Source organism: Micromonospora sp. WMMD1219 (genome assembly GCF_049315215.1).
Classification (GTDB): Bacteria; Actinomycetota; Actinomycetes; order Mycobacteriales; family Micromonosporaceae; genus Micromonospora; species Micromonospora tulbaghiae.
The window spans coordinates 3,053,865-3,107,063 of the sequence record NZ_CP186057.1 but is presented as its reverse complement, the minus strand read 5'-3'; the positions used below and the strand labels follow the sequence as shown (position 1 = coordinate 3,107,063).

The window sequence follows — 53,199 nt, the reverse complement described above, 5'->3', positions numbered from 1 at the left end:
CCGTCCTGATCCGCGGCCGGACCGTCGACCGGACGGTCGGCTTCGAGGTGCTCACCCCGCTGGTGCTGGCCGACGGCACCGCGGTGCTCGTCGACCGGGGCTGGATCCCGCCCGTGCCCGGCGCCGGCGCGACAGTCCAGCCGGAGGTGCCGGCGGCGCCGACCGGCGAGGTGACGGTCACCGGCCGGGTGGTCGGCAGCGAGAGCGGCGGCGGCGCGGTCAGCCGGCGCGACGGCAAGCTGGAGGCGCGGCGCATCGACATCCCGCGCCTGGCCCAGCAGCTCCCCTACCCGGTGACCGGCGGCTACGTGCTGCTCGACGGGCAGACGCCGGCCGCCGACCCGGCCTTCCAGGCGGTCCAGATCGGGCACACCAACAACTGGCAGAACTTCGGCTACGTCTGGCAGTGGTGGATCTTCGCGGTGATGAGCCTCTTCGGCTACGGCTGGGTGGCACGCCGGGAGGCCCGCCGCCGGGCCGGGTTGGACACCCCGGGCGAGCCGGTGGACCGCGCCGCCGAGCCGGCCGCCCCCACCTCCGCCTGAACCCGGCGCCCTCCCGGTGGGCACACCGGGCGGCGGGGACGTTGTAGGGTCCGCGGATGATCGTCAATCGTGGGGGTCGCGGTGACCTCTGACGCCACGACGCCCCCGGCCGCCGAGCCGCCCGCGTACGACCCGTGGTCGGCCATGCCGCCGGCCGTCGCGCCGCCAACCGAGCAGTTCCCGGTGATCGCCGCGCCGGACGCACCCGTCGCCCCGGCGCCCACCGCGCAGTTCCCCGCCACGCCGGCGGCCCCGCCGCACTCCGCGCCGCCGTTCTCCGCCCCGCCGTTCTCCGCCCCACCGGCCACCGCGCAGTTCCCGGCCGCGCCACAGTTCTCGGCACCGCCCGCGCAGTTCTCGGCGCCGCCTGCCCAGTTCTCCGCGCCGCCGATGGCGCCCGCCGGGGCGGTCGCGCCGTTCCACGGGCCGGCGGGCGCGCCCGGGCCGTACCCGCCGGCCGGGCCGGTGCCGCCCACGCAGTCCGTGGTGGCGGTGCAGATCGCCGAGATCATGGTGACGCCACCGGTCATCCGTACCCCGGCCGGTGTCCTGCCGCTCGCCGGCGCCTCCTGGTACGTCACCGACCACTGGCAGAAGGAGGAGAAGATCGCCCCGTGGGCCGTCGTCGCCGCGATCCTCGGCTTCTTCTGCCTGACCGTGTTCAGCCTCCTGTTCCTGCTGATCAAGGAGACGCGGCACTACGGCACCGTGCAGGTGACGGTGAGCAGCGGCGGGCACCAGTACGTCGCGCGGATCCCGGTGACCGACCAGTTCCAGGTGCAGCAGCTCAACAACCAGGTCAACTACGCCCGGTCGTTGTCGGCCGGCTGAGCCGTCAGCCGGTGACCCGGCCGGCGTGGATGGCGCGGACCGCGTCGATGGTGTCCGCCTCGGCGGCGGTCTTGTCGTCGCGGTAGCGCAGCACGCGCGCGAAGCGCAACGCCATGCCGCCCGGGTACCGGCTGCTGGTCTGCACCCCGTCGAACGCGATCTCGACCACCTGCTCCGGCCGTACCCGCACCACCCAGTCGCCCTTCTCCACGGCGAGCGACAGGAACCGCTCGGTCTGCCAGCGCAGCAGCTCGTCGGTGAGCCCCTTGAAGGTCTTGCCGAGCATGACGAACTCGCCTGTGCGCGGATCGCGGGCGCCGAGGTGCAGGTTGGACAGCCAGCCCTCCCGCCGGCCGCTGCCCCACTCGACGGCGAGGACGACGAGGTCGAGCGTGTGCCGCGGCTTGACCTTGACCCAGGCCGAGCCGCGCCGGCCGGCGTCGTAGGGCGCGGCCGGATCCTTGACCACCACGCCTTCCTGGCCGGCGTCGACAGCCGCGGCGAACGCCGTGGCCGCCTGGTCCACGTCGTCCACCTCGACCCGGTCGACGAGCAGCGAGGCGTCGACCGCGCCGGCCAGGGCCGCCCACCGTTCCCGCCCGGGCGCGTCGATCAGGTCGGTGCCGTCGAGGTGCAGCAGGTCGAAGAAGTACGGCGTGAGCACCGGCTCGCCGGTGCGCTCGGCGGCGGCCAGCACGGCGGGCGCGACCTGTGTCGGCCCGGTGGTGCTGGGCGTGGTGCGCCGGGCCGCGCGGCTGGACGTCTCCTGGAACGGCAGCGGACGGCCGGCGGCGTCCAGCCCGATCGCCTCACCGTCGAGCACCAGCTCGCGGGCGGGCAGCGCGCGGACGGCGGCCACCACCTGGGGCAGCCGGCCGGTGATCTCGTCGAGGCTCCGGGTGAAGACGGCGATGTCCGGGCCGGAGCGGTGCACCTGGATGCGGATGCCGTCGAGCTTGACGTCGACCACCGCCGGCACACCGGTGGCGGTCAGCGCCTCGTCGACCGAGGGCGCGCTCTGCGCCAGCATCGGCGCGAGCGGCCGGCCCACCTGGAGCCCGAACCCGGCCAGCGCAGCAGCACCCCCGGTGAGCGCCGCGACCGCCACGGCCCGCAGGTCACCGGCGAGCAGCAGAGCCCGCCGGACGGCCGTGACCGGGACGTCGGCGGCGCGCGCGACCGCGTCCGCCAGCAGCCCGGCCTGCGCGCCCTGGCGCAGCTCACCCCGGAACAGGCCGGTCAGCAGGCGCTGCTCGTCGGCGGTGGCGGCGGCGAAGAGACGGCCGACCAGTTCCCGCCGCCGGGCCTGCGAACCGGCCCCGGCGACGCGGGAGATCTCCTCGATCGCCGCGTCGACGGCGGCGACGGTGAGCGTCGGCTCGGCGGCCGGCGGAGGCAGATCACGCAGGCCCGCCCAGCCGACACCGGTCTGACGCTGGCGCAGCTCACCGGCGAGGTAGCCGGCGCCGGCCGGGATCTCGCCCGGCTCCAGCCCGCGGAGCGCGGCGGCCAGCAGCTCCACCTTGGCCCGTCGGCCGCTGGTGGCCCCGACCGCGGCCGAGGTGGCCGCCAGCTCCGCGAAACGCACGACCACATCCTGCCAGCCGGCTGTGACATCGGGGCGGATCCGGCGGCCCGGCACACCGCACGGGTGCGCCGGGCCGCCGGGCCGACGGTCAGGCCGAGACGGGTTCCTCGATGCGCAGGCCGCGCCCGCGCACGCCCTCGGCGACCCGGGTGAGCAGCGCGTCGAGCGTGACCAGGGCGGCAGAGAGCTCGCCGATCTGTTCGTTGAGCGTGTCCTCGGACCACGCGGAGACGTCGACGTCCCCCAGAGCACGGACGGCGGCCTGAAGCCGCTCCATCTCGTCGTTCGTACGCATGTTCGAAAGGCTATAACACCCCGCCCGCCGACACACCACAAACTCCGACATCGGCCCCGAAGTTACGGTTTCGACACCTCAGGCGCGGTTTCCGGCCTCCGCCACCCGGGCCAGCAGCAGCGCCTCGGCCAGGCACACCCGGGCGAACTCGCCCAGGTGCAGGCTCTCGTTCGGCCCGTGCGCCCGCGCGTGCGGGTCCTCCACACCGGTCACCAGGATCGCGGCCCGCGGGAACATCTCCTGGAACGTGGCGATGAACGGGATCGACCCGCCGACCCCGATGTCCACCGGGTCGGTGCCGTCCCAGGCCGTCCGGAACGCCGACCGGGCCGCGTCGAACATCGGCCCGGAGGCGTCGATGACGCAGGGCGCGCCGTCGTGCTCGAACGTCACCGACACCTGCGCGCCCCACGGCGCGTGCCGCTCCAGGTGCGCGGTCAGGGCCGCGTACGCCTTCTTCGGGTCGTCGCCCGGCGCCAGCCGCACGCTCAGCTTCGCCTTCGCGGACGGCACCAGCGCGTTCGGGGCCTCGCCGGTGGCCGGCGCGTCCACGCCGAGGATCGCCAGCGCCGGCTTGGTCCAGAGCCGGTCGGTGATCCGGCCGGTGCCGAACAGCTTCGCGCCGTCGACCAGGCCGGCCTCGCCCCGGAACCGGTCCTCCGGGTAGTCGACGCTGGCGCCCTCGCGGGCGACCAGCCCGTCCACCGCGACGTCGCCGGCCTCGTCGTGCAACGTGCCGAGCAGCTTCACCAGCGCGGTGAGCGCGTCCGGCACGGCGCCGCCGAACATGCCGCTGTGCACCGCGTGGTCGAGCGTGCGCACCTCCACGAAGCAGTTGACGATGCCGCGCAGCGAGGTGGTCAGCGCCGGCACGCCGACGTCCCAGTTGGTGGAGTCGGCGATCACGATGACGTCCGAGGTCAGGTCGTCGCGGTGTTCGGCGAGCAGCCGCTCCAGCGAGTCCGAGCCGTACTCCTCCTCGCCCTCGATGAACAGCACCACGCCGACCGGGAGCCGGTCGCCGAACGCGCGCAGCGCGGCGACGTGCGCCATGATGCCGGCCTTGTCGTCGGCGGCGCCGCGCCCGTACAGGCGGCCGTCGCGCTCCACCGGCTCGAACGGGTCCGACTCCCACAGCGACAGGTCGCCGACCGGCTGCACGTCGTGGTGGGCGTACATGAGCACGGTGGGAGCGCCGGGCGGGGCCGCCTTCGTGCCGATCACGGCCGGCTGGCCGCCGGACCGGACGATCCGCGTGTCGAGGCCGCAGCCGCGCAGCAGCTCCGCCACCGCCTCGGCGGAACGCTCCACGTGCGAGTGGTCGAAGCCCTCGAAGGCGATGCCCGGGATGCGGACGAGTCGCTCGAGGTCGGCACGGACGCCGGGCAGTTCCCGCTCGACGGCGGCCCGCACCTCGGACTCGGAGAGGATCGGAGTGGTCATGACCGGAATCGTATGCTGGCCTTACCCCGCCACGCCGCCCGAGCCCGATCGCCGCCCCACGCGCACGTAGTAGCGGTCGCCGTCGTGCGGCAGGTCCGGTGCGCCGTCGACGACCAGGTCCACCGCTGCCGCCGTACCGTCGGCGGCGAAGTGCGCCCGCTCCCCCGCGTGCCAGCGGCGCAGCTCCGGCAGGATCTGTTCCCCGTCGCGGGCCAGCGCCCGGCGCAACCGCAGCTCGGCCGGCGCGGTGACCAGCACCGACAGCGTCAGCTCGGGGCGTACCGCGGCGCGGGCGGCGCTCACCCCCTCGACGATCAGCACCGATCCGGCCGGCACCGGCACCACCCGGTCGAGGAAGCGGCGGCGCACCCAGCTGTAGCGGCGGTACCCGCCCGCCCGGCCGGCCCGCAGCGGGCCGAGCACCTGCTCGTCCAGCCGGGTCCAGAACGTGAGCTGGTCGTCCCAGCCGTCGAGCAGGTCGTCGGTGTGCACGAGCGGCGGCCGGACGCCGCACGCCAGCTCCGCGAGGGCGTCCGCGAGGCGCGTCGCGAACCGGCTCTTGCCCGCGCCGCTGGGCCCGTCGACGGCGACCAGGCGGGTACGCCCCAACCGCGCCGGACCGGCCAGCACCCGACGGGCCAGCCCGGAGTACGCCTCGATCACTGCGACGTTCACCCGACCGACGCTAACGTTCCCCCGTCCGCTGGAAACTGCGACCCGGGCGGACCGTTTCGCCGAGCGGCGGCCCGGCGCGCTGGGCATCATCGGGGGGTGCTCCATGACGTGATGTGTCCGGGCGTCGACGCCCTCCTGGAACAGGCCCGCGCCGGTCTCCGCCGGCTCACTCCGCACGAGACCGTCGAGGCGGTCCGTGGCGGCGCGCTGCTGATCGACACGCGTACCGAGGCGCAGCGCCGCGAGGAGGGTGAGCTGCCCGGCGCGATCGTCATCGACCGCACGGTGCTGGAGTGGCGGCTCGACCCGGCCAGCGCGTGGCGCATACCGGAGGCCACCGGGTACGACCGCGAGGTCATCGTGGTGTGCCGGGAGGGGTACAGCTCCAGTCTGGCCGCCGCCAGCCTCCAGACGCTGGGGCTGCGACAGGCCACCGACATGATCGGCGGGGTGCAGGGCTGGCGGGAGGCCGGGCTGCCGATGTCCGACCGCCCGGCCGACGTGCGCTACTGAGCCCTCGCGGTCGGCGCTGAGGCTCGCGATCCCAGCCGGGTCGCACGGCCGGCGAGTGCCGGTGGAGCGGCCCTCTACGCCGGTGGCGCGCCGGGCGGCACGAACGGCAGTCCCGCGGGTGGGCCGGACTCGATCAGCCGCCACAGCGCGTCCGTGTCGAGGTGTTCCTCCACCAGGTCGCCCAGCAGGTCCAGCGTCCGCTCCCGGGCCGCCGCGAAGGACGTGTCCGGCGCGACCTTGAAGCCGGTCCGCCCGGCCGCCTGCGCGACCTCGGTCAGGAACCGGCGGCGGAACGCGTCGGAGGAGAAGGCGCCGTGCCAGTGCGTGCCGTACACGGTGCCGAGGCGCGCGCCCTCGCCGGTGCCGTCGGAGTAGCGCAACAGCGGCGCGAGTCCCGGGTCGGCGGCCGTTACCCGGCCGTGGTGGATCTCATACCCGTGCACCGGCACGTCGCCGGCGGCGGTGCCCTCGGCCCGGCGGACCGTCTTGCGGGGCTCGAAGGTGATCTCGACGGGCAGCAGCCCGAGGCCGGGTACGGTGCCCCGGCGGCTCTCCACCGCGTCGTGGATCGCCCGGCCCAGCATCTGGAAGCCGCCGCAGATGCCGAGCAGCGGCCGTCCGGCGGCGGCGTGTGCCCGGACCGCGTCGGCCAGGCCGGTCTCCCGCAGCCAGGCCAGGTCGGCGACTGTCGACTTGGTGCCGGGGAGCACCACCAGGTCGGCGGCGGCCAGTTCGGCCGGTTCGACGGTGAGGCGGACCCGCACGCCCGGCTCGGTCGCGAGGGCCTCCACGTCGGTGGCGTTGCTGATCCGCGGCAGCCGGACCACTGCGACGTCGAGCCAGTCGGTCCCCCGGGGCGCGGCCGGTCGGCCGAGCACCCGCCCGTACGCGAGCGAGTCCTCCGCGTCGAGCCACAGGTCCAGCGCCCACGGCACCACCCCGTACGTCGGGCGGCCGGTGACCCGGCGCAGCATGTCCAGCCCCGGCTGGAGCAGGCCGCGATCGCCCCGGAACTTGTTCACCACGAACCCGGCCAGCAGCGCCTGATCGGCCGCGTCGAGCAGGGCGACGGTGCCGAACATCGAGGCGAACACGCCGCCCCGGTCGATGTCGCCGACCACGATCGTGGGCAGCCCGGCCTGCCGCGCCAGGCCCATGTTGACGTAGTCGCCGTCGCGCAGGTTGATCTCGGCGGGGCTGCCCGCGCCCTCGCAGATCACCACGTCGTACTCGGCCCGCAGCTCGGCCAGCGCCGCGTACGCCGTGGTGGCGAGCCGGGACCGCACCTCGTGGTAGTTGCCGGCGGTGACGGTGTCCACCGCCTCGCCGAGCAGCACCACCTGGCTCGCGTTGTCGCTGCCCGGCTTGAGCAGCACCGGGTTGAAACGCAGGTCGGCTTCGAGCCCGCAGGCGGCGGCCTGCATCGCCTGGGCGCGGCCCAGCTCTCCGCCGCGACCGTCCGGGCCGACCACCACGGCGGAGTTGTTCGACATGTTCTGCGCCTTGAACGGCGCGACCCGGACGCCCCGGCGGCGCAGCCAGCGGCAGATGCCGGCGGTGAGCACGCTCTTGCCGGCGTCGGAGGTGGTGCCGGCGACCAGCAGCCCGCCGCTCACCGCCCGCTCCCCCGGCGGGCTGCACACGTGAGGACGCCCAACGCCGCCCGGCCGGTGGCGCCGACCAGGCGACCGACTGTCACCGGGTAGAGCGCGGCCAGGCCGAGCGCGGCCACACCCACCGCGCCGGAGATCCGGGCGGCCCGCTTCAGGTGCCGCGCCTCGGGACGGGGGCCGTCACCGAGGAACGGCCGGGTCTCGGCGCGGCCGAAGTAGACGTTGCGCCCACCGAGCCGGACGCCGAGCGCGCCCGCCATCGCCGCCTCGCACTGACCGGCGTTCGGGCTCGGATGGTCGGCCCGGTCCCGCCGCCACACGTGCCAGGCGGCGGCGCGGTCCCCGTGCGCCACCGGCGCGACGGCCACCGTGAGCAGCCCGGTGAGCCGGGACGGCACGAGGTTCAGCGCGTCGTCCAGCCGGGCCGCCGGGGTGCCGAAGCGGGCGTACCGGGGCGAGCGGTGGCCGACCATCGCGTCGAGCGTGTTCGCCGCCCGGTAACCGAGCAGGCCGGGCAGGCCCGCGACCGCGCCCCAGACCAGCGGGGCGACCACGGCGTCGGAGGTGTTCTCGGCGACCGATTCGACTGTGGCGCGGGCGAGTTCGGGCTCGTCGAGGGCGGACGGGTCACGCCCGCAGAGGTTGCCGAGGCGGGCCCGGGCGGCGGGCAGGTCGGCCCGGCCGAGTGCCCGCGCCATCACCTTGGACTCGTGCCGCAACGTGCGCCCGCCCAGCACCGTCCAGGTGCCGGCGGCCACCAGCGCGGCCCGCGCGATCGGATGGTGTCGGGTCGCCAGCGCGGCGGCGGCACCGAGCAGGACCGGCGCGCCGACCGCGAGCGCCGTGAACGCGGTGCCGGCCGCCCGGTCGGGGCGGTAGACCCGCCGTTCCAGCGCACCGGCCGCGGTGCCGAAGCCGGCCACCGGATGCCATCGGCGGGGGTCGCCGAGCAGGGCGTCGAGCGCGTAGCCCGCCACCATCCCGGTCGCGTTCGCCATGGCGGTCGCCTGCCGCACCCGTCACCACCTCCGGCGGGCCAGCCTAGTCGTACCGCGGGGTGGTGACGCCGACGTCACCACCCCGCGCCCCCGTCGGACGAAGGGTCAGGCGGGCACCGCGGTACGCCTCCGGCCACGGCGCCCGGAGGTGGTCCCGGCGGCGCCGCCGGGACTCGCGCCGCCCGGCTCGCCCTCCCCCGGTCCACCGGCACTCGGTGCGGTGACCTCACCCAGCTCGTCGTCCCCGGCCGGGGCCGGCTCGTCGCCCTCCTCGGGGGACAGGTCGTCGTCCTCGGCCGGCAGGCCCGGGCCGGTGCCGGACGGACCGTCCGCCCGCCCGCCCGGCAGACCGCCGGACGGTCCGTCGAACCGGGCGTCCCCGCCGGGAACGGGCGCACCGGGCCGGTCGTCGAACGGGTCGGGCTCGCCCACCCGCTCGACGGTGCCGACCAGCCCGACCCGGCCGCCTCCGTACTCCGGCGGCGGGAAGTCGTCGTCGAAGGGCCGGTCGTCGAACGTCGCCGGGGCCTGCGCGTCCGGCACCGGCTCGGTCGCCTCGCCGTGCACCCGCTGCTCGGCCTCCGCGTCCTCGACGGTGCTGGTGGCCGCGCGGGGCTGGTTGCGCAGGAAGCGGGCCCGGCCCCGGGACAGGTCGTGCCCGACCGCGACCGCCTCCAACTCGTAGAGCGTGCGGTGGGTGCCCGCCTCGTCGGTCCAGTCCCGGGTGTAGAGGCGCCCGGCCACGATGACCGGATCACCGACCGCCACCGAGGCGGCCACCCCCTCGGCGAGGCGGCGCCAGCAGTTGACGCGTACCCGAAGGCTGTTGCCGTCGACCCAGCGGCCGCTGTCGCGGTCGAGCCGGCGGGCGGTCGAGGCGACCTTGAAGTTGGCCACCAGCGTTCCGCTCTGCGTGGTCCGGCGCCACTCCGGCGCGGTCAGCACGTTGCCGACGATCGTCACGTACGTATCGAACATCGCCCCTCCCAGGGATCGACTTGTCCCGGGAAGCGTCGGCCGGCCACCCCGCCCGGACCACCCGCCCGGCCCGTGCCTGTGGATGACGGACCGCCCTGTGGACAACCACCTGATCAAGGTCCCGATCTGCTAGGCCGACCGGCCCTACGTGCCTGACCTGCGACGACGCATGATCGAAAGGAGCCGGCAGGCAGGCGTTCCGGAATCGCGCCGGTTGGGTAAGTACTTGATCAACCGAGAGAAAGGGAGCTCCCATGCTTCTCCGAGACGTCCGCGAGGCAGCGCGATGAGCGCCGTGGCGAACCCCGCGACCGTGGCCGAGTGCCTGCGGGTCGGCGCCGGGTTCTCCCAGGGCGACCGCAACTGGATCGCCGAGCAGTTCGCGACCCTGGACGCCCGGCTCGCCGGCTTCCACGCCGACGCCACCGAGCTTGAGGTGTCCGTCAAGGATCGCGAGGCCCGGGGCCAGAAGGTGACCCTGGAGTGCTGGGTCGCCGGGCGGCAGAAGATCGTCACCACCTCGACCGAGGAGGATCTGCACGCCGCGCTCAACGACGTCCGGGACGACCTGCGCCGCAAGCTCAACGACGCGAAGACCCGGCAGGAGCCGCGCCACAACAAGCACCTGCGCGCCGTCGACCAGCCCGATGGTGCCCCGTTGCAGGACGCCGAGCGCGAGGACGCCGAGACCGTCTGAGGCCCGTATGCCCCCGTCCGTCCGGTGCGGGCGGGCGGGGGCTACCGCCGGGTAGCCCGGCGGCGTACCGTCGCGGTCGTGGAACCGGACGTGCTGGGCGCCCCCTACGAGCGGCGGACGATCGACCTGGGCACCGACGACGAGGGGCCGGTGGTCGCGACCCTGGTGCGTCGGCGGGCCGACCGCCCGACCGGCCGCGCCGTGCTCTACGTGCACGGCTTCGTCGACTACTTCTTCCAGACCCACGTGGCCGACTTCTTCGCCGAGCGTGGCTGGGACTTCTACGCGCTCGACCTGCGCAAGTACGGCCGCAGCCTGCTCCCGCACCAGACCCCGAACTTCTGCCGCGACCTGAGCGACTACTTCCCCGAGCTGGACGCCGCCGCGGAGATCATCCGCGCCGAGGAGGGCCACGACACCCTGCTCGCCATGGGCCACTCGACCGGGGGCCTGATCATCTCGCTCTGGGCGCACGACCGCCGCGACGCCGGCCTGGTCGACGGCATCGTGCTCAACAGCCCCTTCTTCGACATCAACGCGCCCTGGATGGTGCGCCGGCCCCTCGCGGCCGCCGTCTCCCGCCTGGGCCGCAGGGCGCCGCAGCGTGTGCTGCCGTTCGGGCTGGGCACGGTGTACGGCGAGAGCCTGCACGCCGACCACCGGGGCGAGTGGCGGTACGACCTGGCCTGGAAGCCGCTCGCCGGGTTCCCGGTCCGGGCCGGCTGGATCAACGCGATCCGCGCCGGTCAGCGCCGACTGCGGGCCGGGCTGGACATCCCGGTGCCGGTGCTGCTCGCCTGCTCCACGCGCAGCTTCCGGGGCACGAAGTGGCACGACAGCGCCACCGGCGCCGACGCCGTGCTCGACGTCGAGCACATGGTGCGCTGGGCGCCCCGCCTCGGCCGGCACGTCACGCTCGCCCGCTTCGACGGCGGGCTGCACGACCTCACGCTGTCCAGTCCCGGCGTACGCGAGAAGGTCTTCGCGGAGGTCGGACGGTGGGCGGAGGGATTCCTGCGCGCCGGGCCGACCGAGCCGGAGCCCACGACACCGCCGGCCCCGCGGCGGCCGGCCGACGCGGCCGCCGAGGGCTGAGGCCGGTCCGTCCCGCCGCCGGGACGCCCGGCCCAGTCGGCCGTCCCGCCGCGGACGGCCGGTTCAGTCGGCGACGACCGCCGTGAGCGCGGCGCGGACCCGGTCGAAGGTGGCGATCGGATGGCCACCGGCCTGCGGCGGCAGCACCACGCCGAGGCAGCGCAACGCCGGTCCGCCGTCCGGCCCGGCCTCGACCGCGAACACCGGCGCGCCCACGTAGCCTGCGGGCAGCTCCGTGGTGACCCGCACCTCGCCGCCGTCCCGGGCGACCCGCTCGACGACCGCCTCCAACGGCCGCGCCCCGCCGTCGCCGACGCCCAGGGCCAGCACGAACGCCGACGCGGGCTCCGCGCCGATCCGGGCGACCGAGTCGGCCGGCGCGGCCACCGCCTCGGTGACATGCTGGGTACGCCAGCGCCAGCCCCGGTCGTCGGCCCAGCCGTGCAGACCGCCGGTCGGCATCGCGGCGAGCCCCAGTTCCGGCAGGTGCAGCCAGTGGTCGGCGAAACCGGGCAGGTCGATCGGCTCGTCCGCGCCCTCGGCCGGGTCGGTGACGCTGGGCCGCAACCCGATCTCGCCGTACGCGCGGTCGGTGAGCGCGTCGGCGGTGAGCAGCCACTCGTGCGCGACCTCGCCGTCGTCGGTGGCGCCGACCAGCTCGCTGTAGAAGAAGGCGGTGCCGAGGACTCCGGGCGGTGTGCCCGGGCCGTCCGAGCCGGTGAGGGGCAGGATGGCCCGTCCGAGGAGCTGACACAGCTCGAAGACGATCTCGTTCTCGGTTTCCTGGTCGAGCAACATCCGACGAGGGTACGGATCGCGTCCCGCCCGGCCCGCGCCGGACCCGCCGCAACTGTGGTGCCGGTCCGGGCCCCGGCGTGGGACGCTGAGGGGCGGAACGGACGCGCCGACCCGTACCCCCGGGCACGCCGGGAGCGGCGGTACCCTCTTGGCGCGACGACAGTCGGCGCGCGCCCGTAGCTCAGCGGATAGAGCAGGGGACTTCTAATCCCAAGGCCGCAGGTTCGAATCCTGCCGGGCGCACCACCGTTATCGCAGTTCGGCGACTTGGCGCTTTCGGTCGAATCGACCACCACGGCCCACGTCGTCAGCCCGATCTGACTGTGCCCCAGCACCTTCATCACCGTCCGGGACGAGGCACCGGAGACGAGCAGGAACGTCGCGCAGGCGTGCCGCAGGTTGCGCAACCGCAGCCAGTCGAGGCCGGCCGCCGCCCGGATCTTGTGCCAGGTCCGGTCGATCCGCTTCAGCGCTAGTCGCGATACATTGCCGAATCAGCGAGGCCCGCGCATGGCCGCTCAGCCCCGTGATGCCAGGCGCTTCCCGCTACGGCGACGGGGTAGCTGACCTCTCTGACCTGTCGATCGGCAGTCTGGACGGAGAACCGTATCGACAACGGCTCGCTCCCGAAGGCGAGAGTGCACTCGATGCGCAGCTTGACGCTGATCCAGCCGGTACCGCCAGGGCGCAGCAGCCGAGACTGGCCGGTGTCATGGACCTGGACGGCGGGTCGTTGACCGGTAGCCGAACTCACTGTGATCGGCGCGGGGCCAGCGTTGATCACTGCCAGTTGCCCGTCCATCCGGAGGATGCCCGTGGCGTCCGAACCCCCGCTACCGACGGATGCAGGAAAGGCCACGAGGGAAACCGAAGCGTTCCGTTCTCGCTCTTCCCGCGAGTCTCGCAGTTCACCGGCACCGATGCCGCCGAGCACGACACCGACCACGAAGGCAGCCACAAGCCGTACATTCCGCCTCCGTTTGGCCACGAGGCGGACAGGGGCGGTGCGGCCCGCCGACTGGCGATCGTGGTCGTCCAGTTCAATCACGTTGTGCTCGGCCGACATGGGCGTCAGCCTAGGGCTCTCAGCGGCTACCCGTCGGCCGGCCGGACAGCCGAGACCACCCGAGAGGCGCTTCGCGGCATCGTCCATGACGGCCCGCGCGATCTCCAGCAGAACAACCCGCAGCACTGATTCCGTCCGCCGGGAGGCACAACCCATGTCTGTGCATGAGCCACCAGAGGCAGTCACCCGGGAGGCGGTGGCGATGCTGCTACACCTGGCGTTCATCGAGATCCGTTCCCAGACGTCACCCGCGATCGGGGACCGGTCACCAGAAGCACTGGCCAAGCGTTGTGATCGGATCAATGAACTGGCTGATCTCTGCCACAACCTGCCCGGATACCTCGCACACGGACGGCGGCACCGCGCCGCGGACGGGCTGCGGTACGTGTGGCGAGGCTCGTCAGGACGGAAACGCAACTGGCTCCGGAGTCGCTTGGACCACCTCGGCTACGACTACGGCTGGCTGGAGGCTCTCGACGTGGAGGAGCCCCGCCGACGGCCCTCATGAGCCATCCGTGGGCCAGTGACCGTGGTTCGCAGCGCGCCGCACCATCGCTGTTGCAACGTCGGCGGGCCAGCCGCCTATCAGGCAAGGAACGCCCGAAGCTGCCCTATCGCACCCCGCACCTCGGCCCGGTGCCTGCCCTCCTTGACCCACGCCGGCAGGCGTTCGACCAGGGTCTGGCTTCCCATGTACTGGCCGCGTTCCCGCAGCTGAGCGGACACGTACGCCTCCAGCAGGTCCAGGTGTTCGGCGTTGTACGCCCAGAGCACTCGACCACGGCACTCGATCGAGAGCCAGAGTGGTTGGCCGAAGTACGGGTCGTTCGGGCCCGAGAACTCAGGGAACGCGCGTGCGTTGTTTGCGAGTCGAGGGGCCTCCCAGAGGGCCGTGTACGCGCACCCGAGACAACTGAGCCGACGACGCAGCCAGACGTCGTGCCGAGTACCGTCGGCTTCCTCGGGACACGGAAGGACCGAGGCACGTTCTGCACAGCGTGGGCAGCGGACGAGAACCTCGCCAGCAGCCAAGCCGCCCAGCCAGTTCCTCGGATCTCGGAAGCGCCCGGTGCTTCCTCTCTCAGCCGACGCCATTGATCAAACGTACAGCCATCGACACAGACCCCGGGGCCACTGTCAGCGCCCAGCCGCGCCGAGAAGTGATGTCGGGCAAGTGGGCGCTTGGCGCAGGCCACTACGCTCCACACCAGAAGTGTGGGACTCGACTCTCCACCTCCCGGGCTCTGGAGGTACTGGTGCCGGTCGTGCTTGGGCCATACCCGCTGTGCCCGACGTGCCAGAAGACGAACGGCGGCCTCATCGCCGCCAAGCACCGCCAGATTCACCTCCGGGCGCACGGCAGGGAGGCGTGTGTCGATGCGGGCCTTGCCGGACTCATGGCCAGCCTCTGGGCTGTCTGCGACACGCGTAGCTGTTGCGAGAGCGACCGCGGGCGGGCGTACGTCGTACCGACCGCGGACACGTGCGATGCAGCGGAACACCTGCTGACCAGGCTCGGACTGCGCCCGACGAATCTCGACGGGATCATATATTTCCACAGGCCCAGCTCCTTTCGACTGGACGACGCCGGCCAGGTGCGACGCGTGCTGGAACAACCGGGCGGTGCCCACTCGCGCTGGCGGGTGAACGAGAACGGGGTGTTCGAACCCGTCCGCACGGCAGACGAATCCGCCGGCTCTGACGCCGGTCCATGACGAGCGTCCCCTCAGCGACTACCGTGCCCTGATGGCCGTCTCGTCGTACGTGGCCCGGCTGCGGGCGGTGATCGGCCACGAGTTGATCCAGATGCCGTCGGTGTCGGTCGTCGTCGTCGACGAACGCGCACGGGTCCTGCTGGTACGTCATGCCGAGGACGGGAACGGGTGGGCGGTGCCCGGCGGCGCGGTCGACATCGGAGAGTCGCCGGCCCAGGCGGCCGTGCGTGAGATCCGCGAGGAGATCGGCGTCCGGATCAGCCGGCCGCGGCTGCTGGACGTGCTCGGCGGCCCCGACTACGAGGTGAGCTACCCGAACGGCGACCGCGTCGCCTACGTCACCGCGGTCTACCAGGCGACCATCGCCGACGGAGAGCCGGTCCCCGACCACGAGGAGATCGGTGAGCTGGACTGGTTCACCCCACCGCAGCTAGCCGGTGCCGATCTCAACCGCTTCTCCCGGGCGCTACTGCGGGCCACCGGTCACCTCGCCGGTTGACGGCGACCGCTTCTCGCAGGCCGCTCCGCCGCCGACGGTCGAAAGGAAGCTTCCCGGTCAGGCCGGTCGGCGGTTGGCGTCCGCCCACTCCGCGTCGTTCCAGAGCGCGGGGACCGCGCCGACCGGCTGGAACCGGATCTGCGGATCGTTGCTCTGCACGAGACACATGAGACGGCGGCCGATCAGGCTTGCGCTTCGGGAGTGGCGCGCCATCGTGTCCAGCACGATCTGGGCGGACCGCGGGCAGTGCGTGGCGAACGTGTCGTAGCCGGTGAACACGAGGACGAGGCCGGCCGCCTGGGGCGTCCAGGTGGGTGACCTGGTAGCCGTGATCGCGTAGCCATCCGGTCGTCCGATCGAGGATCGGCGAACGCCAGAACAGAGTCACCGGCGTATTGCTCATGAGGCGGAAAGCCCGGTCCCCGCTGAGATCGGCTTCCGCGTCGAAGGCGGTCACGACCGGGAGAGTACAGCCGCGACCGTACGCGAGCGCCATCGCTCCTCGACGGCGACGGACGGGCCGACCGTCCACCGCGGGCCGTGCAGGCGCACCCCGTCCAGATCTAGCCCTCTGCCGACTGGCGGCCTGCGGATCGGCTCCACAGCCGGGCCTCGGCCGACAACTGCGCAAACACCTTCTCCTTTGCTGCGCCGTACTGGGCCCGACTGTGGGGATGCAGCGCGGCTGCACGCCTCTTTGCCGCCTCGTAGCGACGGGCAGCGTCCGGGGTGGCCGCGAGGTAGGCGCGAAAGACTCGGTTCGCCTCCGGCACCGGCGACGTGACTCCGAAAACGTGCAGGTGGTGGCTTCGCTTTCCGGCCGTGTCCTTCGCGAGGAACAAGTGCTCATCGTCGTCCGGGAAGGCCAACGGACGATAGGCGTACCCGAGCTGCTCAAGTGACCGGACGTCGGCGACCACCGCACCTACCTCAGGCACCACCACCAGGATGTCGATGACGGGTTTGGCAGCCAGGCCGGGAACGCTGGTGGAGCCGAAATGCTCGACGCTCAGCGCCGCGGGAAGCGCCTCCGACAACAGCCGTTCTTCGATCCTGAATCGCTCGGGCCAGGCCGGGTCGTAGGGCACCACCTCGACTACAGGCACGTCGTCGCTCACATCGGCCACCGTAGCGGCTGGCACCTTCTTCCGACCGAGGCTACGACCCGGCTGGGGGCAGAACACGAGGCACATCAGGCGCCCACCGAACAGGGCGGGCTGAACCTCGCTCAGGCCGCCGTCAGCGCCGCCAGGGCCCGGTCCATCGCGGCGTTGAACTCCTCCGGCGTCAGCGTCAGCCGGGACTTGACGTCGCGGCTCCACTGGTCGGCGAGGACTTCGGCGGCACCGGCCTCGACGCCGTCGAGCGCCGCGTCGGCCAGGTCGGACGGCGCGATCTTGTCCACCGGCCAGCCGGCGGACATGTCGGTGTCGGCCAGGCCGAGGTGCACCGCCGTCACGAGCGTGCCCTGGTCGGCGAGTTCCAGGCGTACGCCGTTCGTCATCGCCCACGCGGCGGCCTTGGTCAGGTGGTACGCGCCGGCGCCCCTGGTTCCGAACCACGACATGGCGGAGAGCACGTTCACGATCGCGCCCCCGCCCTTGCGGCCGAGCGCCGGCGCGAAGGCCCGGATCATCTCCAGGTGCCCGAGCACGTTCGTGTCCACCTCGTGCCGCAGCGCGTCCAGCGAACCGGCCACCAGGTCGGTGCCGGTCTGGATCCCGGCGTTGTTGACGAGCAGCGTGACGTCCGGGGCGGCAGCGGCGACGGCACGCACCGATGCGGGACTGGTGATGTCGAGCGCCAGCACCTCGACCCCTGGCAGGTCGACGGTTTCCGGCCGGCGTGCGGTCGCGTAGACCTTGCGGGCGCCGCGTTCGAGCAGGCGCTGGGCGAAGGCGCGGCCCAGGCCGCGGTTGGCGCCGGTGACGAGGGCTACCGAGTTGGTGATGTCCATGCCCGGTACGCTAAAACCTGACGTTGACGTCAGAGGCAAGTGCTGGGCGCCCGAGCCGGGGTGAGAGGAGTCACCGTGCCCGAGCAGCTGATCCGCATCGGCGAGGTGGCGCGCGGCGCCGGTGTCTCGGTGCGCGCGGTGCGCTACTACGAGGAACAGGGTCTTCTCTTCCCCAGGCGCAGCCCGTCCGGCCAGCGCCTCTACCGGCCGGACACGGTCACGCTGGTCCGCTTCATCCAGCAGATGTACGCGGCGGGCCTGACCAGCAGCCGGATCGCGGAACTCCTGCCGTGCTGGGACTCCGGGCACACCGACACGGCGCAGCGGGCCATGCTGCGCGCCGAGCGCGAGCGCATCCAGGCCAGGGTCGACGAGCTGCGGGCCGCGCTGGACCGCCTCGACGAGGTCATCGCGATCACCGACACCCACCCGTAGGCGCGGCCCGCCGGACGCCGCAGATCTCAGCGGCCCTCGGTCTCGCGGTGGGCACGCAGTGCGCCGGCGACGGCCAGCCCCACGCCGCCCAGAGCGACAGCCATCTCCACGGCCGAGGAGACCTCGATGGCACTGGCCGCCGGAGCACCCACGCTGATCATGATCCCCGGTTGCAGGAAGGCGCCCTCGGCGGGCTTGACCAGGGTCCACCAGGTCGCCCACGCGGAGGCGAGAGCCGAGCAGGCCCTCACGGCGACCAGCGCCAGCAGGATCATCCCGGTCGGGAGGAGCCCGTGCCGGTCGCTCCGCCACCCGGACGACGCGAGCAACCCGGCGGTGACGAGCACGGCGAGCAACCCCGGCCACACTGCGGCGAACAGGTCGAGCAGCGGCGGTTCGCCGGGCGCCAGCGCCACGCTCGCCACGCACCAGACGAGCACTGCCACCGCCAGGACCGTCGTCACCACACCCCGCCGCCCGCCGCGTGCCGGCAGCGCCGACACGGCGACCGCGAGCAGGAGTACGCCGAGAACGAGGCCCCACGCGATGAGCCGCTGCCGGTCCATGCCGTCCTGCCAGTGCTCCAGCAGGTACGCCCTCGCCGCCGCCTGGCCCCGTGTCAGGTCGCCCGCGTCCGTCCCCCATCCCCGATGCCGGAGCAGGTTCGCCGCCACCAGGGCGAACACCCCGGCACCGGCCGCGACGCCCCGCCGCACCCGGGGCGTACCGGAGGTGGTGAGCGCGTGGCCGCACAGGGCCGCCAGGGTGGCCGCTGCCCACAGCAGCGACGCGTCCGGCATGGCGAGCAGCGCCGCCCCGACCGACAGCAGGCCGGCCACGACCGCGGCGGCTCCCAGGCTCGGCGACAGACGCATGGCGCAGAGAGTGGCACAGGAATCCCGACCACGGTGACCCGCCGGTTTCGTCGGTGGTCTCGGGCATGATCGCGTGCGCCGCCGGACGACGAGGCGGGTGCCCCGAACGAGATCTCCTCCTGAAGGTTCTCCGGGGACTAGCGTGCCGTGCCGGCGAGCAGCCACCGCCGGACGGGCACCTCCAGCAGCACCCGCTCACCGTCCGGGATGACCGGCTGCCGGATGTCCCATCCGCCGTACTTCTCCGCGAACGCCGCGACGACCTCGGGCGGGAAGCCGGTGCGGTGTACGCGGGCCTCGCCCTCCGCGACGACCGGGTGGACGCCGTCCTCCAGGGCGAGCGAGACGCGGGGGTCGGCCGTCACGTTGCGGGCCTTGACGCTGCGCCCCTCGCAGCCGATCCACCAGACGCCGTCGGCGTAGACGAACCACACCGGCGTGACGTGCGGAGAGCCGTCACGGCGCAGCGTGCAGAGCCAGACGTTGCGCTCGCGGGCGAGCCGGTCCTCGACGGCCGGCGGGAGCGGTGTGGCGGGAGATGAGGCCATGCGACAAGTGGATCAGGTGTCACGCGGCGGCACGCGACCGGCTCACTCGCAGATCCGCCACTCGCCGTCTTCCTTGACCATCGGGAACGACTGGGTCACGTTCGTGCCGACCGACGGCGTGAAGCGGATGGTCGTCGACCCGCTCACCCGCCCGTTGTTGTTCGACACGTTCAGCCCGGTGATCTCGTAGCCGGTGAACTCCGGCTGGGAGGACTGCTGCCGGGTGAAGTCCGCCTCGCTGACCCGGTCGCGCACCGAAGAGCAGAACTGCCGGTACGCGGCGGGATAGTCGCGGTCGACGATCGCCTCGGCGTAGGTCTCCGCTGTGGACCGGGCCGGGCCGGTGGCTTCCTGCACGGCCCGGAAGAGGAAGAAGCCGGCGAGCACACCGCCGGAGCAACAGATCGCCAGCACCACGCCGAGCACGATGAACAGGGTTCGCTTGGACTTCTTCGGCGGCGCCATGGCCGGCTGGTATGCCATACCCCGCAGGGTAGGAAACACCGGCAACCGTAAACCGGATGCTGCGGCTCCGCTTCTCGGCGACCATCGATCGATGCCCGCACACCGCCCGGCCGAACCGGACATCAGTCGCTACTACACCGAGGTCTACGCCGAGGCCGACCGGCTGGAAGGGTCACCGCAGGGCCGGCTGGAGGCACGGCGTACCCGCGATCTGCTCGCCCGGCTGCTGCCCGCCGCACCCGCGGACGTGCTGGACGTCGGCGGCGGTCCCGGTGCCTACGCGGGTCCGCTCGCCGCGGCCGGTTACCGGGTGCACCTGGTCGACCTGGTGCCCGCGCACGTGGCGGCGGCGCGGTCCGCGTACCCGCTGGTGACCGCGTCGGTGGGGGACGCCCGCGCGTTGCCGTCGCCCGACGCGGCGGCGGACGCGACGCTGCTGCTCGGCCCGCTCTACCACCTGCCGCGGCAGGCCGACCGGGTGGCGGCGCTGCGCGAGGCGGCGCGGGTGACCCGGCCGGGCGGGACGGTCGTGGCGGCGGCGATCAGCCGCCACGCCGCGCTGATCGACCTGAGCGCGCAGGGCCGCGTCGACGAGCACAACCGTCGGTTGCTGCGCGCCGAGTACGAGACCGGCGTGAACGATCCGCGCACGGGCTTCACCACCGCGTTCTTCCACCGGCCGGAGGAACTGGCCGCCGACTTCGTCGCGGCCGGGCTGCCCGACCCCCAGGTGTACGGGGTGGAGGGTCCGCTGTGGCCGCTGCTGAACGCGCTCGGCACCGGGTCGCACGAGCGGTTGTTCGCCGACGCGCTGGCCTGCGCCGAGACGTTCGAGCGGGACGCGGCGATCCTCGGCGCCAGCGCCCACCTGCTCGCCGCCGCGCGCCGCTGACCGCCGGGCCGGACGCCGCTGCTTTACGCCGGAGCGAAACTCGTCAAGCACCAAGGGTGACCAGTTGCGACAAACAGTGTTATTCTCCAGCGTCAATCTATGCCGCGCGGACCCGGCCGGGTCGCTGCCGGAAGGACATCCCCCCGATGCCGGTCGCTGCCGCCATGCCCCTGTCACGGGCCCCGCTGGCCCGTCCGGCGGGTGACGCGTTCAGCCGGATCTTCACCACCCTGCCGGCGCTGCTGCGGCTCACCTGCGGCCTGGTCGGCGCGGTGGTCGCGCTGTCGGTGCGTACGCCACCGGTGCGGGTGGCGCTGCTGGTCCCCGCGGTGGTCGTGCTGACCGCCTGGTCGGTCTGGTACGCGTTCCGCGCGTTCCGGCACGGCATCGGCGGCGCGCTGGTCGCCGGGGACGTGGCGCTGACCACCGCCGCCGCGCTCGCCGTCCCGTGGCTCGTCGCGCCGGAGGTGCTGCCGGGCGAGGCCAGCTGGGTCGCGGTGCTGGCCAGCTCGACAGTCATCAACGCGCAGGCCACCGCCCCGGCCCGCTGGTCCGTGCCGGCCGGCCTGCTGGTCACCGCCGCGTACGTGACCGGCACCACGCTGGCCGGCAACCCGGTCGAGGCGCGGGCGCACGCCGGGACGCTGCTGGTGCAGACCGGCAGCGCGGCGGTGATGACGGCGGTGATGCGCCGCCGGATCGCCCGTGCCGACGCCGCGTTCGCCGACTACCAGCGGCTGTCCCACGAGGCGGTGGTGGCACGCGCCGCCCGCGAGGACGAACGGCGGCAGAACCGCGACCTGCACGACACCGTCCTGGGCACGCTCACCATGGTCGGCCTCGGCGCCGTACCCGACTCGGCGACGTTGCGCGAGCGGTGCGCGGACGATCTGCGTACCCTCACCGCCCTGGCGGGCGCGCGGACCGCGACCGCGCCCGGCGAGGCCGACCTGGACGAACGGCTGCGTGAGGTGCTGGCTGGGACGCCGGGGCTCGCGGTGACCGCGACGCTCGCGCCGTGCCGGCTGCCGGCGGAGGTCGCCACGGCGCTCGCCGACAGCGCCGCCGCCGCGCTGGCGAACGTGGCCCGCCACGCGCCGGGCGCGGCCACGTCGCTGCGCCTGGCCCGCGAGGGCGGCACCGTCGTGGTCGAGGTGGTCGACGACGGTCCCGGTTTCGACCCGTCCACGGTCCCGGCCCACCGGTACGGGCTGCGCGAGTCGATCCACGGGAGGATGAGCACTGTGGGCGGTCGGGCGGTGGTGACTTCCGCCCCTGGCACCGGCACCCGGATTCGGCTGGAGTGGTCCGATGGCGAGTGAGTCGGGTACGGCCGTGACGGCCGGCTCCGCGCTGCGCCCGCTGCCCCGGCCGTGGACGGCGACGCGCTCCGCGGCGGCCACGGCCCCGCCGGAGGCGCACGCGGTGGCCGACGCGTCCGACGGCGGCGCGCGGATCGCCGCGATCGTCATCGCGGCGGCCTGGCACCTGGCGGTGGCGCTGCCGGCCGTGTTGCGGGCCGGACCGGGGATGGCCTTCCCGGCCGTGGTGGCGACGGGCTGGCTGGTGACCGCGCTGGTCGGGGTCGGGGCCGGCGTACGGCTGCTGCGCGGCGGGCTGCCGGCGGCCGGGCCGCTGGCCGCGGTGCTGCTGGTGGTCGACGCGGCGGTGGTCGCCGGGGCCGGCGACCGGTTCCTGTTCAGCACCGCCAACTGGGTGTGGGGCGGTCTGGCCTGGTTCTTCCTGCTGGTGCTCTGGCAGCGGCCGGTGCGCCGGCTGCTGGTCATGCTCGCCGCGCACGGCACGATCGCGCTGGCGGCGGTGATGCTGTACGGGGCGACCGCGCCGGCCGACCTGAGCCGGGCCGCGATGTACGTCTACGGCACCTCCACCCTGCCGGTGGCGGTCTTCGTCGGCGCGGCCGCGCTCACCGCGCAGGCCCGGAACCGGGCGGCCACCGCCGCGGCGACGCTCGCCGTGGCGGCGGAGCAGGAGGCGGCCGAGCGGGCCCGCACCGAACGGCAGGCACGGCTGGCGCTGGTCAGCGGCACCGCCGAGGAGGTGCTGGCCGAGCTGGCGGCGGGCGACGCCGACCCGGCCGACCCGGCGGTACGGCGGCGCGCGGTGCTGGCGGCGGCCCGGCTGCGCCGGCTCATCGCCGAGTCGGACGACGTGCCGGACGCGCTGCTGCACGAACTGCGCGCGGCGGCCGACCTGGCCGAACGCAACGGACTGCCGATCGACCTGGTGTCGGTCGGCACGCCGCCGGAGTTGCCGGTGGAGATCCGGCGCGGGCTGGCCGACCCGCTCACCGCGGCGCTCGCCGCCGCCGAGGGTTGGGCCCGGCTCACAGTGGTAGCAGGCCAGGACGAGGTGGTGGTCAGCCTGGTGACACCGGATCACGACGGCCCGGACGAGCCGGCGACCGGCGGGGACGGGCCGGTGGAACACCTGCACGAGCGGGACGGGGAGATCAGATGGACGCAGACCCGCTGGCGGCGGACGTGAACGCCGGAACCCCGATCGGGGTGGCGATCGTGGACGACCATCCGGTGGTGATCGACGGGGTGCGCGCCTGGCTGGCCCGCGAGCCCCGGTTGCGGGTGCTGGCCACCGGCGACGACCCGGACGAGGTGCTGCGGGCCGCGCCGGACGCCGAGGTGGTGCTGCTCGACCTGCGCCTGCACGGCCGGATGGTGCTGGACAAGCTGGCCGAGCTGAGCGCGGCCGGGCGCCGGGTGGTGGTCTACTCCGAGCACAGCGACGCGCAGACCATGCTCGCCGCGCTCGACGCCGGGGCGGTCGCGTTCCTGGCCAAGCACGAGGGGCGCGAGCACTGCGTGGCCACCGTGCTGGCGGCGGCGAGCGACCGGCCGTACGTGCCCCCGGCGCTGGCCGGCGCGATGGTCGGTGACGCCCGCCCGGATCGTCCGTCCCTGTCGGACAAGGAGCGCGAGGCGCTGCTGCTGTGGTTCCAGTCGATGTCGAAGGCGTCGGTGGCGCGCCGGATGCAGATCAGTGAGCACACCGTGAAGCAGTACGTCGACCGTGCGCGGATCAAGTACACCCGAGCGGGGCGTCCGGCCGCCACGAAGGCGGCACTGCTCGCCCGGGCGATCGAGGACGGACTCGTCCGACCGGAAGATATCGGCATCTACCGGTCGCAGGCGTCGGCCGACCGGCCGACCCCCTAACAGGCGTCATGACAGTCACCCCAGGAATCGGGCAGGCTCGCCGTTACCGCCAACCGTCATCGGGAGGTCGTACCGTGCCGGAGGACGCCACACCCTTCTTCGTCGGACCGCACCGGTTCGACGCCGACGACGACCCCACCCGTCCCGTGCTCGACCGGCGCTACGAGCTGGTGCCCGAGCCGGGCGAACGTCTGCTCGGTCAGCACTGCCTGCGCGTCGCCGGGCACCTGCTCGGCCCGAGCGAGGACGTCCGCTGCTGGTCGCTGCCCGCCCCGGCGACGATCACCGTGACCGACCGCCGTCTGGCGTACGTCTGCACCGGCTCCGAACTGTCGGTGGTGTCCGGGCGGGACAGCCGGGCAGGTGCCCGGCACCGGCGTCCGGCCCGGCTGTCCCGCCTGGTCAGCGGCCAGATCCGCTGGCAGTGGCCGTCCCGGCTGGAGCTGGCCGAGGTGGGCGACGGCATCGCCGAGCTGCGCATCGTCTGCGACGCGCTGCGCACCATCCGGCAGCCGGCGCTGGCGCTGACCGGGCCGGTCGGTCTGGTCGCCGGGCTGGCCCGGCAGGTACGCCGCTCGGTGGCCGGTTTCCGGCTCGCCAACGCCGACCTGGTGGACCTGTCCCCGCCGGAACGGGACGTCCTCGCCGTCCGGGTCGCCGCCTCCCCCGGCCCGACGCTGGGCACCGTGACGCTGCCGGGATCGCTGCCGGTGGAGTTCCTGTCCCGCGACGACTACTACCGTCCGCCGGAGGCCGAGGCGTCGCCGTGGGCGTGGTCCGGCTTCCCCGCCCACGACCAGCCCGGCTCCGCCTGCTGACGCTCCCCCGCGGCGGAACCCGGCGTGGTCAGGAGGCGCTGCGGGTGCGGCGCTCGGACCGGTCCAGCTCGACCGCCTCCTCCGGGGTCGGCGCGCCGCCGCCCAGGTGGGCCGGCTGCCACCAGGTGTCGTCCGGGCCGGACGGCTTGTCCGGGTACTCCCGCTGGGCCCGGTCGACCAGCGCCGACAGGCGGGTACGCAGGTCGGCGGTCATGACTGTGGCGTCCGGGTAGGCGGACGGGTCCATCGGCTCGCCGACGATGATCGTGATCGGGGTGTGCCGGCGGGTCAGCGTGCGCGGGCGGCCCTTCGTCCACAGCCGCTGGGTGCCCCAGAGCGCGACCGGCAGCAGCGGCACGCCCGCCTCCTGCGACATCCGGGCCGCGCCGTTCTTCAGGTCCTTCACGGTGAAGGAGCGGCTGATCGTCGCCTCCGGGAAGACGCCGACCACCTCACCCCGGCGCAGCGCGCTCACCGCGGCGGCGTACGAGCCGGCGCCGGCGGCCCGGTTGACCGGGATGTGCTTCATGCCGCGCATCAGCGGACCGGAGACCCGGTGCCGGAAGACGCTGTCCTTGGCCATGAACCGGACCAGCCGCTTGGCCGGGTGCGCGCCGTAGCCGCAGAAGATGAAGTCGAGGTAGCTCACGTGGTTGGACGCGAGCACGGCGCCGCCGGTCTGCGGCACGTGGTCGCTGCCGGACACGTCGAGGCGCAGGTCGAGAAGCCGGAACATCGTCTTCGCGGCGGTGATCACAGGGGGGTACACGAGTTCCGACATGTCGAAACTTTACCCCGAGTAGGTTACGCGACCGTAGGGCCGATCTGCCCTCGGCAGACCCGGGTCGCGCACCGGCCCGGGCCCGGCGACGATGGCGACATGACCGAACGCGCGGTGCTGCTCTGGATCCACGGCGGAGGATGGCGGGCCCGCGCCGAGGAGGACGGGACGGCGCTCGCGTCGCTCGGGCTGCGCGTGGTCCCGGCCACGTACCGGTTCTCGCACCAGGCGCGCTGGCCGGCGCAACTCGACGACGTTCGCGCCGCGGCCCGGGCCGCCCGGGCCGCGGCGGGCGGCCTGCCGCTGCTGGTGGGCGGCGACTCGGCCGGCGGGATGCTGGCGCTTCAACTCGGCCTGCGCGGGGTGGACCGGCCCGGCGACGTGGCGGGGGTGCTCGCGTACTGGGCACCCGTCGACCCGCTCGACCCGGAGCAGCGGCGCCGGCGCGCTCCCGGCGACGACCCGTGGACCGACCTGCTGGGCCGTCCGCCGACCGCGGGCGATCCGGCCACCGTCGACGCGACTGTCGCCACCCACCTCGGCTCCGGCGTACCGGTGCTGCTGGTGCAGGGGCGCGACGACGAAGCGGTGCCGGCCGCCCAGCCGGTCGAGCTGGCCGGCCGGCTGCTCGCCGCCGGGCACCCGACGCATCTCTGGCTCACGCACGGCGGTCACGCGCTCGACCTGGCCCGGCCCGACCTGCGCGCGGCCGCCGCCGCGTTCCTGGACAGCGTCCTGCCCGCCGCCGCGGGCGGCTAGGTTCGAAGCATGCCCGACCTCGCCGCGATCGTCATCCACTGCCGCGACCCCTACCTGCTCGCACCGTTCTGGAGTGCGGTCACCGGGCTGCCGGTGGTCGAGGCAGACCGGGTGAAGCTCGCCGAGGGCACGCTCGCGCCGACCGAGGCGGTGCTGCTGCGCGACCCGCACGGACGGCGTCCGGACCTGTGGATCAGCCCCGCCGACGTGCTGCCGGAGCCCGGCCGGATCCACCTCGACCTGGTCGGTGACGCCGAGGAGCGGGCCGCGGTGCTGGAGGCGGGCGCGACAGTCGTGCGCGAGCTGCCGCGCTGGACCGTGCTGGCCGACCCGGAGGGCAACGAGTTCTGCCTGCTCCCCCCGAACGAGGCACACACCGCGCCGCCGCCCGGGCACTGACCCGCCGCCCGGGCGCCGGCACTTGCCCCCGGGCGCCGCCCCGCTCAGTCGGCCAGCTCGTCGAGGTCGAGCCGGCCCCGGGCGAACGCGTCCACCTGGCCCCAGCGACCCGGGATGTCCAGCACCTCGATCCGTCCCATGCCCACCGGCAGCCGCGGGTCGACCGCCAGGTGCCTGTCGTGCGGCTCCAGCCCCAGCATGGTGCGCAGCAGCAACAGCGGCGCGCCGGTCGACCAGGCCTGCGGGCTGCACGCGGTCGGGTACTCCACCGGGAACTTGGTCAGCTCGCGCTGGTAGCCGCCGAACGCCTCCGGCAGCCGGCCGTCGAAGTAGGTGGCCGCGTCGAGGATGCCGTTGGCCACTGTGGCGGCCTCCTCGGCGAAGCCGTACCGGCGCAGGCCCCAGGCGACGAACGAGTTGTCGAACGGCCAGATCGTGCCGTTGTGGTAGCCGATCGGGTTGTAGCGGACCTCGCCCTCGGCCAGCGTCCGCACCCCCCAGCCGGACCAGAGCCGGGGACCGACGAGATGCTCGGCGATCTTCGGCGCCCGCTCGTCGTCCACGATCCCGCTCCACAGCAGGTGCCCGATGTTGGAGGTGAGCACGTCGCACTGGCGCCCGTCCGGGTCCAGCGCGAGCGCGTAGAAGCCGCGGTCGGCGACCCACCAGTCGTTGTTGAAGCGCCGCTTCAGCTCCGCCGCCTCGCGTTCCAGCTGGTCGGCGTACGTGGGGTCGTCCCAGAACTCCCGGGCCATCCGGGCGGCCCGCATCTTCGCGTCGTACGCGTACCCCTGCACCTCGCAGGTCGCCCGCGGGAACGGCGGAAGCGTGCCGTCGGCGTACGAGATGGAGTCCCACGAGTCCTTCCAGCACTGGTTCTCCAGGCCGGTGTCGGTGTTGCGCCGCTCGTACCAGATGTAGCCGTTGCCGAGCAGGTCGGCATAGTCGTCGATCCACTTCAGCGCGGCCCGGCACTCCCGTTCCAGCTCCTTGACCAGCGCGCCGTCGCCGCTCCACCGCTCGTACTCGTCGAGCAGCACCACGAACAGCGGCGTCGCGTCCACCGAGCCGTAGTACGGCGAGTGCGGCTGCTCCTCGAACGCGGCGGTCTCGCCGTACCGCATCTCGTGCAGGATCCGGCCCGGGTCCTCGTCCCGGAAGTCGTCGAACCGGGTGCCCTGCAGCGCGCCGAGGATGCGCAGCGTGGTCTTCGACATCTCCGGCGCGAACGGCAGCACCTGGAGGCAGGTGAGGATGCTGTCCCGGCCGAACATGGTCATGAACCAGGGCAGGCCGGCCGCGGGCAGCGTCTGCCCGCCGAGCGACAGCGGCGAGAAGCGCAGCGCCGCGAGGTCGACCAGGCTCCGCCGGTACGTCGCGGCGAGTTCCTCGTGCTCGCTGTTCAGCTTCGGGGCCCGGCTGATCCACTCCTCCAGGTCGTGCTGGAGCGCGAGGCGCTCGGTGCCGTGCGCGCGCAGTCCCATCCGCAGGTCCCGGCCGCCGGGGCCGATCGCGAACGTCTGCACGTCGATGACGGCGTCCCACTGCTCGTTGGGTTCCAGCCGGATGCTCCAGGCGAAGCCGCGCTGGTCGTAGCGGGCCGGCTGGTTGGCGGAGACGAGCGTCTCGCGCCGGAAGTTGCCACGCCGGTAGCCCAGGCGCAGCCGGTCCGGCTCGGCCTCGGCGTAGTGTTCGCCCTTCTTGTTCAGGATCTCGTCCTTGACCTGGAACAGGTCGGCGAAGTCGGAGCCGGCGTCCATCCGGATCTCCAGGTCGACCGCCTTCTCGTCGTGGTTGAGGATGGTCAGCGTCTCCCGGAAGCTGCCGCCGACAGCCCGCTCCCGGATGACCGACAGCTTCGCGTCGATGTAGTGCGTGGCCATGCCGGGCACCAGGAAGAACCGGGCCTCGTAGTACTGGAGGTCGTCGTAGGAGAGCGCGTTGAGCCGCTCGCCGTTGACGGTCAGGACCCACTTCGACAGGTACCGCGTGTCGAGCGAGAACAGGCCGGTCGGCTCGCTCGGCGTGGCCTCGATGTCGCCGGTGTCCTCGCACACCACGAACGTGTTGCCGTCCAGGATCCGGACGGTGTTGCCGCCGGGCATCAGGCACCCCTCCCGCTAAACGTGTGATGCGGTCCGCGGGAGTCCGGCGGGCCGGGGAAGACCCGCTCGACCTGAAGCACGAGCCACAGGTCGCCGACGACTGTCATGTCGCCGCGCAGCAGCGCCGCGATGGCGTTCTCCTCGCCGCCGACCAGCTCGGCGAACAGGCGCGGCTCGGTGCCGACCACCGTGTCCGCCTCGCCGTCCTCCTGCCGGACCCGCAGGTTGCCCCGATCGATCTCCAGCAGCCAGTGCGTGGTGTGCGGGCCCTCGTGCAGGTCGAAGCGGAGCGTTCCGGATGTCTTGACCAGCAACGGCTCGAACCCCCGCCGGTCCAGGTCCTCGAAGAATCTCGTGGTCATGTCCACCATCCGGGCGACTCCTCCCGCGATCCGCGGTCCACCTGTCGAAGCTCCGTGTCCCCACCCGGTCCGGGGCCAACCTCGCCCGAACCGGGTGAGCGCGGCACCGTCGCGACGCGCGACGCCGGCCCCCGAACCGGGGGCCGGCGTCACCGCGGCGGACAGGTCTAGTTGTTGGGGTCGTCGGCGCTGATGTCCGCGAGCACCGACTGGGGTTCCCGCTCCACCGCCAGGTCACCCATGGAGATGAGGCCGACCAGCCGGCCGTCGTCGACCACCGGGAGGCGGCGGACCGCGTACGTGCGCATCAGGTCGGCGGCGGCCACGGCGTCGTCGTTCTGGCTGACGGTCACCACGTCCTTGCTGGTGATCTGGTTGAGCCGGGTGGCGGTGGGGTCCATGTTCTCGGCCACGCCCCGTACCGCGATGTCCCGGTCCGTCACGATCCCGACCACGTTGTCGCCGTCGGTCACCACCACGTCGCCGATGGCGCTGTCGCGCATCTCCTGCGCCGCGGCGATCAGCGTGTCGTTGCCGTCCATCGTCACCAACCGGGTCGTCATGAACTCTCCGACCGTTGTCATGGTGCTCCCCTCTCGGTGTCGGCACCGCCGTCTACCCGCCGCCGCAGGCGGGGTAACGCGGGCGTCACCGCCGGTGGCGCAGGCGCCGGCGCAGGTCGTAGAAGCCGTTGCTGGACAACCCGTAGAAGAGCGGCAGCAGCAGGAGCACCACCAGCGCCGCCGGCACGCTCAGCAGCACGCCCACCAGACCGGCGATCGCGTACGCGAGGACGCCGAGCAGCGCCCGGACGCGTTCGGCCTCGAAGAACCGGGCGGGGACGTGCGGCTCCAGCAGCTCCCGGTGTCGGCTCAGGTAGTGGTAGAGCCACAACCAGGTGATCGACAGGATCACGCCGACCAGCGCGTACGCGGACACCGCGACCCGCTCGTCGAAGACGTCGCCCTCCTCCACGGCCCGGGAGACGAGCGCGGTGACGAACGGCAGCAGCGCCACGCTGAACAGCACGCCGAGGTTCGCCCAGTGCAGTCCCCGGTCGGCGCAGCGGACCCGGTGGAACGTCCCCTTGTGGTTCAGCCAGTTGACCGCCACGTACAGGTAGGACGTGACGTAGGCGAGGTAGACCGGCCACTGGTCGAGCAGCGCGCGCAGCATCCCGCCCGGCGCCGTCTCGGGCACCCGCAGGTCCAGCACCAGCAGCGTGATGACGATGGCGAAGACCGCGTCGCTGAACCCGATCGCCCGGCCGGTGTCCGGGAGGATCCCGGCGTCACCGGTGTCTCCTTCGGCCGTCATCGGCACCCCCGCCCTGCCGGCGCGGGGCGGCCGGCGACGCGGGTGCATACCCGCTGCGGGGGCGTCCGTGCCGGGTGGTCCGGCACGGACGCCCGCGGGGTCAGCGCTCGGCGGCGACCAGCTCGGCGAGCTGCACGGCGTTCAGCGCCGCGCCCTTGCGCAGGTTGTCGTTGGCGCAGAACAGCGCGAGCCCGTGCTCGACTGTCTCGTCGGCCCGGATCCGGCCGACGTACGTCGGGTCCTGGCCGGCCGCCTCCAGCGGCGTCGGCACGTCGCGCAGCGCCACGCCGGGCGCGCCGTCGAGCAGCTCGCGGGCCCGGGCCGGGTCGATCGGCCGGGCGAACCGGGCGTTGATCTGCAACGAGTGGCCGGTGAAGACCGGCACCCGCACGCACGTGCCGGAGACCTTCAGGCCGGGGATCTCCAGGATCTTGCGGCTCTCGTTGCGCAGCTTCTGCTCCTCGTCGGTCTCGTCGGAGCCGTCGTCGACGATCGAGCCGGCGAGCGGGAGCACGTTGAAGGCGATCGGGCGGGCGAACGAGCGCGGCGCCGGGAACTCCACCGCCCCGCCGTCGAAGGCGAGCCCGGCGGCGTCCTCGGCCACCTTGCGGACCTGCTCGTCCAGTTCCGCCACCCCGGCCAGCCCGGCGCCGGAGACCGCCTGGTAGGTGGCGACGACGAGGCTGACCAGCCCGGCCTCGTCGTGCAGCGGGCGCAGCACCGGCATGGCGGCCATCGTGGTGCAGTTCGGGTTGGCCACGATGCCCTTCGGGCGGTCCGCGATCGCGTGCGGGTTGACCTCGGCCACCACCAGCGGCACCTGCGGGTCCATCCGGAACGCCGAGGAGTTGTCGATCACCACGGCGCCGGCCTCGGCGACCCGGGGAGCCAGCTCCTTCGCGGTGCCCTTGCCCGCCGAGAAGAGCACGATGTCCAGGCCGCGGTAGTCCGCGCTGGCAGCGTCCTCCACGGTGACCTCGCCGTCGCGCCAGGGCAGCGTGCGCCCGGCCGACCGGGCCGAGGCGAACAGGCGCACCTGCTCCGCCGGGAACTCGCGCTCCGCCAGCACCTGCCGCATGACGCCACCGACCTGGCCGGTGGCTCCCACAATGCCGATCCTCATGCCCGCGAGGCTACCCAGCCGGGCGGCACGGGTGGGAAACGTTTCCCACCGCGCGGATGCGGGGCGACGGGAATCACAGGCCCGCCGCCCCGTCCGGTCACGTGTGGTCGACCACCTCGCCGAGACCGCTGGCGACCAGCTCGTCCCGGATGACCGCCGCGTCCCCCTCGATCACCATCGTCAGCGACTCGGGGTGCAGGTAGGTCGCGGCCGCGGCGGAGACGTCCTCGACTGTCGCCGCGAGCAGTTGCTCCCGCAGCCGCGCGTGGTAGTCGTCGGGCAGGTCGTGCACCACCAGCGTGCTCAGGGCCGCGGCGATGGCCCGGGGGCTCTGCAACTCGACCGAGAGCTGCCCGGCCCGCCAGGAACGCGCCACCTCCAGCTCGTCCTCGCTGACGCCGGTGAGCTGGGTACGCGAGATCTCGCCCACCGACTCGACGAGCGCCGGCGCGGTCACCGCGGTCTGCACGCCGGAGCTGACCGCGAACCGGCCGAACCGCCGGGACGAGGCGAAGTCGCCCCGGATCCCGTACGTGTAGCCGCGCACCTCGCGGATCAGGTGGTTGAGCCGGGACGTGAACGCGCCGCCGAGCACGGTGCCGGCGAGCGTCATCGGCACGTGGTCGGGGTGGGCGCGGTGCGGGGACGGATGGCCGAGCCGCAGCGTGGACTGCACCGAGCCGGGCCGGTCGACCAGGATGATCCGCCGCTGCCCGGCCAGCGGCACGTCGATCGGGCCGCCGCGTTCCACCGGGCCGCCGCCGGCGCCGGCGAACGCCGTCGCGGCGAGCGCGTCCAGGTCGATCCGCTCCAGGTCACCGGCGACGACGAGCGTGCCGGGGCGGATGAACCACTCGGAGTGGAAGACGGTGACGTCGTCCACCTCCAGCGCGGCCACGCTGTCCGGGTCGCCGTAGAGCGGGCGGCCCCACCGGTGCTGCGCGCCGAACAGCTCGGCCCGCAGCACCGCGTCGGCACGCGGGCCGGGGTTGGCCCAGTCCATCCGCAGCGCGGTGGCCTCGTCGTCGCGTACGCGCAGCACGTCGGCCGGGTCGAGCCGGGGCGTACGGACCGCCTCGGCCAGCAGCTCCACGGCGGCGGTCAGCCGGTCCACCGGCACCTGCACGCTCACCTGGAACGAGTCCCAGTCGAGCCCGGTCGCCAGCTCGGTGCCGAGCGCCTCGATGGCCAGCGCGTACGCGGTGGCGTCCCGCTGCGCGGTGCCCTCCTCCAGCGCCTTGGCCAGCACCGCGCCGAGCCCCTCCTTGCCGACCGGCTCCCGGCCCGCGCCGCCGTCGAGCAGCAGCAGCGCGACGGCGAGGTTCTGCCCGGGCAGGTGCGCGGCGACCACCTGGCCGCCGGCCGCCGTACGCCGGACCACCTGCGGGAACCGGTAGGCGCGGGCGGCGCCGGGGCCGGGACGGGTGGCGATCAGCGACATCAGTTCTCCTCGGGCAGGTAGGTCAGGATCACCCGGTCGGCGGCGCCGAGCAGCTCGGCGGCCTGCTCGGCGATCTGCTCCGCGGTCACCGCGAGCCAGGCCGGCAACCGGTCGGCCGCGCGGGCCGGGTCGCCGAACTGGGTGGCGTACCGGCCGAGCGTGTCGGCCCGCCCGTCGACAGTGGACATCTGCCGCCACCACATGGTGCTCAGCAGCGCCTTGGCGCGGTCCAGCTCGGCGGCGGTCACCGGCACTGTGGCCAGCTCGTCGACCACCTCGGCCAGCCCGTCGCGCAGCCGCTCGGCGCTCACCCCGGGGCGGGCCGTGGCGGTGGCGATCAGCGGGGCGGGCGCGTGCGCCAGGTCCACCCCGTACGCGCCGACCAGGTCCGGCTGGGCGATCCGCTCACCGTCGGCGAGCCGCTGGTAGAGGCGGCTGCCCCGGCCGCTGCCGAGCACGGTGCCCAGCACCGTCGTCACGTCGTACCCCTGGGTGCCGAACGGGTGGGTGCGGTGCGCGACGTAGACGCGGGGGGCGGGCACGTCGGCGGTGACCGTCTCCACCGCCGGGCGGCCGGTGGCCGGCACCGTGCGGCCGTCCGGCGCGGCCGGGATCTCGGCGCGCGCGGCGAGGCCGCCGAAGTACTTGTCGGCGAGCGCGAACACCTCGGCGGCGGTGGTGTCGCCGACGACGGTGAGGACGGCGTTGTTCGGCGCGTAGTAGGTGCTGTGGAACTCCTGGAAGGTGGCCAGGTCGGCGGCGTTCAGGTCGGCCATCGACCCGATCGTCGCGTGGTGGTACGGGTGGCCGGGCGGGTAGAGCAACGGCAGCAGGCGCAGCCACGCGTCGCCGTACGGCACGTTCTCGTAGCGCTGCCGCCGCTCGTTCTTCACCACCTCGCGCTGGTTGTCCAGCGTCTCCTGGGTCAGCGCCGGCACCAGACCACCCATCCGGTCGGCCTCCAGCCAGAGCGCCAGTTCCAGGTGCTCGGCCGGGACCGTCTCGAAGTAGTTGGTCCGGTCCGGGTTGGTGGTCGCGTTGAGCGAGCCGCCCGCGCCCTGGATCAGCTTCATGTGCTCGGTCTTCGCCACGTTCACCGAGCCCTCGAACATGAGGTGTTCGAAGAGGTGGGCGAAGCCGGTCTGTCCCGCCGGCTCGTGGCGTGAGCCCACGTCGTACCAGAGGTTGACCGCCACGGCCGGGGCGGTGCGGTCCTCGCTCACCACCACGCGCAGGCCGTTGTCCAGTCGGGTCGTCTCGATCGGCCAGGGGAAACCGCTGTCGGGCATGGGACGACGCTATCCGATCTCGGAGGCGGACAGGTGACACGCGCGCCGGAGCATCGTCGCCGCGCGCCGGGGTACCCGTGCGGGCATGGCCGCCACCACACCCTCCGCCGTCGAGCGCGCCGCCGCCGCGCTGGCCCGGCTCCGGCACGCCCGGCTGCTGCACCCGGCCGGGCGCACGTTCGCCGGCGAGACCCGGGTCTGGGGTACGCCGGGACCGCCGACCGGTGTGCCGCTGCTCGACCTGCCGGGCCGGTGGCCGGCCACGATCCGCCTGTCCAAGGGCGTGCCGACGCCGGGCGGCTGGCCGGACGTGCTGGGCGTGGCGGTGCGGCTGCACCGCGACCCGGAGCCGCCGGTGGACCTGCTGTGGAGTTCCAGCGGCGCCGCGCCGGTGCTGCGGAACCTGCCGCTGCCCCGGCGGCGCTTCACCGGGACGTACACGTCGATCATGCCGTTCCGGGCCGGCGGGCGGCGGCTGTTCCTGGCCGTGCTGGCCGACCCGGAGTCACCCGACCTGGGTCGCGGCCTGGCCGAGGCGGGTGCGGCGGTCGCCGCCGACGAGCCCCGGCTGGTGCTGGCCGTGGCCTCGGCGGTGGGCCGGTGGCGGCCGTTCGGCGAGGTACGCCTCGACGACGAGCGCGGCGCCGCCGAGGACGCCGCGCTCGCGTTCGACCCGATCGGCAACGTGCCGCCGGGGTTGCGCCTGACCGGCCCGCTGGCCCGGCTGCGGGACGACAGTTACCGGGGTTCCCGCCGGGCCCGGGGTGCCGCGCTCAGTCGGGCGGCTCGACGGGGGTGACGGTCTGCTCGGAGGTGCGGTGCTCCAGCACCGTGTCGGGGGCGGCGTTCTGGTCCGCCTCGCGGATGTCGGACTCGGCGAGGATCGCGTCGGCCTGCGCCTGCGCGTCGTCGCTGCCCGCCGCCGCCTCCTCCGGCAGCAGATGTGCTCGGGACTCGATCCGTTCCTGGTCACTGGGGTCGTGGCTCGTGGTCATGGCGATCACATACCCCGCGTTCCGCACTTCGGAACGACAGCGGGAATTCCGGCCCGTGTCGGGTACGCTGGCCGACGTGACGCGGTCGTATCGATGGTTTAGGCAGCCGGCTGGAGGAGCCGGTGACTCGACCATGAGCTGACGTCACCACCTCTTCGAGCCGGCCGGGCAGGGATTCTTTTCCCTGCCCTTTCGTATGCGAGCAGCCGGCTCGATCCCCCGGACCCGGCACGGGGGCACGGTCGGCGGAAGGAATCCCCACCGTGACCACGTCCCAGGACGCCCATCGGGTCATCGACCAGCGCATCGACCGTGTGGTGCCGCTGACCACCCCGGCCCTGCTGCACCACCACCTGCCGCTGGAGACCCCGCTGGCCGAGGCCGTCGTGGCGGGCCGGCGTGCCGTCGGCCGGGTGCTGGACCGCGCCGACGACCGGTTGCTCGTCGTCGTCGGCCCCTGCTCCGTGCACGACCCGGCCGCCGCCCTGGAGTACGCGGGCCGGCTGCGCGAGGCCGCCGCCCGGGTCGCCGACGACCTGCTCGTGGTGATGCGTGTCTACTTCGAGAAGCCGCGTTCGACGGTGGGCTGGAAGGGCCTGATCAACGACCCGGCGCTGGACGGCTCCGGCGACGTGAACACCGGTCTGCGTACCGCGCGGGCGCTCCTGCTCGACGTGCTGCGGCTGGGCCTGCCGGTGGGCTGCGAGTTCCTCGACCCGATCACCCCGCAGTACATCGCCGACACGGTGGCCTGGGGCGCGATCGGCGCGCGGACGGTGGAGAGCCAGGTGCACCGGCAGCTCGCCTCCGGGCTGTCCATGCCGATCGGGATGAAGAACCGCCCGGACGGCAGCATCGCCACCGCCGTGGACGCGATCCGGGCCGCGGGGGTGCCGCACGTCTTCCCCGGCATCGACGTCTCGGGCACCCCGGCGATCATGCACACCCGGGGCAACTCGGACGGGCACCTGGTGCTGCGCGGCGGGGGCGGCCGGCCCAACTACGACGCGGAGTCGGTGGCCGGGGCGCTGGAGCTGCTGCAGGCGGCGGGCCTGCCGGAGCGGGTGGTGGTCGACGCCAGCCACGCCAACAGCGGCAAGGACCACCGCAACCAGCCGCTGGTCGCCGCAGACGTGGCCGCGCAGCTCGCCGCCGGTCAGCGCGGCATCGTCGGCATCATGCTGGAGAGCTTCCTGGTGCCCGGCCGGCAGGACCTGGACCCGACCCGGGAGCTGGCGTACGGCCAGTCGGTCACCGACGCCTGCATCGGCTGGGACAGCACCGCCGAGGTGCTGGAGCACCTGGCCCAGGCCGTCCGGGCCCGCCGGGCCACGCTCCCGGCGCCGGCCTGAGCGGGGTTGGGGCGAGTTTGACCGGTTCGGTGCCGGGTAGGTGGTCGGCGTGACCGATGACGCGCCCGTGACCGAGCAGCCCGACACCAGGCCGATCGACGACCTGCTCGACGACATCTACCACGGCCAGGAGCGGATCACCCAGGCGGACATCTACCGCCGGGCGGTGGCCGCCGAACTCCCCGCGGAGCTGCTCACCCGGATCGCCGCGCTCCCCCAGGGCGAGTACGCGGCGGACGAGGCGGCCGATCTGCTGGGCGGCACGGTCGCCTGAGCCCCCGGAAGACCGAGAGGACGCGACATGACCGACCGCAACCCCGACCACGAGCACCTGGCGGCGCTCGGACAGCCCCCGGAGGGCGTCGACACGCTGCCGGAGCCGGACTTCGCCAACGAGCACGACCGCACCGCTGTGGACCGGGACGTCGTCACCGGGGAGGACGAGGACGAGCGGGAGCCGGAGGCGTCGCGCGGCTGGGCCGGCGAGGACCACGGCACCACCCCCACCTGACGGGTGGGAGACAGGGAAAGGGGGCCGGCTCGCGCCGGCCCCCTTTCCTGTGTCCACGGGTCAGGATTCGTGGCGTCCGCCCTCGGCCGCCTGCTGGGCGACCGCGTACCCCATCTGGAGGAAGTCGGAGGCGGCCACGGCGGTCAGCGCGGTGGCGACCAGCCGGGTCAGCCGGGGCGCCAGCACCAGGCCGCCGGTGAGCCCGGTGGCCACCCAGACCGCCAGGCAGAACGGGCAGCTCACCAGCTCGCCGAGCGCGTGCCGGGTCGGGCTGCCCTCGTCGCGGACCTGCTCCATCACCTCGCCGCTGCCGATCGGGTGGTCGTAGCGGGTGAACGGCGCGCGCAGCGGGCTGGTGATCGCGTCCTTGGACAGCAGCCGGCTGAGCTTGTGCGTGGCGATCGAGAGCAGCACCACGTCCGCGGGCGTGGGCCGCTCGGGCACCGGCCGGCCGGTCGCCCGGACCAGGCCGACGAGCGCGGCTGTCACACCGGCGTACGTGCCCATCGCCTTCAGGTAGCCCTCCAGCGGCCGATGCTCGTGCGGCGCGTACGCCTGGCGCAGGCGCGCCACCTTCTGCTTCAGGCCACTCCCGGTCAACCCGGCCTCCTCGTGCTCGTCGTGCGGCCGGGCTCAGCCGGCGGTCAGGTTGTCGGCCACCTCGCGGTCGAGGTTGGCCAGGATCTCGTCGGCCAGGTCGTGGTCCGGCCCGGCCAGGTCCAGCCGCACCCGGGCGCCGCCCGCGTCGGCCGGCTCCACGTCGATCTCGGCGGACCAGTCCGCGGCGCTCCACCGGGCCCGCATGTCGTCGGCGTCGACGACCTCCACCCGGCAGGCGCCGGAGCTGCGCAGTCGCTCGGGCAGCCAGGCCGACGAGCGGTCCGGGTCGGTCGCGGTGTTGAACACCACCTCCGGCGGCGCGGACATGCCGCGCTCGGCGTGGCTGGCCATCAGGCGTCCCGCAGCCGGCTCGGGTCGACCTCCCGGCCGGGGTGCCGGGCCAGGTACTCCGTCTCCAGTTCGGCGGTGCGCCGCAGGTGGTTGGCGAGCGCCGAGTCGGTGGCGTGCCGCAGCGTGTCCAGCCGGGTGCGGTGCAGGCTCTGCATCTCCCGGATCAGGTCCTCGTCGCCCAGCTCCGTGGGGTCCACCCCGAGCTGCTCGCCGTCGGCGTCGACGGTGCGGGCGTGGTCGCCGTCCCATTCCGCGACCCGCTGTTCCGGGCTCGCGTCCCGGCGTACCGATTCGGTCATCGTCGCCCCCTCGTCTCGTTCGGGTTGGCACCTGTTCGGATGCCCAGCGCGCGTGCCACCAAACCCCGCCCGTCCTACGACGCCGTGTCGGAGACGCCCCGGCGACCCCGGTACTCTCGTGGGCATGGAACGGCTCTGGACACCGGCGTGGATCGTCCGCCACGTGGCCATGGTCGTGCTGGTGGCGGGTTGCCTCGGCATGGGCTGGTGGCAGGTCACCCGCGCCGCCGGGGGGAACGCGATCAGCTTCGGTTACGCGATCGAGTGGCCGGTCTTCGCCGCCTTCGTGGTCTTCGTCTGGTGGCGTGAGGTCCGCCAGACGCTGCGCGCCGCCGACCCGGCGCCGGCGGAGGACACCGCGCCGTCGGCCGGTCCCGCGCCGTCGGTGACCGCCGGCACCCCGGCGGTACGCCGGCCGGTGCGCGTCGTGCGGGTGCCGGCCGCGCCGGCCGACGGGGCGGACGACGCCGAGCTGGCCGCGTACAACCGCTACCTATCCTGGTTGAACGCCAATCCGGGCGCCCGGCCCGGCGACTATCCCGGCTGAGGCCGGTGCGGAAGGACGGACGACGGTGGGCGGAGCCTTTACCCGGTACCGCGTGATCGCCTGGATCGTGGGCGTGGCGCTCGTGGTGCTGGTCCTGATCGGCATGCCGCTGAAGTACGGCTTCGACAACCCGAGCGTGGTGGGCGTGGTCGGCGTGGCGCACGGCTGGCTGTACATGCTCTATCTGGCGCTCACGTTCGACCTGTCGCGCCGGGCGAACTGGCCGCTGAAGCGGATGCTGCTGGTGATGCTCGCCGGCACCGTGCCGTTCGTCTCGTTCTACGCCGAGCGGCGGGTGAGCCACTGGGTGGCCGCCGAGAGCCGCCAGCGTACGCCGGAGCCGGTCGCGGGCTGACCGCCGCTCACCGGGCCGGCCGCCACGGCTCGGCCGCCGGCGGGTCGGCCCAGCCGCCCAGGCGCGCCGCCTCGCGGGCCCGCGCCAGCGCGCGGGCGACCTGGCCGAACTGCCGCTCGTCGTCGCTGCTGAACAGCAGCACCTCGGTGCCCCGCACCCGTCCCCACAGCTCGTGCGCCGGGGGCCGCACGCGGTCGCCGATCAGCACGAGCAGCAGCGGCACCACCCCGACCGCGCCGAGCATGAGGTACGCCCCGGCGGTCAGCCGGTGCAGGCCGCCGGTGAAGCCGAGCAGCAGGCCGACCGCGGCGATCATCGCGGCGGACACGGCGACGGCCCGGATCGCGAGCCGGTCGTGCGGTCCACGGTCGGTCCGGAGCTGGGTGATCTCGGCAACCGGCCAGGTGTTGCGGCCGACGGTGAAGCGCTCGGCGGTGACGACGATGCCGGGCCGGGCGTAGAGCAGCCTGGGTCCGGCCGGTCGCGGCGAGCGGGGCGGCTGGGTGGCGGAGCGGTCGGTCTGCACGGCGGCCTCCCGGGAGCAGGGATCCCGTGGTGGGATTTCCCGTCCGGGCTCCATTGTGTTGGCCTCGCGCCACCTGACCTCGGGGTTTCGGCTGTCGCAGGGTTGACCGGCCCGGCCCTGCCCGCCGGAAACAGAGAACGATTTCCGTCTTTGTCGTGACTTCGCCCGGCGTTGCCTGGCGACATCCGTCCAGAACGACGAATCGGGCGAGTCGCCTCATCCACCCACCGGATCCCCCTCATCACTTTCCGCCACTTTGCCAACTTTCGCCCCTGCTTGAACTCCCGGCTACTGCGATCACGGGTTAGGTTGTCCAGGTCGGCCCGGTCGACAGCCGCCCACCCGGACGGCCCCGGGCCGGTGTCGCCGGGTCGCGAACGCGCCCGGCGACCGGTGGGAGAGGAGCTTTCCGCTCTTGTCGTCCTTACGGATGCTGCTCCGCTCGCTGGCGGTGGCCGGCCTCTCGGCCGCACTGCTCGCCCCGGCGCAGGTGGCCCGGGCCGAGCCCACACCCGCCGAGCTGACGAAGCAGATCGAGAAGTCCTCGACTGAGCTGGAGCGAATCGTCGAGTCCTACAACAAGCTCAACGAGGACATCAAGGCCAACAAGGCCACCGCGGCCAAGTTGGAGGCCCGGATCGGGCCGCTGCAGGAACAGGCCGAACGCAGCCGCGCCGACGTGGGCGTGCTGGCCGCGACGGCGTACAAGACCGGCGGCATGCGCACCGCGGCGGCCCTGCTGGACCCGGGCGGCCAGGCCACGCTGCCGGAACGGCTGGGCACGCTCGACCAGCTCACCCGCCAGCGGCAGCGCACCATCAACAGCTTCACGGCCGACCAGCAGCGGCTGATCGACCAGAAGACCGCGCTGGACGTGACGCTCGCCCGGGAGGCGGCGCAGGCCAAGCAGCTCAAGTCCGCGAAGACGCGGATCGAGGCGGACCTGTCCGACCTCTACGAGATGCGGCGCAAGGCGTACGGGCGGGCCACCGAGGCGCCCGGCAACCCCAGTTCGGCGGGCACTCCCCCGGCCGTCTCCGGCAAGGCCGGCGTGGCCGTGCGGTACGCATACGGCGCGGTCGGCAAGCCCTACGGCTACGGCAACGACGGCCCCGGCAGCTACGACTGCTCCGGCCTGACGCTCGCCGCCTGGCGGGCGGCCGGGAAGTCGCTGCCGCACAGCGCGGCGCAACAGTGGGGCGCCACCACCCGGATCAGCCGCAGCCAGCTGCAACCGGGTGACCTGGTCTTCTACTCCGGGCTCGGGCACGTGGCGCTCTACGTCGGCAACGGCCAGATCATCGACGCGCCCAGCGCCGGGCGCAACGTCAGCAAGCGCGGCATGAACATCATGACGATCGCCGGCTACGGCCGGGTCTGAGCACCGCGAAGACGGCGAACGGCCGGCGTCCCCCTGTCGGACGCCGGCCGTTCGTCGTTCATTGTTACCAGGTCAGGCCGCCTGGAGCCCTTCCGCGCGAGCCAGCTCACGCAGCCGGCCCAGTGCCTGGATCTCCAGCTGGCGGATGCGCTCGCGGGACAGCGAGAACCGCGACGCGACCTCGGTCAGCGAGTGCTCGCGGCCGTCCTCCAGGCCGTACCGGGCCCGCATGATGCCGGCGGAACGGTCGTCGAGGTGGTTGAGCAGACCCTCGATCCGCTGCCGCTCCAGGCCGGTGAGCACGATCTCCTCCGGCGACGGCGCGTCGCTGTCGGCGACCAGGTCGCCGAGGTTGGTGTCGCCGTCGTCGCCCACCGGGGTGTCCAGCGAGACGGTGTCCTGCGACCAGCGGACCAGCTCGTTGACCCGCTCGACGGTCACGCCGAGCGCGGTCGCGATCTGCTCCGGCTCCGGGTCGCCGCCCAGCTCACGGGTGAGCTGCCGGGCCACGTTGCGCATCCGGTTGACGTCCTCGACCAGGTGCACGGGCAGCCGTACGGTCCGCTCCTGCTGGGCGATCGCCCGGCTGATCGCCTGGCGGATCCACCAGGTCGCGTAGGTGGAGAACTTGAAGCCCCGCTCGTAGTCGAACTTCTCGACCGCCCGGACCAGGCCGGTGTTGCCCTCCTGGATCAGGTCCAGCATGGGCATCCCGGAGCGCACGTAACGCCGGGCGATCGACACGACCAGCCGCAGGTTCGCGCGGATGAACAGGTCCTTCGCGCGCTCACCCTCGACGACCAGCCGCTCCAGGTCCTCCCGGTCGACGCCGTCGGGGATCCGATCCTCGTCGAGCAGGTGCTCGGCGTAGAGGCCCGCCTCGATCGCCTTGGAGAGGTCGACCTCCCGGGCGGCGTCGAGCAGCGGCGTCCGGGAGATCTCGTGCAGGTAGACGCCGACCAGGTCCCGCTCCTCGGCGACCTCGTCGGTACGCATGCCGATGTTCTTGTCCACGATTGCCACGGTCCCCTCGCTAGCGCCGGTTGCCCGGTTCCTTGCCATCCCCACGTTCATCAGCCCTCCCCGTAACCTCCGCTGTGCCCGTAGGTGCTGACACCTACACAACAGATGTGACGCGTCGGGGATTCCATGTCGTGAGTCGAAACTGTCACGAATGCCTGAGTAGTAGCTGAGAGCCCGGTCCATGTTTCCTGTTACCGGCCCGGTTCGGGCGGCTCGCGGGCGCCGTTCTCGGCGCACACCGGAGCTGCGAAATCGCCGTTCGCCCATGGAATGGCACCATTGCCTGTTCCATGAACACAGCGAGCCGCGTCACCGAGTCGTTGCGATCCTGGTCACTGCGAGATACGCGCCTGCGGACCGGTCGGTTCAGCCATGCTCAAGGATTACCCTCCGCCTCGTTGAACAATCCGTGCGGGAGGAGTCGTCCCCTCCCCGCACGTGATACGCGTCGCACCCGCCGGGCGGATGCGCCGGGCGGATGCGCCGGGCGGGTGGATCGGGCGGGACGGGACGGAACGCGGCGGGGGCCGGAACGCTCAGGAGGCGAGCAGTTCGAGCGCGCCGCGTACCTGATGGGCGGAGCGGGCCAGCGCGGCCCGGGCGGCCGGCACCTCGGCGCCGGAGACGAGCGCGACGAGCGCGGTCTTGAGGTCGCCGTCGGCCTCCCGCAGGGCGACCCGGCACACCTCCTCGGCACAGCCGGTGGCCTCCATGAGGATCGAGATCATGCGGCCGCGCAGTTTGGCGTTGGTGGCCACCATGTCGATCATCAGATTCGAGTAGACCCGGCCCAGACGCACCATCACGGCCGTGGAGAACGTGTTGAGCACCAGCTTCTGCGCCGTGCCGGCCTTCATCCGGGTCGACCCGGTGACCACCTCCGGTCCGGTGTCCACCCCGATGAAGACGTCAACCGACGCGGCGGCCTCGGCCTCCGGATTCGCGCAGAGCAGCACCGTACCGGCCCCCTGCGCCCGGGACGCGGCGAGCGCCCCGAGGACGTACGGGGTGCGCCCGCTGGCCGCCAGGCCCACCACGAGGTCGCCGGGGCGTACGCACTCGGTGGCGTCGGCGGCACCGCCGCGCTCGTCGTCCTCGGCGTCCTCGACGGCGCGCCACATGGCGTCCGGGCCGCCCGCGAGGTGCGAGCAGAACCAGTGCCGGGGCGAGTTGAACGTGGGCGCCAGCTCGGCCGCGTCCAGCACGCCGAGGCGACCGGAGGTGCCGGCGCCGAAGTAGTGCACGCGGTGCCCGTCGCGCAGCGCGGCCACGGCCAGGTCGACCGTCTCGGCGATCTCGTCCAGCACGGCGGCGACCGCGGCCGGCACCCGCCGGTCCGCCTCGTTGATGACGGTGAGCACGTCCCGGGTGGACATCAGGTCGAGGTCGACGCTGTGCGGGTTGCGCCGCTCGGTCGGCGCGCCGACGCGCACCACCGGTCGCACCGCCGCCACGCCGTCCCGCTCCACCCGACCCGCCGTCATCCCCGCCTCCGCCCGGGGCCGACCCGGTGCGACTGGACCGCCTCGGCGGTGGCCTCCAGGGCCTTCTTGGTCCGGGCCCGGCTGCGGGCGGCCACCCCGACGAAGAGGCAGTCGACCACTGTGAGCTGGGCCAGCCGGCTGGCCGTCGCGCCGGAGCGGTACGTCGTCTCCCGGGCGGCTGTGGTGAGTACGTGGTCCGCGACCTCGGTGATCGGCGAGCGCGGGAAGTTGGTCAGCGCCACGGTGGTGGCGCCGCGCGCCCGCGCCTGCTCCAGCACCTCGATGACGTCGGACGTGGTGCCGGTGTGCGAGATGCCGACGGCCACGTCGCCGCGGCCCAGCAGGGCGGCGGAGGTGAGCGCGGTGTGCACGTCCGGGAAGTAGAACGCGATGCGGCCGATGCGGTGCAGCTTCTGCTGGAAGTCGGAGGCGACGAAGCCGCTGGCGCCCGCGCCGTAGACGTCGATCCGGGCGGCCGCGCCGATCGCCTCGACCACCTGCTCGCAGACCGCCGGGTCGAGCTGCTCGGCGGTCTCCTCGACGGCCCGGGCGTCGTTGAACGCGATCGTGGCGATGATCTGGGCGAGGTCCGCGCCCGGCGGGATGTCGCCGCCGACCACTCGGGCGTCCGGCGGCTCGACCCGGCGGGCGGCCTCGGCGGCGAGCCGGATCCGCAGCTGCGGGTAGCCGTCCATGCCGACCGAGCGGCAGAAGCGGATCACCGTCGCCTCGGACGTCTCGGCGGCGGTGGCGAGGTCGGTGATCGTGCGCCGGGCCGCATCCGCCGGATCGGCGACGACCAGCCGGGCCACCCGCTGTTCGGCCGGGGACAGCGAGGGCAGCAGGCCGCTGATGTGGACGATCAGTCCACCGGTCTCGTGACTCGCAGAAATCTTCGGACTCTTCGCCACGGATGAAACTTACTTTCACGAGGCGTGAGCGTCAACCATGACACCGCGTATCGGGAAATTTACTGTCTTCCGTACCCGCCCCCGGGCCAAGGATCCCATTGTCGCAGCCCCACTGCCTCATCCGGTCCGGTCGAGTCACTCCTGCCGCCCGACGTGCCGGTCCGCCGTCGCGCGGCACGGCCTGCCTGGTCGGCCTCGGCCGGGCGGCACGGACGGCGCGTGCGGGTCACCGGTCGGTCGGCGCAGCCGTTGGCTAGCGTGTGTGTCCATGACGGAACGCACGGTACTGGTGACCGGAGGCACGGGCGGGCTCGGCGGCGCGGTCACCGCCGCCTTCCTCGACGCCGGCTGGCGGGTGGTCGTACCCCAGCGGGAGCCCGGGACGGACGACGGCCCGGTCCGGGTCGTGGCCGACCTGCTGACCGCCGACGGGGCCGCGCGGGCGGTCCAGGCGGCGACGGCCGAGCCGGCCGCGCCGCTGCGCGCGGTGGTCAACCTCGTCGGCGGGTACGCGGCCGGCGGCCTGGTGCACGAGACCCCGGTCGACGACTTCGAGCGGATGCTGCGGCTCAATCTGCGCCCGACGTACCTGGTCACCCACGCGGCGCTGCCGCACCTCATGGCGTCCGGCGACGGCGCGGTGGTCTGCGTCGCGGCCCGGGCGGCGGTCTCGCCGTTCCCCGGCGCCTCCGGCTACGTCACCGCCAAGGCCGCGGTGCGGGCGTTCGCCGAGGCGGTGGCGGTCGAGTACCGGCAGCGCGGCGTGCGGTGCAACACGGTGCTGCCGAGCGTCATCGACACCCCGGCCAACCGCGCCGCCCAGCCCGGCGCCGACCACGGGCGCTGGGTGCCGCCGGCCGAGATCGCCGAGGTGATCCGCTTCCTGGCCTCCCCCGAGTCCGCGCCGACCAGCGGCGCGAGCATCCCGGTCTACGGGCGGGCCTGAACCGGCACCGGCCCGTCCCGCCCGGCGCCACCGGCCGGGCGTCGCGGACCGGCCGGAGCCGGCCCGGCCGGGGCCGGCCCGGGACCGGCGGACGGGTCGTCGGGCAGCCACTCGCTCAGGTGCGCCCGGATCCGGCGGGCCACCTCCTCCGGCGGGCCGTTGCCGTCCACCACCACGAAGCTGCCGTACTCCGGCAGTTCCCGGTAGGCGGCGGCCGCGGCGGTCAGCCACTCCATCGTCTCGTGGTCCGTGCCGCGCCGCTCGATCCGGCGGTACGCCTCGGCGGGGTCGACGGTGAGCAGGAACGTCACCCGGGGCGCCGGGAAGATCCGGTACCCGGCCCGGGCCAGCCGCTCCCACCGCTGCCCGCCGTGCGCCCGGATGCTGGCGTACTGGCAGGCGGACCACCTGTCCATCACGGCCGTCCGGCCGGTCACCAGGCAGCTCAGCAACGCGAGCGCGATGGCCAGCCACCGCAGCACCGACTCGACCACGAGCAGGCCGTCGCGCCCGACGAGCCGCTGCGCGTCCGGACGGCCGACCCGCTGGGCGATGCGGCCGAGCCAGCGGCGGCCACCGGCGTTGCGGTGGTAGGTGGCGGGACGGCCGGCGGCGGTGAGCGCCTGGGCGAGCCGATGGGCCTGGGTGGTCTTACCTGAGCCGTCGATGCCGATCAGGGCGACGGTGCGCAGTCGGGCCCCGCCCCGCCGCGTCCGCAGTGAGCTGGCCACCCTCCCGAGGTTATCCGACCGATGCTCACCCGAGCCCGGATGTCGCTTTCCTGCCCTGACGGGCCGATCGCGCCGCAACAGGTGTGACCGGAGCGTCCGCCGGGTACGCATCGTGGTCCCACCGCAGATATGACGACGAGGGAGCCGCAGATGGCCGAGCGCGGGGACGAGACCCTGGTGCACACGCTGAAGAAGGTCGCCGCCGTGCTCAAACAGTCCGAGATCCCGTTCGCGCTCGGTGGCAGCTTCGCGGTGTACGCGCACGGCGGCCACTCCAGCGACCACGACGTGGACTTCCTGCTCCGCGAGGCGGACGTCGACCGGGCGCTGGAGGCGCTGGTCGAGGCGGGCTTCACCGCCGAGCGTCCGCCGGAGGACTGGCTGGTCAAGGTCTACGACGAGGACCGGATGGTGGACCTGATCCACCGGCCGGTGGAGACGCCGGTCACCGAGGAGACGTTCGCCGACACGATCGTGCGCCCGGTCGACGCGATCCACATGCCGGTGCTCTCGGCCAGCCAGCTCATGGTGCACAAGCTGCTGAGCTTCTCCCAGCACTACTGCGACTTCGCCCGCGCCCTGCCGCTGGCCCGTTCGCTGCGGGAACAGATCGACTGGGAACGGGTACGGAAGGAGACGCAGCACTCGCCGTACGCGGAGGCGTTCCTGGTGCTGCTCGACCGGCTGGACGTGCTGCCCGGCGGCGCGCCCGGCGGAAGGGAGACCCTGTGACCGGACTGTCCGGCGACGTTCCCCCCGACGAGTACGTCGAGGCGGAGATCCAGAGCATGCTGGCCGAGGACCCCACCGTGGCCGAGCAGGGCATCACAGTGGTGCGGCGGGAGAACGGGCTGGTGCTCTACGGCGAGGTGGAGAGCCCGCACCGGCGGGAGGAGATCCTGCGGCGGGTGGCCGAGCGCTTCCCGGACACGCCCGTGACCAGCGACATCGGGGTGATCCGTACGCAGGCGCCCACCCAGGTCGAGGAGTTGCCGTGAGGGAGGTTCGATGGTGATCCGGATCGCCGCCGTGGGCGACGTGCATCTGGACGAGGACGTGGTGGGCCGGTTCCGTCCGGCGCTGGAGGAACTGCCCGGCTGCGCCGACGTGCTGCTGCTCGCCGGTGACCTGACCCGGCACGGCACCGAGGCCGAGGCGCGGTGCGTGGCCCGCGAGTTCGGCGACCTCGGCGTACCGGTGATCACCGTGCTCGGCAACCACGACCACCAGTGCGACGAGGTGCCGCAGGTGGTGAAGGTGCTGGAGGACGCCGGGATCACGGTGCTGGAGGGCACCGGCACTGTGGTGGACACCCCCGGCGGGCGGCTCGGGGTGGCCGGCGTGAAGGGGTTCGGCGGCGGGTTCGCCGGGCGGTGCGCCAGCGACTTCGGCGAGCCGGAGATGAAGGCGTTCGTGCGGACCACCCGGGAGAGCGCCGACGCGCTCACCGGCGCGCTGCTCTCGCTGGAGTGCGACGCGCTCGTCGCGCTCACCCACTACTCCCCCGTACCGGACACGCTGGCCGGCGAGCCGCTGGAGATCTACCCGTTCCTCGGCTGCTACCAGCTCGGCCAGGCGATCGACTCCGCGCCCACCGCGCTGGCGCTGCACGGGCACGCCCACCACGGCACCGAGCGCGGCACCACACCGGGCGGCGTACGGGTCCGCAACGTGGCCCACCCGGTGATCAAGCAGGCGTACAGCGTCTTCCACCTGGGCGGTGATCAGGTCGACTGACCGGGAGGTTTCCGGTAACGGGCGCACGGGTATTCAGCCGACATGGAGCTGATTCTCTGGATTCTCGCAGTCGTACTGGTGGTCGCCGGAATTCTCGCCCTGTTCCGCCGGCAGATCCTCTGGGGCATCGTCCTCATCGTCGTCGGCCTGCTGGTCGGCCCGGGTGGCGTCAGCATCTTCAACACGTAACGCGGTTCTCGTTCCCGCCGGGGTCGCCGGGCCCGGGCGTTCCGTCCTGCCGGACCGGAACGCCCGGGTCGGGTGACCCCGGCTCTTCCGCGTCCGGGTCCGGTGACGCCCGGGCGTTTGCCGGGCCGGTCGAGCGGAAACATCTCGACCATGGAGATGTCGCAGAGTGGCACCCGGCGCACCACCGGAGCCCGTACGTGGTTGGCGCTGCTCGGCTTCGCCGCCGCCACCTTCGCCGCCGCCGCGATCGGCGGGCTGGGTGTCCAGGGCACCTCCGCCGAGTACCAGAGCCTGGAGCAGCCCGCCTGGGCGCCGCCGTCGTGGCTGTTCGGCCCGGCCTGGACCGTGCTCTACGCGCTCATCGCGATCGCCGGCTGGCTGGTCTGGCGCCGGGCCGGTTTCGGTCCCGCGGTCTGGGCCTGGGTGGTCCAGCTCGTGCTCAACGCGATCTGGACCCCGCTGTTCTTCGGCGCCGGGGCGTACGGGCTGGCGTTCGCCGAGATCGTGCTGATGTGGCTGGCGATCGGCGTGACGGTGGCCCTGGTCCGGCGCGTCTCCCGGCCGGCCACGCTGCTGATGCTGCCGTACTGGGCCTGGGTGACGTTCGCGTCCGCGCTGAACTTCGCGGTGTGGCGGCTGAACTCCTGACCGGTACGGGCGCGGGGGCCGCTCGCCCCCGCGCCCGCCGGGTTCAGCAGCGGGGTACGCCCGGGATGTAGCCGTCGTACCCGGTGTAGACGTAGGCGTCGGAGATGAACCGGCCGGAGCCGATCCGGTCCCAGATCGAGCTGGTGCCGTACGTGCCGGTGACGCTGGTGCCGCTGGTCTGGCACTGGATGGTCACCTTCGCCCCGTCGGCCACCGTGCCGACCGAGCTGTAGCCGGTGCCGGGGCCCGAGCGGACCGTCAGCGGGGAGCCGGCCGTGTTGACGGTGCCCTCGCCGGTGTTCGTCCCGCCGCAGCCGTTGTCGCTGGTGTAGGTCTTGGTGCCCCAGTAGAGCGCCTGGACCCCGTTGAACTTGATCTTCACGGAGCTGCCGTCGATGCGCTGCTCGTAGTGCAGGTGCGGGCCGGTGGAGCCGCCGGTCGTGCCGACGTAGCCGATCACCCGGCCGTAGCCGACGGTCTGCCCGACCGAGACGTTGAAGGCGTTCAGGTGGGCGTAGTAGGTGGTGTGACCGCCGCCGTGGTTGATCCGGACGTACTTGCCGTAGCTGGTGTCGCCGAGGTTGGTGACCACGTCGACGGTGCCGGGCGCGCTGGCCACCACCGGGTCGCCCAGGTCGTCGGTGCGGTTGAAGTCGATCGCGTTCGCCGGGCTGTGGTTGGTCCGGGTCTGGCCGGACCAGGACTGGTTGCACGGGAACGGGACCTTGAACGTCGGCGCGGCCATCGCCGGCGCGGCCGGCACGAGAGTCGCCGCCAGGACCGCCGCGCTCGCCCCGAGGGCGAGCCATCGCTTCCGCATCCACTACCTCCAATGTTGAAAGTCTTCAATGTGATGCGGACATCGTGACAGAAAGTTCCGTTCCCGGGAAGATTCGTGGGAGCGCACCCAACGCCCGTGGTCAGGGTTTCGGGATTGTTACCGGGCCGTGTCCGGCCAGGGGTGGACCCGACACGATGCAAGCGCTTACATGTGAGGACGACCATCGGACCGGCGCGGGTTCGATCCCCCCACGCGCCGGCAAGGAAGGAGATCGGCATGGCGTTTGCCAGATCGCGCCAGGCGCTCGCGGTCGCCGGCGTCCTGGGGCTGGCGCTCGGCGTCGCCGCCTGCGGCACCGGCAACGACAAGAAGAGCAGCAACGCGGGCTCGGCCGAGTGCGGCGCATACGAGAAGTACGAGGGTCACGACGGCAAGAAGGTGACCATCTACTCCTCGATCCGTGACATCGAGGACGAGCGCCTCCAGCAGTCCTGGAAGGAGTTCGAGGACTGCACCGGCATCGAGATCGACCACGAGGGCTCCGGCGAGTTCGAGGCCCAGCTGCCGGTCCGGGTCGACGGCGGCAACGCCCCCGACCTCGCCTTCATCCCGCAGCCGGGTCTGCTGAAGCGGTTCGTCGACTCGGGCAAGCTCAAGCCGGCCGGCGCCGACACCAAGGCCATGGCCGAGCAGAACTACTCCGCCGACTGGCTGAAGTACAGCACCGTCAACGGCCAGTTCTACGGCGCCCCGCTCGGCTCCAACGTGAAGTCCTTCGTGTGGTACTCGCCGAAGACCTTCAAGGAGAAGGGCTGGACCGTCCCCACCACGTGGGACGACCTGATCAAGCTCTCCGACCAGATCGCGGCCAGCGGCACCAAGCCGTGGTGCGCCGGCATCGAGTCCGGTGACGCCACCGGCTGGCCGGCCACCGACTGGATCGAGGACGTGCTGCTGCGCACCGGCGGCCCGGACGTCTACGACAAGTGGACCACCCACGAGATCCCGTTCAACGACCCGCAGGTGGCCGACGCGCTCAACCGGGCCGGCACCATCCTGAAGAACGAGAAGTACGTCAACGGCGGCTTCGGCGGCGTGAAGAGCATCGCCACCACCTCGTTCCAGGAGGCGGGCACGCCGATCACCACCGGCAAGTGCGCGCTGCACCGGCAGGCGTCCTTCTACGCCAACCAGTGGCCCGAGGGCACCAAGGTGGCCGAGGACGGCGACGTCTTCGCGTTCTACTTCCCGGCCATCGACCCGTCGAAGGGCAAGCCGGTTCTGGGCGGCGGCGAGTTCGTCGCGGCCTTCGCCGACCGTCCCGAGGTCCAGGCGGTGCAGACCTACCTGGCCTCCGGCGAGTACGCCAACAGCCGCGCCAAGATCGGTGACTGGGTCTCCGCGAACAAGAAGCTGGACCTGAACAACGTCCCGAACCCGGTGGACAAGCTCTCCGTGGGCATCCTCCAGGACGAGAAGACGGTCTTCCGCTTCGACGGCTCGGACCTGATGCCGGCCGCGGTCGGCGCCGGCACCTTCTGGAAGGGCATGGTGGCCTGGATCAACGGCAAGGACACCACCGCCGTCCTGAACGACATCGAGGGCAGCTGGAAGTGATCTAGCAGGTGGCCCGGTCCGGTTCCCCCGGACCGGGCCACCTCTGCTAGCCGAACCCTTGAGGGAGGGTCGATGGAGTTCGACTTCGCGGCGGAGCAGCCGAAGTTCCTCATGCTGATGTACGGGCTGATCGCCTTCGTCGCGGTGGTGGGCGGGCTGCTCCTGCTCCTCGACGTGGTGCCGTCGTTCTTCGCCCGGCGCCGGGAGGCACAGCTCGTCGCGGCCTCGGCCAGCGGCGCGCCGCTGCCCCGCCGGCGCAAGCAGGGCGAGGGCGCGTTCGCGTTCTTCTTCCTGTTGCCGACGCTGCTGCTGCTCGCCGTCGGGCTGGTGGTCCCCGCCGTCCGCACCACGCTGCTCTCCTTCATGGACTCCGGCAGCAACGACTGGGTGGGCCTGGACAACTACCGCTGGATGTTCGCCGAGGACTCGATCGTCCGGGTCCTGATCAACACGCTGATCTGGGTGCTGCTGGTGCCGCTGGTGGCCACCGCGTTCGGCCTGATCTACGCGGTCCTGGTGGACAAGGCCCGGTTCGAGGCCGTGGCCAAGTCCCTGATCTTCCTGCCGATGGCGATCTCGTTCGTCGGCGCCTCCATCATCTGGAAGTTCGTCTACGCCTACCGGGGCGAGGGCGACCAGATCGGCCTGCTCAACCAGATCGTGGTGAGCCTGGGCGGCGAGCCGAAGCAGTGGCTGCTGGACTCGCCGCTGAACACGTTCCTGCTCATCGTGATCATGGTGTGGATCCAGGCCGGCTTCGCGATGGTGGTGCTCTCCGCCGCGATCAAGGCCATCCCGGCCGACATCGTCGAGGCGGCCCGCCTGGACGGCACCACCCCGTGGCAGATGTTCTGGCGGATCACCATTCCGAGCATCCGGCCGGCGCTGATCGTCGTGGTGGTGACGATCTCCATCGCCACGCTCAAGGTCTTCGACATCGTCCGGACCTCCACGAACGGCAACTACGACACGAACGTGATCGCGACCGAGATGTACAACCAGGCGTTCCGCTACCAGGAGAACGGTCAGGGCTCGGCGCTGGCGGTGTTCCTGTTCGTCCTGGTGATCCCGATCGTGATCTACCAGATCCGCAACCTGCGCAAGCAGCGGGAGGGCTGAGATGACCACCGCCACGCCCACCGTCGGAGTCGGCGCCCAGGCCACCGAGCCGACCACCCGGAGCGCACGGGTGCGCAAGCGCCTGAACAGCCGTACCGCCACGCTCGTGTCGATCGTCATCGCGATGCTCTGGACGATCCCGACCTTCGGCCTGTTCATCTCCTCGCTCCGGCCGGAGAACGAGATCAAGACCACCGGGTGGTGGACGTTCTTCACCAACCCGCAGATCACCCTGGAGAACTACCAGGAGGTGCTGTTCAGCCGCGGCTCGTCCGGGCAGTTGGCCAGCTACTTCATCAACTCGCTGGCGATCACCATCCCCTCGGTGCTCTTCCCCCTGGCCTTCGCGTCGCTCGCCGCGTACGCGCTGGCGTGGATGAACTTCAAGGGGCGGGACTGGGTCTACATCGGGATCTTCGCGCTCCAGATCGTGCCGTTGCAGATGGCCCTGGTGCCGCTGCTGCGGTTCTTCTCCACCGGCGTCACAGTCGCCGGGGTGCAGATCATGCCCGCGTGGGACCTGGTCGACGAGCAGAAGTTCGCCCAGGTGTGGTTCGCGCACACCTGCTTCGCGCTTCCGTTCGCCGTGTTCCTGCTGCACAACTTCATCTCGCAGCTCCCCGGCGACCTGATGGAGGCGGCCCGGGTCGACGGGGCCACCCACCCGAAGATCTTCCGCACCATCGTGCTGCCGCTGATCATGCCCGCGCTGGCGGCGTTCGGCATCTTCCAGTTCCTCTGGGTCTGGAACGACCTGCTGGTCGCGCTGATCTTCGCCGGTGGCGGCGACGAGACCGCCCCGATGACCGTCCGGCTCGCGGAGCTGGCCGGCACCCGGGGCAACGAGTGGCAGCGGCTGACGGCCGGCGCGTTCGTGTCGATCGTCGTACCGCTGATCGTGTTCCTGTCCCTCCAGCGCTTCTTCGTGCGAGGTCTGCTCGCCGGCAGCGTCAAGGGTTGATCCGGCGCCCCGCCGCCGGCACGGCC

63 protein-coding genes, 1 tRNA gene and 2 pseudogenes (1 of these 66 cut by a window edge) are annotated in these 53,199 nt (G+C 73.0%); 31 read left to right on the top strand and 35 right to left on the bottom strand.

Annotation, left to right across the window (positions count from 1 at the left end):
- Nucleotides 1-545 carry the 3' portion of an SURF1 family protein gene (locus ACN27C_RS15045; protein ID WP_357795105.1) on the top strand. The gene continues 274 nt to the left of window position 1, outside the view, so the window shows 545 of its 819 coding nt (coding positions 275-819); the start codon falls outside the window, past its left edge; its stop codon occupies nt 543-545.
- Nucleotides 546-626: 81 nt separating this feature from the next.
- The gene (locus ACN27C_RS15040; RefSeq protein ID WP_422751430.1) at nt 627-1,376 is read left to right on the top strand and encodes a hypothetical protein; all 750 of its coding nucleotides are present in this window, start codon (nt 627-629) and stop codon (nt 1,374-1,376) included.
- A gap of 4 nt (nt 1,377-1,380) precedes the next feature.
- On the opposite strand, the gene ACN27C_RS15035 is transcribed toward ACN27C_RS15040, so the two are convergent.
- The 4 genes from ACN27C_RS15035 to ACN27C_RS15020 all read right to left on the bottom strand — a co-directional run bounded on the left by ACN27C_RS15035 (nt 1,381) and on the right by ACN27C_RS15020 (nt 5,377).
- A complete protein-coding gene (locus ACN27C_RS15035; protein WP_121684202.1) occupies nt 1,381-2,964 on the bottom strand; it encodes an ATP-dependent DNA ligase in 1,584 nt (527 codons plus the stop codon).
- Nucleotides 2,965-3,052: 88 nt separating this feature from the next.
- Complete coding sequence (locus ACN27C_RS15030) at nt 3,053-3,259, bottom strand: hypothetical protein (protein WP_030273275.1); 207 nt, start codon at nt 3,257-3,259, stop codon at nt 3,053-3,055.
- 78 nt (nt 3,260-3,337) lie between these two features.
- Complete coding sequence (locus ACN27C_RS15025; RefSeq protein ID WP_422751428.1) at nt 3,338-4,702, bottom strand: dipeptidase; 1,365 nt, start codon at nt 4,700-4,702, stop codon at nt 3,338-3,340.
- A 21-nt stretch (nt 4,703-4,723) separates the two neighbouring features.
- A complete protein-coding gene (locus tag ACN27C_RS15020) occupies nt 4,724-5,377 on the bottom strand; it encodes a uridine kinase family protein (RefSeq protein WP_422751427.1) in 654 nt (217 codons plus the stop codon).
- Nucleotides 5,378-5,488: 111 nt separating this feature from the next.
- Here ACN27C_RS15020 and ACN27C_RS15015 point away from each other — a divergent pair, with 111 nt between their 5' ends.
- A complete protein-coding gene (locus ACN27C_RS15015; RefSeq protein ID WP_120573558.1) occupies nt 5,489-5,890 on the top strand; it encodes a rhodanese-like domain-containing protein in 402 nt (133 codons plus the stop codon).
- Nucleotides 5,891-5,964: 74 nt separating this feature from the next.
- On the opposite strand, the gene ACN27C_RS15010 is transcribed toward ACN27C_RS15015, so the two are convergent.
- The 3 genes from ACN27C_RS15010 to ssb form a co-directional block, all read right to left on the bottom strand.
- The gene (locus ACN27C_RS15010) at nt 5,965-7,506 is read right to left on the bottom strand and encodes a cobyric acid synthase (RefSeq protein ID WP_422751426.1); all 1,542 of its coding nucleotides are present in this window, start codon (nt 7,504-7,506) and stop codon (nt 5,965-5,967) included.
- A complete protein-coding gene (locus ACN27C_RS15005) occupies nt 7,503-8,519 on the bottom strand; it encodes a cobalamin biosynthesis protein (RefSeq protein WP_393158149.1) in 1,017 nt (338 codons plus the stop codon). Before ACN27C_RS15005 ends, ACN27C_RS15010 begins: the two co-directional genes overlap by 4 nt.
- A gap of 87 nt (nt 8,520-8,606) precedes the next feature.
- Complete coding sequence (ssb, locus tag ACN27C_RS15000) at nt 8,607-9,479, bottom strand: single-stranded DNA-binding protein (protein WP_422751425.1); 873 nt, start codon at nt 9,477-9,479, stop codon at nt 8,607-8,609.
- A 286-nt stretch (nt 9,480-9,765) separates the two neighbouring features.
- On the opposite strand from ssb, the gene ACN27C_RS14995 reads away from it, so the two are divergent.
- Nucleotides 9,766-10,176 (top strand): HPF/RaiA family ribosome-associated protein, encoded by a 411-nt coding sequence (locus ACN27C_RS14995; protein WP_120573525.1) that lies wholly within the window; start codon nt 9,766-9,768, stop codon nt 10,174-10,176.
- A 78-nt stretch (nt 10,177-10,254) separates the two neighbouring features.
- Nucleotides 10,255-11,271: an alpha/beta hydrolase gene (locus ACN27C_RS14990; protein WP_252450211.1), complete on the top strand. Its 1,017-nt coding sequence runs from the start codon at nt 10,255-10,257 to the stop codon at nt 11,269-11,271.
- 63 nt (nt 11,272-11,334) lie between these two features.
- Here ACN27C_RS14990 and ACN27C_RS14985 read toward each other — a convergent pair whose 3' ends face one another.
- The gene (locus tag ACN27C_RS14985; RefSeq protein WP_422751424.1) at nt 11,335-12,069 is read right to left on the bottom strand and encodes a hypothetical protein; all 735 of its coding nucleotides are present in this window, start codon (nt 12,067-12,069) and stop codon (nt 11,335-11,337) included.
- A 170-nt stretch (nt 12,070-12,239) separates the two neighbouring features.
- Between ACN27C_RS14985 and ACN27C_RS14980 the strand changes: the two genes are divergently transcribed.
- Nucleotides 12,240-12,315, top strand: a tRNA-Arg gene (locus ACN27C_RS14980).
- A gap of 119 nt (nt 12,316-12,434) precedes the next feature.
- Here ACN27C_RS14980 and ACN27C_RS14975 read toward each other — a convergent pair.
- From ACN27C_RS14975 to ACN27C_RS14965, 3 genes and pseudogenes are all read right to left on the bottom strand, one after another.
- Nucleotides 12,435-12,509: pseudogene (locus ACN27C_RS14975) on the bottom strand (hypothetical protein); the annotation flags it as partial.
- Between the two features lie 32 nt (nt 12,510-12,541).
- Complete coding sequence (locus ACN27C_RS14970; protein WP_145752803.1) at nt 12,542-13,135, bottom strand: hypothetical protein; 594 nt, start codon at nt 13,133-13,135, stop codon at nt 12,542-12,544.
- A gap of 585 nt (nt 13,136-13,720) precedes the next feature.
- Nucleotides 13,721-13,909, bottom strand: coding sequence for a hypothetical protein (locus tag ACN27C_RS14965; RefSeq protein ID WP_053065259.1), 189 nt, complete (start codon nt 13,907-13,909; stop codon nt 13,721-13,723).
- Between the two features lie 972 nt (nt 13,910-14,881).
- Here ACN27C_RS14965 and ACN27C_RS14960 point away from each other — a divergent pair.
- The gene (locus ACN27C_RS14960) at nt 14,882-15,349 is read left to right on the top strand and encodes an NUDIX domain-containing protein (RefSeq protein ID WP_422751423.1); all 468 of its coding nucleotides are present in this window, start codon (nt 14,882-14,884) and stop codon (nt 15,347-15,349) included.
- Nucleotides 15,350-15,406: 57 nt separating this feature from the next.
- Here ACN27C_RS14960 and ACN27C_RS14955 read toward each other — a convergent pair whose 3' ends face one another.
- The 3 genes from ACN27C_RS14955 to ACN27C_RS14945 all read right to left on the bottom strand — a co-directional run bounded on the left by ACN27C_RS14955 (nt 15,407) and on the right by ACN27C_RS14945 (nt 17,306).
- Entirely contained in the window at nt 15,407-15,628 is a 222-nt protein-coding gene (locus tag ACN27C_RS14955) for a hypothetical protein (protein WP_422751422.1), read from the bottom strand.
- Between the two features lie 284 nt (nt 15,629-15,912).
- A complete protein-coding gene (locus ACN27C_RS14950; RefSeq protein ID WP_422751421.1) occupies nt 15,913-16,467 on the bottom strand; it encodes a GrpB family protein in 555 nt (184 codons plus the stop codon).
- 110 nt (nt 16,468-16,577) lie between these two features.
- Nucleotides 16,578-17,306, bottom strand: coding sequence for an SDR family oxidoreductase (locus ACN27C_RS14945; RefSeq protein ID WP_422751420.1), 729 nt, complete (start codon nt 17,304-17,306; stop codon nt 16,578-16,580).
- Between the two features lie 75 nt (nt 17,307-17,381).
- Between ACN27C_RS14945 and ACN27C_RS14940 the strand changes: the two genes are divergently transcribed.
- Entirely contained in the window at nt 17,382-17,741 is a 360-nt protein-coding gene (locus tag ACN27C_RS14940) for a MerR family transcriptional regulator (protein WP_422751419.1), read from the top strand.
- A 26-nt stretch (nt 17,742-17,767) separates the two neighbouring features.
- Here the strand turns inward: ACN27C_RS14940 and ACN27C_RS14935 are convergent, their stop codons facing one another.
- From ACN27C_RS14935 to ACN27C_RS14925, 3 genes are all read right to left on the bottom strand, one after another.
- Entirely contained in the window at nt 17,768-18,616 is an 849-nt protein-coding gene (locus tag ACN27C_RS14935) for an aminopeptidase (RefSeq protein WP_422751418.1), read from the bottom strand.
- A 137-nt stretch (nt 18,617-18,753) separates the two neighbouring features.
- A complete protein-coding gene (locus tag ACN27C_RS14930; protein ID WP_422751417.1) occupies nt 18,754-19,164 on the bottom strand; it encodes a pyridoxamine 5'-phosphate oxidase family protein in 411 nt (136 codons plus the stop codon).
- A 42-nt stretch (nt 19,165-19,206) separates the two neighbouring features.
- Nucleotides 19,207-19,647, bottom strand: coding sequence for a hypothetical protein (locus ACN27C_RS14925; RefSeq protein ID WP_393158164.1), 441 nt, complete (start codon nt 19,645-19,647; stop codon nt 19,207-19,209).
- A 73-nt stretch (nt 19,648-19,720) separates the two neighbouring features.
- On the opposite strand from ACN27C_RS14925, the gene ACN27C_RS14920 reads away from it, so the two are divergent.
- From ACN27C_RS14920 to ACN27C_RS14900, 5 genes are all read left to right on the top strand, one after another.
- Complete coding sequence (locus ACN27C_RS14920; RefSeq protein WP_047890585.1) at nt 19,721-20,521, top strand: class I SAM-dependent methyltransferase; 801 nt, start codon at nt 19,721-19,723, stop codon at nt 20,519-20,521.
- A gap of 146 nt (nt 20,522-20,667) precedes the next feature.
- Nucleotides 20,668-21,843: an ATP-binding protein gene (locus tag ACN27C_RS14915; protein WP_121684190.1), complete on the top strand. Its 1,176-nt coding sequence runs from the start codon at nt 20,668-20,670 to the stop codon at nt 21,841-21,843.
- Nucleotides 21,833-23,029, top strand: coding sequence for a hypothetical protein (locus tag ACN27C_RS14910; RefSeq protein ID WP_114918616.1), 1,197 nt, complete (start codon nt 21,833-21,835; stop codon nt 23,027-23,029). The genes ACN27C_RS14915 and ACN27C_RS14910 overlap by 11 nt, the downstream gene beginning before the upstream one ends.
- Nucleotides 22,999-23,715 carry a response regulator gene (locus ACN27C_RS14905; protein WP_422751416.1) on the top strand — a complete coding sequence of 239 codons (717 nt, stop codon included), beginning with the start codon at nt 22,999-23,001 and terminating at the stop codon, nt 23,713-23,715. Before ACN27C_RS14910 ends, ACN27C_RS14905 begins: the two co-directional genes overlap by 31 nt.
- Nucleotides 23,716-23,789: 74 nt before the next feature.
- Nucleotides 23,790-24,533: a hypothetical protein gene (locus tag ACN27C_RS14900; protein ID WP_120573506.1), complete on the top strand. Its 744-nt coding sequence runs from the start codon at nt 23,790-23,792 to the stop codon at nt 24,531-24,533.
- Between the two features lie 28 nt (nt 24,534-24,561).
- Here ACN27C_RS14900 and ACN27C_RS14895 read toward each other — a convergent pair whose 3' ends face one another.
- Nucleotides 24,562-25,314: a lysophospholipid acyltransferase family protein gene (locus ACN27C_RS14895; protein WP_120573505.1), complete on the bottom strand. Its 753-nt coding sequence runs from the start codon at nt 25,312-25,314 to the stop codon at nt 24,562-24,564.
- Between the two features lie 99 nt (nt 25,315-25,413).
- On the opposite strand from ACN27C_RS14895, the gene ACN27C_RS14890 reads away from it, so the two are divergent.
- Both ACN27C_RS14890 and ACN27C_RS14885 read left to right on the top strand, forming a co-directional pair.
- Nucleotides 25,414-26,073 (top strand): alpha/beta hydrolase, encoded by a 660-nt coding sequence (locus ACN27C_RS14890; protein WP_422751415.1) that lies wholly within the window; start codon nt 25,414-25,416, stop codon nt 26,071-26,073.
- A gap of 9 nt (nt 26,074-26,082) precedes the next feature.
- The gene (locus tag ACN27C_RS14885) at nt 26,083-26,472 is read left to right on the top strand and encodes a VOC family protein (RefSeq protein ID WP_047890580.1); all 390 of its coding nucleotides are present in this window, start codon (nt 26,083-26,085) and stop codon (nt 26,470-26,472) included.
- A 44-nt stretch (nt 26,473-26,516) separates the two neighbouring features.
- On the opposite strand, the gene ACN27C_RS14880 is transcribed toward ACN27C_RS14885, so the two are convergent.
- The 7 genes from ACN27C_RS14880 to ACN27C_RS14850 all read right to left on the bottom strand — a co-directional run bounded on the left by ACN27C_RS14880 (nt 26,517) and on the right by ACN27C_RS14850 (nt 34,109).
- Nucleotides 26,517-28,577 (bottom strand): glycogen debranching N-terminal domain-containing protein, encoded by a 2,061-nt coding sequence (locus ACN27C_RS14880; RefSeq protein ID WP_422751414.1) that lies wholly within the window; start codon nt 28,575-28,577, stop codon nt 26,517-26,519.
- On the bottom strand, nt 28,577-28,948 hold the full coding sequence (locus tag ACN27C_RS14875) for an SCP2 sterol-binding domain-containing protein (RefSeq protein WP_422751413.1): 372 nt from the start codon (nt 28,946-28,948) through the stop codon (nt 28,577-28,579). The genes ACN27C_RS14880 and ACN27C_RS14875 overlap by 1 nt, the downstream gene beginning before the upstream one ends.
- 158 nt (nt 28,949-29,106) lie before the next feature.
- Nucleotides 29,107-29,523 carry a CBS domain-containing protein gene (locus ACN27C_RS14870; RefSeq protein WP_013475429.1) on the bottom strand — a complete coding sequence of 139 codons (417 nt, stop codon included), beginning with the start codon at nt 29,521-29,523 and terminating at the stop codon, nt 29,107-29,109.
- Nucleotides 29,524-29,587: 64 nt separating this feature from the next.
- A complete protein-coding gene (locus tag ACN27C_RS14865) occupies nt 29,588-30,256 on the bottom strand; it encodes a TMEM175 family protein (protein ID WP_047890577.1) in 669 nt (222 codons plus the stop codon).
- 100 nt (nt 30,257-30,356) lie between these two features.
- Nucleotides 30,357-31,379 carry an aspartate-semialdehyde dehydrogenase gene (locus tag ACN27C_RS14860; protein ID WP_422751412.1) on the bottom strand — a complete coding sequence of 341 codons (1,023 nt, stop codon included), beginning with the start codon at nt 31,377-31,379 and terminating at the stop codon, nt 30,357-30,359.
- A 97-nt stretch (nt 31,380-31,476) separates the two neighbouring features.
- Entirely contained in the window at nt 31,477-32,820 is a 1,344-nt protein-coding gene (locus ACN27C_RS14855; RefSeq protein ID WP_013475426.1) for a M16 family metallopeptidase, read from the bottom strand.
- On the bottom strand, nt 32,820-34,109 hold the full coding sequence (locus tag ACN27C_RS14850) for a M16 family metallopeptidase (RefSeq protein ID WP_121684194.1): 1,290 nt from the start codon (nt 34,107-34,109) through the stop codon (nt 32,820-32,822). Before ACN27C_RS14850 ends, ACN27C_RS14855 begins: the two co-directional genes overlap by 1 nt.
- An 85-nt stretch (nt 34,110-34,194) precedes the next feature.
- Here ACN27C_RS14850 and ACN27C_RS14845 point away from each other — a divergent pair, with 85 nt between their 5' ends.
- A complete protein-coding gene (locus tag ACN27C_RS14845) occupies nt 34,195-34,908 on the top strand; it encodes a phosphodiesterase (protein WP_121684195.1) in 714 nt (237 codons plus the stop codon).
- On the opposite strand, the gene ACN27C_RS14840 is transcribed toward ACN27C_RS14845, so the two are convergent.
- Nucleotides 34,883-35,104, bottom strand: a complete 222-nt coding sequence (locus ACN27C_RS14840) for a hypothetical protein (protein WP_114921124.1) — start codon at nt 35,102-35,104, stop codon at nt 34,883-34,885. The two genes, ACN27C_RS14845 and ACN27C_RS14840, sit on opposite strands and share 26 nt — an antisense overlap.
- 254 nt (nt 35,105-35,358) lie before the next feature.
- Between ACN27C_RS14840 and ACN27C_RS14835 the strand changes: the two genes are divergently transcribed.
- From ACN27C_RS14835 to ACN27C_RS14825, 3 genes are read left to right on the top strand one after another with little or no spacing between them, the layout of a single operon-like run.
- Nucleotides 35,359-36,456, top strand: coding sequence for a 3-deoxy-7-phosphoheptulonate synthase (locus ACN27C_RS14835; RefSeq protein ID WP_422751626.1), 1,098 nt, complete (start codon nt 35,359-35,361; stop codon nt 36,454-36,456).
- Nucleotides 36,457-36,496: 40 nt separating this feature from the next.
- A complete protein-coding gene (locus tag ACN27C_RS14830; protein WP_421498822.1) occupies nt 36,497-36,730 on the top strand; it encodes a hypothetical protein in 234 nt (77 codons plus the stop codon).
- A gap of 27 nt (nt 36,731-36,757) precedes the next feature.
- On the top strand, nt 36,758-36,967 hold the full coding sequence (locus ACN27C_RS14825) for a hypothetical protein (protein ID WP_030502248.1): 210 nt from the start codon (nt 36,758-36,760) through the stop codon (nt 36,965-36,967).
- Between the two features lie 60 nt (nt 36,968-37,027).
- Here ACN27C_RS14825 and ACN27C_RS14820 read toward each other — a convergent pair whose 3' ends face one another.
- The 3 genes from ACN27C_RS14820 to ACN27C_RS14810 are packed head-to-tail and all read right to left on the bottom strand — an operon-like array spanning nt 37,028 to nt 38,217.
- Nucleotides 37,028-37,567 carry a DUF1360 domain-containing protein gene (locus tag ACN27C_RS14820; RefSeq protein WP_120573497.1) on the bottom strand — a complete coding sequence of 180 codons (540 nt, stop codon included), beginning with the start codon at nt 37,565-37,567 and terminating at the stop codon, nt 37,028-37,030.
- Between the two features lie 33 nt (nt 37,568-37,600).
- On the bottom strand, nt 37,601-37,918 hold the full coding sequence (locus tag ACN27C_RS14815; RefSeq protein ID WP_120573496.1) for a hypothetical protein: 318 nt from the start codon (nt 37,916-37,918) through the stop codon (nt 37,601-37,603).
- Complete coding sequence (locus tag ACN27C_RS14810; protein WP_047890574.1) at nt 37,918-38,217, bottom strand: DUF6158 family protein; 300 nt, start codon at nt 38,215-38,217, stop codon at nt 37,918-37,920. Before ACN27C_RS14810 ends, ACN27C_RS14815 begins: the two co-directional genes overlap by 1 nt.
- Before the next feature lie 124 nt (nt 38,218-38,341).
- Here ACN27C_RS14810 and ACN27C_RS14805 point away from each other — a divergent pair, with 124 nt between their 5' ends.
- Together ACN27C_RS14805 and ACN27C_RS14800 are read left to right on the top strand one after the other, a co-directional pair.
- On the top strand, nt 38,342-38,764 hold the full coding sequence (locus tag ACN27C_RS14805) for a hypothetical protein (protein ID WP_120573495.1): 423 nt from the start codon (nt 38,342-38,344) through the stop codon (nt 38,762-38,764).
- 25 nt (nt 38,765-38,789) lie between these two features.
- Entirely contained in the window at nt 38,790-39,119 is a 330-nt protein-coding gene (locus tag ACN27C_RS14800) for a DUF3817 domain-containing protein (RefSeq protein ID WP_120573494.1), read from the top strand.
- A gap of 7 nt (nt 39,120-39,126) precedes the next feature.
- Here the strand turns inward: ACN27C_RS14800 and ACN27C_RS14795 are convergent, their stop codons facing one another.
- Nucleotides 39,127-39,645 (bottom strand): DUF6232 family protein, encoded by a 519-nt coding sequence (locus ACN27C_RS14795; RefSeq protein WP_120573493.1) that lies wholly within the window; start codon nt 39,643-39,645, stop codon nt 39,127-39,129.
- 415 nt (nt 39,646-40,060) lie between these two features.
- On the opposite strand from ACN27C_RS14795, the gene ACN27C_RS14790 reads away from it, so the two are divergent.
- The gene (locus tag ACN27C_RS14790) at nt 40,061-41,026 is read left to right on the top strand and encodes an NlpC/P60 family protein (protein ID WP_422751410.1); all 966 of its coding nucleotides are present in this window, start codon (nt 40,061-40,063) and stop codon (nt 41,024-41,026) included.
- A gap of 72 nt (nt 41,027-41,098) precedes the next feature.
- Here ACN27C_RS14790 and ACN27C_RS14785 read toward each other — a convergent pair whose 3' ends face one another.
- From ACN27C_RS14785 to ACN27C_RS14775, 3 genes are all read right to left on the bottom strand, one after another.
- Nucleotides 41,099-42,088 carry a sigma-70 family RNA polymerase sigma factor gene (locus ACN27C_RS14785; RefSeq protein ID WP_030271317.1) on the bottom strand — a complete coding sequence of 330 codons (990 nt, stop codon included), beginning with the start codon at nt 42,086-42,088 and terminating at the stop codon, nt 41,099-41,101.
- Nucleotides 42,089-42,585: 497 nt separating this feature from the next.
- Nucleotides 42,586-43,533, bottom strand: coding sequence for an N-acetylmuramic acid 6-phosphate etherase (gene murQ, locus ACN27C_RS14780; RefSeq protein ID WP_120573491.1), 948 nt, complete (start codon nt 43,531-43,533; stop codon nt 42,586-42,588).
- Nucleotides 43,530-44,444, bottom strand: a complete 915-nt coding sequence (locus ACN27C_RS14775; protein ID WP_422751409.1) for a MurR/RpiR family transcriptional regulator — start codon at nt 44,442-44,444, stop codon at nt 43,530-43,532. Before ACN27C_RS14775 ends, murQ begins: the two co-directional genes overlap by 4 nt.
- Before the next feature lie 268 nt (nt 44,445-44,712).
- On the opposite strand from ACN27C_RS14775, the gene ACN27C_RS14770 reads away from it, so the two are divergent.
- Nucleotides 44,713-45,390: an SDR family NAD(P)-dependent oxidoreductase gene (locus tag ACN27C_RS14770; protein ID WP_422751408.1), complete on the top strand. Its 678-nt coding sequence runs from the start codon at nt 44,713-44,715 to the stop codon at nt 45,388-45,390.
- Here ACN27C_RS14770 and ACN27C_RS14765 read toward each other — a convergent pair.
- Nucleotides 45,375-46,121, bottom strand: coding sequence for a dTMP kinase (locus ACN27C_RS14765; protein WP_120573488.1), 747 nt, complete (start codon nt 46,119-46,121; stop codon nt 45,375-45,377). The two genes, ACN27C_RS14770 and ACN27C_RS14765, sit on opposite strands and share 16 nt — an antisense overlap.
- Nucleotides 46,122-46,271: 150 nt before the next feature.
- Between ACN27C_RS14765 and ACN27C_RS14760 the strand changes: the two genes are divergently transcribed.
- The 5 genes and pseudogenes from ACN27C_RS14760 to ACN27C_RS14740 all read left to right on the top strand — a co-directional run bounded on the left by ACN27C_RS14760 (nt 46,272) and on the right by ACN27C_RS14740 (nt 48,695).
- Nucleotides 46,272-46,853: a nucleotidyltransferase gene (locus tag ACN27C_RS14760; RefSeq protein ID WP_043328811.1), complete on the top strand. Its 582-nt coding sequence runs from the start codon at nt 46,272-46,274 to the stop codon at nt 46,851-46,853.
- A 56-nt stretch (nt 46,854-46,909) separates the two neighbouring features.
- Nucleotides 46,910-47,119, top strand: a complete 210-nt coding sequence (locus ACN27C_RS14755; protein WP_225853111.1) for a hypothetical protein — start codon at nt 46,910-46,912, stop codon at nt 47,117-47,119.
- Between the two features lie 10 nt (nt 47,120-47,129).
- Nucleotides 47,130-47,910: pseudogene (locus ACN27C_RS14750) on the top strand (metallophosphoesterase family protein).
- Nucleotides 47,901-48,047: a GPGG-motif small membrane protein gene (locus ACN27C_RS14745; RefSeq protein ID WP_013288160.1), complete on the top strand. Its 147-nt coding sequence runs from the start codon at nt 47,901-47,903 to the stop codon at nt 48,045-48,047. The pseudogene ACN27C_RS14750 and the gene ACN27C_RS14745 overlap by 10 nt, the downstream one beginning before the upstream one ends.
- 150 nt (nt 48,048-48,197) lie before the next feature.
- Entirely contained in the window at nt 48,198-48,695 is a 498-nt protein-coding gene (locus ACN27C_RS14740) for a TspO/MBR family protein (protein ID WP_422751407.1), read from the top strand.
- Nucleotides 48,696-48,738: 43 nt separating this feature from the next.
- Here ACN27C_RS14740 and ACN27C_RS14735 read toward each other — a convergent pair whose 3' ends face one another.
- A complete protein-coding gene (locus tag ACN27C_RS14735; protein WP_120573485.1) occupies nt 48,739-49,515 on the bottom strand; it encodes a M23 family metallopeptidase in 777 nt (258 codons plus the stop codon).
- 237 nt (nt 49,516-49,752) lie between these two features.
- On the opposite strand from ACN27C_RS14735, the gene ACN27C_RS14730 reads away from it, so the two are divergent.
- The 3 genes from ACN27C_RS14730 (at nt 49,753) to ACN27C_RS14720 (ending at nt 53,173) form a co-directional block, all read left to right on the top strand.
- A complete protein-coding gene (locus tag ACN27C_RS14730; RefSeq protein ID WP_120573484.1) occupies nt 49,753-51,093 on the top strand; it encodes an ABC transporter substrate-binding protein in 1,341 nt (446 codons plus the stop codon).
- 72 nt (nt 51,094-51,165) lie between these two features.
- Nucleotides 51,166-52,212, top strand: coding sequence for a carbohydrate ABC transporter permease (locus ACN27C_RS14725; RefSeq protein ID WP_120573483.1), 1,047 nt, complete (start codon nt 51,166-51,168; stop codon nt 52,210-52,212).
- A gap of 1 nt (nt 52,213) precedes the next feature.
- Nucleotides 52,214-53,173, top strand: coding sequence for a carbohydrate ABC transporter permease (locus ACN27C_RS14720; protein ID WP_120573482.1), 960 nt, complete (start codon nt 52,214-52,216; stop codon nt 53,171-53,173).
- Nucleotides 53,174-53,199 lie beyond the last annotated feature (26 nt).

Coding starts and splice junctions, on each gene's coding strand:
- ACN27C_RS14740 (WP_422751407.1), top strand. CDS start 48,198: ATGGAGATGTCGCAGAGTGGCACCCGGCGCACCACCGGAGCCCGTACG.
- ACN27C_RS14720 (WP_120573482.1), top strand. CDS start 52,214: ATGACCACCGCCACGCCCACCGTCGGAGTCGGCGCCCAGGCCACCGAG.
- ACN27C_RS14885 (WP_047890580.1), top strand. CDS start 26,083: ATGCCCGACCTCGCCGCGATCGTCATCCACTGCCGCGACCCCTACCTG.
- ACN27C_RS14915 (WP_121684190.1), top strand. CDS start 20,668: ATGCCGGTCGCTGCCGCCATGCCCCTGTCACGGGCCCCGCTGGCCCGT.
- ACN27C_RS14845 (WP_121684195.1), top strand. CDS start 34,195: ATGGCCGCCACCACACCCTCCGCCGTCGAGCGCGCCGCCGCCGCGCTG.
- ACN27C_RS14930 (WP_422751417.1), bottom strand. CDS start 19,164: ATGGCCTCATCTCCCGCCACACCGCTCCCGCCGGCCGTCGAGGACCGG.
- ACN27C_RS14785 (WP_030271317.1), bottom strand. CDS start 42,088: ATGGCAAGGAACCGGGCAACCGGCGCTAGCGAGGGGACCGTGGCAATC.
- ACN27C_RS14815 (WP_120573496.1), bottom strand. CDS start 37,918: ATGGCCAGCCACGCCGAGCGCGGCATGTCCGCGCCGCCGGAGGTGGTG.
- murQ (WP_120573491.1), bottom strand. CDS start 43,533: ATGACGGCGGGTCGGGTGGAGCGGGACGGCGTGGCGGCGGTGCGACCG.
- ACN27C_RS15025 (WP_422751428.1), bottom strand. CDS start 4,702: ATGACCACTCCGATCCTCTCCGAGTCCGAGGTGCGGGCCGCCGTCGAG.
- ACN27C_RS14890 (WP_422751415.1), top strand. CDS start 25,414: ATGACCGAACGCGCGGTGCTGCTCTGGATCCACGGCGGAGGATGGCGG.
- ACN27C_RS14810 (WP_047890574.1), bottom strand. CDS start 38,217: ATGACCGAATCGGTACGCCGGGACGCGAGCCCGGAACAGCGGGTCGCG.
- ACN27C_RS14945 (WP_422751420.1), bottom strand. CDS start 17,306: ATGGACATCACCAACTCGGTAGCCCTCGTCACCGGCGCCAACCGCGGC.
- ACN27C_RS14840 (WP_114921124.1), bottom strand. CDS start 35,104: ATGACCACGAGCCACGACCCCAGTGACCAGGAACGGATCGAGTCCCGA.
- ACN27C_RS14865 (WP_047890577.1), bottom strand. CDS start 30,256: ATGACGGCCGAAGGAGACACCGGTGACGCCGGGATCCTCCCGGACACC.
- ACN27C_RS14745 (WP_013288160.1), top strand. CDS start 47,901: ATGGAGCTGATTCTCTGGATTCTCGCAGTCGTACTGGTGGTCGCCGGA.
- ACN27C_RS14935 (WP_422751418.1), bottom strand. CDS start 18,616: ATGCGTCTGTCGCCGAGCCTGGGAGCCGCCGCGGTCGTGGCCGGCCTG.
- ACN27C_RS14880 (WP_422751414.1), bottom strand. CDS start 28,577: ATGCCCGGCGGCAACACCGTCCGGATCCTGGACGGCAACACGTTCGTG.
- ACN27C_RS15030 (WP_030273275.1), bottom strand. CDS start 3,259: ATGCGTACGAACGACGAGATGGAGCGGCTTCAGGCCGCCGTCCGTGCT.
- ACN27C_RS14730 (WP_120573484.1), top strand. CDS start 49,753: ATGGCGTTTGCCAGATCGCGCCAGGCGCTCGCGGTCGCCGGCGTCCTG.
- ACN27C_RS14805 (WP_120573495.1), top strand. CDS start 38,342: ATGGAACGGCTCTGGACACCGGCGTGGATCGTCCGCCACGTGGCCATG.
- ACN27C_RS14725 (WP_120573483.1), top strand. CDS start 51,166: ATGGAGTTCGACTTCGCGGCGGAGCAGCCGAAGTTCCTCATGCTGATG.
- ACN27C_RS14860 (WP_422751412.1), bottom strand. CDS start 31,379: ATGAGGATCGGCATTGTGGGAGCCACCGGCCAGGTCGGTGGCGTCATG.
- ACN27C_RS14870 (WP_013475429.1), bottom strand. CDS start 29,523: ATGACAACGGTCGGAGAGTTCATGACGACCCGGTTGGTGACGATGGAC.
- ACN27C_RS14755 (WP_225853111.1), top strand. CDS start 46,910: ATGCTGGCCGAGGACCCCACCGTGGCCGAGCAGGGCATCACAGTGGTG.
- ACN27C_RS14855 (WP_013475426.1), bottom strand. CDS start 32,820: ATGTCGCTGATCGCCACCCGTCCCGGCCCCGGCGCCGCCCGCGCCTAC.
- ACN27C_RS14995 (WP_120573525.1), top strand. CDS start 9,766: ATGAGCGCCGTGGCGAACCCCGCGACCGTGGCCGAGTGCCTGCGGGTC.
- ACN27C_RS14770 (WP_422751408.1), top strand. CDS start 44,713: ATGACGGAACGCACGGTACTGGTGACCGGAGGCACGGGCGGGCTCGGC.
- ACN27C_RS14970 (WP_145752803.1), bottom strand. CDS start 13,135: ATGTCGGCCGAGCACAACGTGATTGAACTGGACGACCACGATCGCCAG.
- ACN27C_RS14875 (WP_422751413.1), bottom strand. CDS start 28,948: ATGGTGGACATGACCACGAGATTCTTCGAGGACCTGGACCGGCGGGGG.
- ACN27C_RS14895 (WP_120573505.1), bottom strand. CDS start 25,314: ATGTCGGAACTCGTGTACCCCCCTGTGATCACCGCCGCGAAGACGATG.
- ACN27C_RS14735 (WP_120573485.1), bottom strand. CDS start 49,515: ATGCGGAAGCGATGGCTCGCCCTCGGGGCGAGCGCGGCGGTCCTGGCG.
- ssb (WP_422751425.1), bottom strand. CDS start 9,479: ATGTTCGATACGTACGTGACGATCGTCGGCAACGTGCTGACCGCGCCG.
- ACN27C_RS14985 (WP_422751424.1), bottom strand. CDS start 12,069: ATGTTGCTCGACCAGGAAACCGAGAACGAGATCGTCTTCGAGCTGTGT.
- ACN27C_RS14760 (WP_043328811.1), top strand. CDS start 46,272: ATGGCCGAGCGCGGGGACGAGACCCTGGTGCACACGCTGAAGAAGGTC.
- ACN27C_RS15015 (WP_120573558.1), top strand. CDS start 5,489: ATGTGTCCGGGCGTCGACGCCCTCCTGGAACAGGCCCGCGCCGGTCTC.
- ACN27C_RS14960 (WP_422751423.1), top strand. CDS start 14,882: ATGGCCGTCTCGTCGTACGTGGCCCGGCTGCGGGCGGTGATCGGCCAC.
- ACN27C_RS14850 (WP_121684194.1), bottom strand. CDS start 34,109: ATGCCCGACAGCGGTTTCCCCTGGCCGATCGAGACGACCCGACTGGAC.
- ACN27C_RS14920 (WP_047890585.1), top strand. CDS start 19,721: ATGCCCGCACACCGCCCGGCCGAACCGGACATCAGTCGCTACTACACC.
- ACN27C_RS14925 (WP_393158164.1), bottom strand. CDS start 19,647: ATGGCATACCAGCCGGCCATGGCGCCGCCGAAGAAGTCCAAGCGAACC.
- ACN27C_RS14825 (WP_030502248.1), top strand. CDS start 36,758: ATGACCGACCGCAACCCCGACCACGAGCACCTGGCGGCGCTCGGACAG.
- ACN27C_RS14910 (WP_114918616.1), top strand. CDS start 21,833: ATGGCGAGTGAGTCGGGTACGGCCGTGACGGCCGGCTCCGCGCTGCGC.
- ACN27C_RS14905 (WP_422751416.1), top strand. CDS start 22,999: ATGGACGCAGACCCGCTGGCGGCGGACGTGAACGCCGGAACCCCGATC.